General features: G+C 72.2%; 47 protein-coding genes and 1 pseudogene (1 of these 48 running past the window's edge). 14 read left to right on the top strand and 34 right to left on the bottom strand.

Translation table 11 applies throughout. The features are described from left to right. Window positions 1-691 carry the 3' end of a S8 family serine peptidase gene (locus FYW95_RS10710; RefSeq protein WP_159945670.1) on the top strand. The gene continues 1085 nt to the left of window position 1, outside the view, so the window shows 691 of its 1776 coding nt (coding positions 1086-1776); its start codon lies beyond the left edge, outside the window; it ends in the stop codon at window positions 689-691. Window positions 692-804: 113 nt separating this feature from the next. On the opposite strand, the gene FYW95_RS10705 is transcribed toward FYW95_RS10710, so the two are convergent. The 8 genes from FYW95_RS10705 to FYW95_RS10670 all read right to left on the bottom strand — a co-directional run bounded on the left by FYW95_RS10705 (window position 805) and on the right by FYW95_RS10670 (window position 8438). Next, window positions 805-1716: a type II secretion system F family protein gene (locus FYW95_RS10705; RefSeq protein WP_159945669.1), complete on the bottom strand. Its 912-nt coding sequence runs from the start codon at window positions 1714-1716 to the stop codon at window positions 805-807. A gap of 15 nt (window positions 1717-1731) precedes the next feature. After that, entirely contained in the window at window positions 1732-2664 is a 933-nt protein-coding gene (locus FYW95_RS10700) for a type II secretion system F family protein (protein ID WP_159945668.1), read from the bottom strand. Window positions 2665-2746: 82 nt separating this feature from the next. Then, on the bottom strand, window positions 2747-4072 hold the full coding sequence (locus FYW95_RS10695) for a TadA family conjugal transfer-associated ATPase (protein ID WP_159945667.1): 1326 nt from the start codon (window positions 4070-4072) through the stop codon (window positions 2747-2749). A gap of 57 nt (window positions 4073-4129) precedes the next feature. Continuing rightward, entirely contained in the window at window positions 4130-4501 is a 372-nt protein-coding gene (locus tag FYW95_RS10690; RefSeq protein ID WP_159945666.1) for a TadE/TadG family type IV pilus assembly protein, read from the bottom strand. Further along, window positions 4498-4929 (bottom strand): pilus assembly protein, encoded by a 432-nt coding sequence (locus FYW95_RS10685; protein WP_236568137.1) that lies wholly within the window; start codon window positions 4927-4929, stop codon window positions 4498-4500. Before FYW95_RS10685 ends, FYW95_RS10690 begins: the two co-directional genes overlap by 4 nt. Continuing rightward, a complete protein-coding gene (locus FYW95_RS10680) occupies window positions 4922-6340 on the bottom strand; it encodes a CpaE/TadZ family protein (protein ID WP_159945665.1) in 1419 nt (472 codons plus the stop codon). Before FYW95_RS10680 ends, FYW95_RS10685 begins: the two co-directional genes overlap by 8 nt. Beyond that, on the bottom strand, window positions 6337-7116 hold the full coding sequence (gene cpaB / locus FYW95_RS10675) for a Flp pilus assembly protein CpaB (protein WP_159945664.1): 780 nt from the start codon (window positions 7114-7116) through the stop codon (window positions 6337-6339). The genes FYW95_RS10680 and cpaB overlap by 4 nt, the downstream gene beginning before the upstream one ends. A 62-nt stretch (window positions 7117-7178) precedes the next feature. Continuing rightward, window positions 7179-8438 carry a hypothetical protein gene (locus FYW95_RS10670; RefSeq protein WP_160050322.1) on the bottom strand — a complete coding sequence of 420 codons (1260 nt, stop codon included), beginning with the start codon at window positions 8436-8438 and terminating at the stop codon, window positions 7179-7181. Between the two features lie 627 nt (window positions 8439-9065). Here FYW95_RS10670 and FYW95_RS10665 point away from each other — a divergent pair. Continuing rightward, window positions 9066-9545: a YkvA family protein gene (locus FYW95_RS10665; protein ID WP_159944951.1), complete on the top strand. Its 480-nt coding sequence runs from the start codon at window positions 9066-9068 to the stop codon at window positions 9543-9545. Between the two features lie 90 nt (window positions 9546-9635). On the opposite strand, the gene rpsN is transcribed toward FYW95_RS10665, so the two are convergent. The 5 genes from rpsN to FYW95_RS10640 all read right to left on the bottom strand — a co-directional run bounded on the left by rpsN (window position 9636) and on the right by FYW95_RS10640 (window position 12287). Further along, complete coding sequence (rpsN, locus tag FYW95_RS10660; protein ID WP_159944952.1) at window positions 9636-9941, bottom strand: 30S ribosomal protein S14; 306 nt, start codon at window positions 9939-9941, stop codon at window positions 9636-9638. Next, a complete protein-coding gene (gene rpmB / locus FYW95_RS10655; protein ID WP_159944953.1) occupies window positions 9941-10177 on the bottom strand; it encodes a 50S ribosomal protein L28 in 237 nt (78 codons plus the stop codon). Before rpmB ends, rpsN begins: the two co-directional genes overlap by 1 nt. Window positions 10178-10223: 46 nt before the next feature. Next, complete coding sequence (gene rpsR / locus FYW95_RS10650) at window positions 10224-10457, bottom strand: 30S ribosomal protein S18 (protein WP_236568044.1); 234 nt, start codon at window positions 10455-10457, stop codon at window positions 10224-10226. Window positions 10458-10489: 32 nt separating this feature from the next. Then, on the bottom strand, window positions 10490-11584 hold the full coding sequence (locus tag FYW95_RS10645; RefSeq protein ID WP_159944998.1) for a CobW family GTP-binding protein: 1095 nt from the start codon (window positions 11582-11584) through the stop codon (window positions 10490-10492). Window positions 11585-11699: 115 nt separating this feature from the next. Then, window positions 11700-12287: a TetR/AcrR family transcriptional regulator gene (locus FYW95_RS10640; RefSeq protein WP_159944955.1), complete on the bottom strand. Its 588-nt coding sequence runs from the start codon at window positions 12285-12287 to the stop codon at window positions 11700-11702. 93 nt (window positions 12288-12380) lie between these two features. Here FYW95_RS10640 and FYW95_RS10635 point away from each other — a divergent pair, with 93 nt between their 5' ends. After that, window positions 12381-12797: a VOC family protein gene (locus FYW95_RS10635; protein ID WP_159944956.1), complete on the top strand. Its 417-nt coding sequence runs from the start codon at window positions 12381-12383 to the stop codon at window positions 12795-12797. A 54-nt stretch (window positions 12798-12851) separates the two neighbouring features. Here FYW95_RS10635 and FYW95_RS10630 read toward each other — a convergent pair whose 3' ends face one another. From FYW95_RS10630 to FYW95_RS10585, 10 genes are all read right to left on the bottom strand, one after another. After that, a complete protein-coding gene (locus FYW95_RS10630) occupies window positions 12852-13148 on the bottom strand; it encodes a YciI family protein (RefSeq protein WP_159944957.1) in 297 nt (98 codons plus the stop codon). Between the two features lie 77 nt (window positions 13149-13225). Further along, entirely contained in the window at window positions 13226-13894 is a 669-nt protein-coding gene (locus FYW95_RS10625; RefSeq protein ID WP_159944958.1) for a class F sortase, read from the bottom strand. After that, window positions 13891-14667, bottom strand: a complete 777-nt coding sequence (locus FYW95_RS10620) for a hypothetical protein (protein ID WP_159944959.1) — start codon at window positions 14665-14667, stop codon at window positions 13891-13893. The genes FYW95_RS10625 and FYW95_RS10620 overlap by 4 nt, the downstream gene beginning before the upstream one ends. A 331-nt stretch (window positions 14668-14998) precedes the next feature. Further along, a complete protein-coding gene (locus FYW95_RS10615; protein WP_159944960.1) occupies window positions 14999-15172 on the bottom strand; it encodes a hypothetical protein in 174 nt (57 codons plus the stop codon). Further along, window positions 15169-16758, bottom strand: coding sequence for a TRAFAC clade GTPase domain-containing protein (locus tag FYW95_RS10610; protein ID WP_236568045.1), 1590 nt, complete (start codon window positions 16756-16758; stop codon window positions 15169-15171). Before FYW95_RS10610 ends, FYW95_RS10615 begins: the two co-directional genes overlap by 4 nt. A gap of 67 nt (window positions 16759-16825) precedes the next feature. Continuing rightward, the gene (locus FYW95_RS10605; protein WP_160050297.1) at window positions 16826-19675 is read right to left on the bottom strand and encodes a GTPase-associated protein 1-related protein; all 2850 of its coding nucleotides are present in this window, start codon (window positions 19673-19675) and stop codon (window positions 16826-16828) included. Window positions 19676-19858: 183 nt separating this feature from the next. Continuing rightward, complete coding sequence (locus FYW95_RS10600; RefSeq protein WP_236568046.1) at window positions 19859-21079, bottom strand: TRAFAC clade GTPase domain-containing protein; 1221 nt, start codon at window positions 21077-21079, stop codon at window positions 19859-19861. Between the two features lie 287 nt (window positions 21080-21366). Further along, window positions 21367-25914 (bottom strand): SaeA-related protein, encoded by a 4548-nt coding sequence (locus FYW95_RS10595; protein ID WP_160050296.1) that lies wholly within the window; start codon window positions 25912-25914, stop codon window positions 21367-21369. 474 nt (window positions 25915-26388) lie between these two features. Then, the gene (locus FYW95_RS10590) at window positions 26389-27399 is read right to left on the bottom strand and encodes a hypothetical protein (RefSeq protein WP_160050295.1); all 1011 of its coding nucleotides are present in this window, start codon (window positions 27397-27399) and stop codon (window positions 26389-26391) included. Window positions 27400-27514: 115 nt separating this feature from the next. Continuing rightward, on the bottom strand, window positions 27515-29542 hold the full coding sequence (locus FYW95_RS10585) for an acyltransferase family protein (RefSeq protein ID WP_159944964.1): 2028 nt from the start codon (window positions 29540-29542) through the stop codon (window positions 27515-27517). Window positions 29543-29758: 216 nt separating this feature from the next. Between FYW95_RS10585 and FYW95_RS10580 the strand changes: the two genes are divergently transcribed. Then, window positions 29759-30895 carry a hypothetical protein gene (locus FYW95_RS10580; RefSeq protein ID WP_236568047.1) on the top strand — a complete coding sequence of 379 codons (1137 nt, stop codon included), beginning with the start codon at window positions 29759-29761 and terminating at the stop codon, window positions 30893-30895. Here the strand turns inward: FYW95_RS10580 and FYW95_RS10575 are convergent. The 3 genes from FYW95_RS10575 to FYW95_RS10565 all read right to left on the bottom strand — a co-directional run bounded on the left by FYW95_RS10575 (window position 30816) and on the right by FYW95_RS10565 (window position 36382). Beyond that, the gene (locus FYW95_RS10575) at window positions 30816-32078 is read right to left on the bottom strand and encodes a DNA alkylation repair protein (protein WP_236568048.1); all 1263 of its coding nucleotides are present in this window, start codon (window positions 32076-32078) and stop codon (window positions 30816-30818) included. The two genes, FYW95_RS10580 and FYW95_RS10575, sit on opposite strands and share 80 nt — an antisense overlap. 250 nt (window positions 32079-32328) lie before the next feature. Continuing rightward, on the bottom strand, window positions 32329-35445 hold the full coding sequence (locus FYW95_RS10570) for a tetratricopeptide repeat protein (RefSeq protein ID WP_160050294.1): 3117 nt from the start codon (window positions 35443-35445) through the stop codon (window positions 32329-32331). 241 nt (window positions 35446-35686) lie between these two features. Next, window positions 35687-36382, bottom strand: a complete 696-nt coding sequence (locus FYW95_RS10565) for a TetR/AcrR family transcriptional regulator (RefSeq protein ID WP_159944966.1) — start codon at window positions 36380-36382, stop codon at window positions 35687-35689. A gap of 108 nt (window positions 36383-36490) precedes the next feature. On the opposite strand from FYW95_RS10565, the gene FYW95_RS10560 reads away from it, so the two are divergent. After that, window positions 36491-37228: an SDR family oxidoreductase gene (locus FYW95_RS10560; RefSeq protein WP_159944967.1), complete on the top strand. Its 738-nt coding sequence runs from the start codon at window positions 36491-36493 to the stop codon at window positions 37226-37228. Between the two features lie 10 nt (window positions 37229-37238). On the opposite strand, the gene FYW95_RS10555 is transcribed toward FYW95_RS10560, so the two are convergent. Further along, entirely contained in the window at window positions 37239-37820 is a 582-nt protein-coding gene (locus FYW95_RS10555; RefSeq protein ID WP_159944968.1) for a TetR/AcrR family transcriptional regulator, read from the bottom strand. An 18-nt stretch (window positions 37821-37838) separates the two neighbouring features. Here FYW95_RS10555 and FYW95_RS10550 point away from each other — a divergent pair, with 18 nt between their 5' ends. Further along, window positions 37839-38849 carry an alpha/beta fold hydrolase gene (locus FYW95_RS10550; protein ID WP_159944969.1) on the top strand — a complete coding sequence of 337 codons (1011 nt, stop codon included), beginning with the start codon at window positions 37839-37841 and terminating at the stop codon, window positions 38847-38849. A 37-nt stretch (window positions 38850-38886) separates the two neighbouring features. Here the strand turns inward: FYW95_RS10550 and FYW95_RS10545 are convergent, their stop codons facing one another. The 3 genes from FYW95_RS10545 to FYW95_RS10535 form a co-directional block, all read right to left on the bottom strand. Continuing rightward, on the bottom strand, window positions 38887-39075 hold the full coding sequence (locus FYW95_RS10545; protein ID WP_159944970.1) for a DUF2795 domain-containing protein: 189 nt from the start codon (window positions 39073-39075) through the stop codon (window positions 38887-38889). A 102-nt stretch (window positions 39076-39177) separates the two neighbouring features. Continuing rightward, complete coding sequence (locus FYW95_RS10540) at window positions 39178-40584, bottom strand: DEAD/DEAH box helicase (protein WP_159944971.1); 1407 nt, start codon at window positions 40582-40584, stop codon at window positions 39178-39180. 217 nt (window positions 40585-40801) lie between these two features. Then, on the bottom strand, window positions 40802-41005 hold the full coding sequence (locus FYW95_RS10535; RefSeq protein ID WP_159944972.1) for a cold-shock protein: 204 nt from the start codon (window positions 41003-41005) through the stop codon (window positions 40802-40804). A gap of 1170 nt (window positions 41006-42175) precedes the next feature. On the opposite strand from FYW95_RS10535, the gene FYW95_RS10530 reads away from it, so the two are divergent. Beyond that, window positions 42176-43237: a fatty acid desaturase family protein gene (locus FYW95_RS10530; protein ID WP_159944973.1), complete on the top strand. Its 1062-nt coding sequence runs from the start codon at window positions 42176-42178 to the stop codon at window positions 43235-43237. 108 nt (window positions 43238-43345) lie between these two features. Here the strand turns inward: FYW95_RS10530 and FYW95_RS10525 are convergent, their stop codons facing one another. Further along, the gene (locus tag FYW95_RS10525) at window positions 43346-43957 is read right to left on the bottom strand and encodes a TetR/AcrR family transcriptional regulator (RefSeq protein WP_236572161.1); all 612 of its coding nucleotides are present in this window, start codon (window positions 43955-43957) and stop codon (window positions 43346-43348) included. A 104-nt stretch (window positions 43958-44061) separates the two neighbouring features. Here FYW95_RS10525 and FYW95_RS27660 point away from each other — a divergent pair, with 104 nt between their 5' ends. Genes FYW95_RS27660 through FYW95_RS10515 form a run of 3 tightly spaced genes read left to right on the top strand, consistent with a single transcriptional unit; the run spans window position 44062 to window position 47251 of the window. Beyond that, window positions 44062-44226, top strand: coding sequence for a hypothetical protein (locus FYW95_RS27660; RefSeq protein WP_201294803.1), 165 nt, complete (start codon window positions 44062-44064; stop codon window positions 44224-44226). Further along, complete coding sequence (locus FYW95_RS10520; RefSeq protein WP_160050293.1) at window positions 44226-45647, top strand: cytosine permease; 1422 nt, start codon at window positions 44226-44228, stop codon at window positions 45645-45647. Before FYW95_RS27660 ends, FYW95_RS10520 begins: the two co-directional genes overlap by 1 nt. Then, entirely contained in the window at window positions 45644-47251 is a 1608-nt protein-coding gene (locus tag FYW95_RS10515) for an amidohydrolase (RefSeq protein WP_159944975.1), read from the top strand. Before FYW95_RS10520 ends, FYW95_RS10515 begins: the two co-directional genes overlap by 4 nt. Before the next feature lie 54 nt (window positions 47252-47305). Here FYW95_RS10515 and FYW95_RS10510 read toward each other — a convergent pair whose 3' ends face one another. Beyond that, window positions 47306-47452: a hypothetical protein gene (locus FYW95_RS10510; RefSeq protein ID WP_159944976.1), complete on the bottom strand. Its 147-nt coding sequence runs from the start codon at window positions 47450-47452 to the stop codon at window positions 47306-47308. A gap of 1118 nt (window positions 47453-48570) precedes the next feature. On the opposite strand from FYW95_RS10510, the gene FYW95_RS10505 reads away from it, so the two are divergent. Both FYW95_RS10505 and FYW95_RS10500 read left to right on the top strand, forming a co-directional pair. Continuing rightward, the gene (locus FYW95_RS10505; protein ID WP_236568051.1) at window positions 48571-48966 is read left to right on the top strand and encodes a DUF7691 family protein; all 396 of its coding nucleotides are present in this window, start codon (window positions 48571-48573) and stop codon (window positions 48964-48966) included. 1058 nt (window positions 48967-50024) lie between these two features. Continuing rightward, window positions 50025-50915, top strand: coding sequence for a DNRLRE domain-containing protein (locus FYW95_RS10500; RefSeq protein WP_236568052.1), 891 nt, complete (start codon window positions 50025-50027; stop codon window positions 50913-50915). 501 nt (window positions 50916-51416) lie between these two features. On the opposite strand, the pseudogene FYW95_RS28880 reads toward FYW95_RS10500, so the two are convergent. Together FYW95_RS28880 and FYW95_RS10495 are read right to left on the bottom strand one after the other, a co-directional pair. Then, window positions 51417-51503, bottom strand: a pseudogene (locus tag FYW95_RS28880) (hypothetical protein); the annotation flags it as partial. Further along, a complete protein-coding gene (locus FYW95_RS10495; protein ID WP_159944977.1) occupies window positions 51497-51886 on the bottom strand; it encodes a VOC family protein in 390 nt (129 codons plus the stop codon). The gene FYW95_RS10495 and the pseudogene FYW95_RS28880, both read right to left, overlap by 7 nt. 684 nt (window positions 51887-52570) lie before the next feature. Here FYW95_RS10495 and FYW95_RS10490 point away from each other — a divergent pair. Continuing rightward, window positions 52571-53077, top strand: coding sequence for a DUF1801 domain-containing protein (locus FYW95_RS10490; RefSeq protein ID WP_160050292.1), 507 nt, complete (start codon window positions 52571-52573; stop codon window positions 53075-53077). A 744-nt stretch (window positions 53078-53821) separates the two neighbouring features. Beyond that, on the top strand, window positions 53822-56788 hold the full coding sequence (locus FYW95_RS10485; protein ID WP_160050291.1) for an N-6 DNA methylase: 2967 nt from the start codon (window positions 53822-53824) through the stop codon (window positions 56786-56788). The last annotated feature ends 883 nt before the right edge of the window (window positions 56789-57671 follow it).

Below are 57671 nucleotides of genomic sequence, written 5' to 3'. Positions count from 1 at the left end.
CCTGCTCGCCGCCGGTGCGGCCAAGCCCGCCGACCGCGCCGGCGTGCTGTCCCTGTACGCGGCCCTGACCGACGCGGGCAACCGCGACTGGAACGACACCTCCGGCGACGGCCACCACGAGCCGCTGCTGGACGTGGGCGACCCGGACACCTTCCCCGCCGGCGGGAACACCGCTCCGCCCGAGGGCCCGGTGGCCAGCATCAGCTCCTCCTGCGACGACGCTACGCTGACCTGCTCCTTCGACGGGTCCGCCTCCGCCTCCGACGGCGAGGTCACCGCCTGGGAGTGGGACTTCGGCGACGGCGAGGGGGCCAGCGGCGCCACCGCCACCCACACCTACGGCTCCGGGGGCGACTACACCGTGACCCTCACCGTCACCGACGACGCGGGACGCACCGACAGCGCCGAGGCCACGGTCTCGGTGGGCGCCCCCGACCACACCGCGCCCACCGCGGCCTTCACCGGCGGCTGCTACAGCTTCTTCCGGCTCTGCGAGTTCGACGCCTCCGGCTCCACCGCGGGCGACGCCCCGATCACGTCCTACGCCTGGGACTTCGGTGACGGCTACACCGGCACCGGGTCCTCCACCTGGCACTTCTACGACCGGGCGGGCACCTACACCGTCACCCTGACCGTCACCGACGCCACCGGCGCGACCGGATCGCTGACCAGGACCCTGACCCTGCGCTAGCCCCGCCGCGCCTTCCGAGGAGGCCCCGGCCCCCTCCCCCGTCCCCCGGGGAGGGGGCCGTTCCCCGGGCCGGCGGTCGTCCCCCGCCCCGGGGGACGCCCCGGGGACGGCGCTCAGCCGCCGAGGATGACCCCGAGGTTGACCTCGGTGCCCAGGAACATCGACCCCACGATGAGGATGAGCAGCCCCGGCAGCAGGGTCACCGCGGTCACCATCGTCACCCGCGGGTTCATCCGCTGCGCCTTGCGCCGCATGTACTGGGCGTCGGCCCGCCGCATGTCCTGGCTGATGTCCACCAGGGTGTCGCTGAGCGGGGCGCCCAGCTCCTCGGCCTGCTGGATCGCGGTGACGAACTTGCTCAGCGACTCGTTGCGGTTGCGGCGGCGCAGCAGCTCGAAGGCCTCCCGGCGCGAGGTGCCCAGCTCCATCTGCTGCAACGCCAGCTTGAACTCGTCGGAGAGCACCCCCGGCATGGAGTCGGCCACCCGCGCCACCGCCGCCCGGAAGGACATGCCCGCGCTCACCGTCACCGCGAGCACGTCCAGGAAGTCCGGCAGTTGCGACTGGACCCGGTCCGCGCGCTCCTGGCCCTGCACGTACATGCTCAGGTCGGTCAGACCGGTGAAGGCCAGCACCACCACCCCGACCAGCGGGTTGCCCGCGGCGAACATCAGCAGGCCCAGGGAGCCGTACAGCGCCACCTCGCCCACCTTGCGCCGCAGGTAGCGCTCCAGGGTCAGCCCGTCGGGCCGCCCCGCCGCCTCGATCCGCGCGGTGATGGACTCGCGCCTGCCCGGGCTGAGCCAGGACTCCACCGCCCCGGCGAACGGACGCCCGAGGGCCTCGGTGATCCGGTGCAGGACGAACGTGTCGTCGGACCTGGTCCGGGGCAGGCGCGCGGCCGCGGCGCCCACCCCCAGCCGGGTCTGGGACAGCGCCAGGTACAGGCCGTAGCACGCGACCAGCACGACCAGGGCGCTGGCCAGCGCGGCGGCGAGCGGCACCAGGGAGGGAAGGGCGTTCATGGGGGTCGGGGTCCTTCACAGGTCGAACTTGGTGATGCGGGATACCAGGAGGAAGCCGATGGCGAACAGCGCGGCCACCACCAACAGCACGACCACGCCCGCCACGGACGTGGTCATGACGCGCATGATGCCCGGCTCGATGGCGTTGATCAGGAAGAGCGCGCCCACCGACATGAACCCCAGGGCCCACACCGTGCTCGTGGTCTCACTGAGGATGGTCTGCACCTCGCGCCGGGTCTCCTTGCGGTTCTCCAGGGTGGTGGAGATGTTGCGCAGGGCCGTGACCAGCGAGCCGCCCGAGCGCGAGGCCACCACCAGCGTGGACAGCAGCACGCCCAGCTCCCGGGAGGGCATCCGCTCGCGCAGTTCCGCGACGGCCTCCTCGAAGCTGGCGCCCACCTTCATCGACTCGGCCATGCGCCCCAGCTCCTCGCCGGCGGGCCCGTCCAGCTCGTCGGCGGCCATCGCCACGGCGGTGGGCAGGGCCAGACCGGCCGAGGTCGCGTTGCCCAGCACCCGCGCCAGGTCCGGCAGCTGGGCGGTGAACTCCTCGCGCCGCTTGGCCTCGGCCCGGTTCAGGTAGGAGAAGAAGAGGAACGCCACCCCGGCCGCCGCCAGCAGGCCGAAGAAGGGCGCGAGCACCTGCCAGACCACGACCACCGCCAGCAGCGACCCGCCCGCGAGCGCGAGCACGAACGTGGACAGGCGCACGTCCGCGCCCGACCGGGTGATCCTGCGGTACAGCCGCGCACCCCACTGGGTGCGGTGGATCGCCGCGTCCAGCCGCGCCAGGGGCGTGGACGCCTCGTACTCGGCCTGGGCCAGGGCGCTGCGGGCGGCGATCAGCCGCCGTTGCTCGGCGCTGGCCACGAACTCCCACAGCGCCCACAGCGCCAGCGCCAGCACCACGGCCAGACCGGCGAGGATCGCCACGAACTGCCAGGTCACCGGACCTCCCATACGGTCGAGGGGCGCACCCGAACGGGCACGGGTCGGAGTCTTTCCAGGGGACGGGGCCGTGCCGGAGGGTTCACCAGCCGCTCCGGGGCTGTTCCTCGGAGGCCACCCCGAAGGCCGCCGGAATGGCCTCGCCCACGTGGTAGATCCGCGCGGCCACCTGCCGGGGCAGCGGGAAGTGGTGGAACTCGCCCTCCACGGCCCGGTTGGGCCCCTGCGGCCCCGCGGCGAACCGCATCACCGGGTCCAGCCGGAACTCCTCGCGCCGCCGGGAGGAGACCACCGCGATCTCGCTGACCCGGCGCGAGCCGTCCGGCCAGCGGCCCAGGTGCACGATGGCGTCCACCGCGTTGTTGATCTGGTCGCGGATCGCGTCGTAGGGCACGTTGCCCTCGCCCAGGGTGGCCAGGGTCTGCAGGCGGTAGATGGCGTCGTCCGCCGAGTTGGCGTGCACGGTCACCAGCGAGCCGTCGTGGCCGGTGTTCATGGCCTGGAGCATGTCGATGGTCTCCGAGCCGCGCACCTCGCCGACGATGATGCGGTCCGGGCGCATCCGCAGCGCGTTGCGCACCAGGTCGCGGATGGCGATCTCGCCCCGGCCCTCGATGTTGGGCGGGCGCGACTCCAGCCGCACCACGTGCTCCTGCATCAGCTGGAGCTCGGCGGAGTCCTCGATGGTGACGATGCGCTCGTCGGCGGGGACGAAGGCCGACATCGCGTTGAGGAAGGTGGTCTTCCCGGTGCCGGTGCCGCCCGAGACCACGATGTTGAACCGCGAGCGCACCATCGCCGCCAGCAGGATGCCGGTCGGCGAGTCCAGGCTGCCCATCCGCACCAGCTCGTCGATGGGGTAGGGCTTGGGGAAGCGCCGGATGGTCAGGACCGGGCCCGACAGCGACAGCGGCGGGATGATGACGTTGACGCGCTCGCCCGTGGGCAGCCGCGCGTCCACCATCGGTGAGGACTCGTCCACCCGGCGGTTGACCAGCGACACGATGCGGTCGATGGTCTGGTAGAGCTGCTCCTCGCCGTTGAAGGCGGCGTCCACCCGCTGCATGCGTCCGCCGCGTTCGACGAACACGTTGTCGGGGCCGTTGACCATGATCTCCGTGACGGTCTCGTCGGCCAGCAGCGGTTCGAGCACCCCCAGCCCCAGGGCCTCGTCCACCACGCGCCGGATGAGCAAGGACCGCTCGCGCTCGGACAGCACCGGGCCCTCACGGGTCAGGATGTGCCCCACGACCTTCTCCAGGCGCACCCGGCGCTGGGCCAGGGTCAGCCGGGTGAGGTCCTCCAGGTTGATCTCCTCCAGCAGACGCCGCCGCCAGTGCGTGACGCTGCCGCGGTCGGAGCGCCCCTCGACGGCGCGGTCCTCCTCAAGACGGTCCTTCAGGCCCATGGTCCCGTTCTCCTTCCCCGTGTCTCCCCCGGGCGGGCGCGGCGCGCCGCCCCCGCCTCACACATCGGGCATCTCCACCCGCCGGGTCAGTGTCAGGTCGAAGCCCACCGACGAGAACACGATCGGCAGGGGGTGTGCCACCTCCACGTAGAAGCCGTCGTGGTCGTTGACGCCGCTGGTGACGGTGGCGTCGTCCAGCCAGGACGGCAGCGCGTCGCGCGCGGCGGCCTCGGCGCCCGCCAACCGCTCGGCCCCGGCCACGCGCGCCCCGGCGCGGGCCGCGGACTCCAGCCGCTCCACCGCGACGAAGGCCAGGAAGGCCTCGATCGCGACGACCGCGACCAGGAGCAGGAGCGGGAAGAGCGCGGCGAACTCCAGCAGCGGACCGCCCCGGTCGCCGCCGTCCCGCCCGGGCGGTGCGGCGTTCACGGTGTCACCCCCCGCGGTTCGACCTCGGGAACCACCTTGGCCTCACCGGTGACGTCCCACGGCCCGGAGGCCCCGGGCAGGAAGATCGGCATGGCCAGGGTCACCCGGGCGAAGCGCGAGCCGTCGCGCTCGACCACCTCCACCGTCATCACGTCCGCGCCGTCCCAGGGGGAGCGGACCCTCTTGCGGGCCTCCTCGTCCACACGCGCCATGTCGTCGGGGGTCACGGCGGCCTGCCGGGCCGCCTCCGCGGCGCCGTGCGAGGCGTACATGGCCGTGATGCCGAGTAGCAGGACCTGCCACACCAGTGCCAGCGCCAGCATCAGGAACGGCACCGCGGCGGCGAACTCCACGATCACCCCGCCGCGGTCACCGCGGACCCTCCCGGCGGACCGGCCGCGGTCCGCCGGGGGGCCGGACTCAGCCATCGAACCCACCGTGGGCCCCTCCGCCCCCGTGCGCGCCGGGACCGGGCCGGTCGCCGAAGGGCGTGCCCAGGGGCGGGACGGGGGAGTGGCCGTTGCCCGCCACCTGGGAGGGGCCGGGCACCGAGGCGTTGAGGAAGCCGGACACGTCGCGGGTGGAGGGTCCCGACCCGCGCCGCTCGGCCCGCGGACCCAGCCCGCCCAGCCCCCGGGGCGGGGTGGTCGGGCCCCCCTTGCCGCCTCCGGGCGGCGCGGGCGGGTTGAGCAGGTCGAGTTCGGCGGCCAGCCGCGAGAAGGCCCTGCGCAGCCCCTCGTCGGTCACCTTGGTGGGGTCGCCGTTGTTCTCACCCGGCTCCAGCGCCCGGTAGGCGGCCGGAACCGGGGTGCGCAGCACCCGGGTGCCGAGCAGCTGCTGGAGGAAGTCCGGCTGGATCTCGTTCTTGCGGCTGTGCCGGGTGACCAGCGAGTACACGTCCTCGTGCGAGCGGACCTGGAGGCGCTCCCACAGGGCCATGAGCCTGCGGGCGCCGCGCGTGGCGGGCACGTCGGGGGTGACGGTGACGATCGCGGTGTCGGCCAGCTCCACCGCCATCGCGGTGGCCTCGTTCATGGTGGAACCGCAGTCCACGACCACCAGCTCGTAGCGCGAGCGCAGGGCGCTCAGCACCCGGCGGGTGGCGCTGGCGGTGACGTCCTCGCCGCGTTCGCCGTGTTCGGGGGCCAGCAGCACGTGCGGCCCGCGCGGGTCCACGTACAGGGTCTCGGCGAGCATGCCGGGGGTGATGTTGTCCCCGGCCTCGGCCAGGTCGCTGATGGAGCGGCGGTGGCGCAGGTTGAGGAACGCGGGCAGGTCGCCGGTCTGCAGGTCCAGGTCCACCAGGCAGACCACCCGCTCCGCCGCGGCGGCGACCATCGCCAGGTGCACCGCGCACGTGGTGGTGCCCACGCCGCCCTTGGCGCCGCTGATCGCCACGATCCGGCCGCGCACGCCCGAGGCGGGCAGGTCCAGGGAGGCCGACTCCAGGTGGCGGCGCAGGGTCCGCGACCACTCGGCCGCCTTGGTGATGCGGCTCTCCAGCTCGGCGATCCCCGAGTCGTGCGGCATCACCCCGCGGGCGCCGGCCTCCATGGCGCCGGTGAAGGTGTCGGGGTCCATCGTGGGCGACACCAGCAGGATCGCCAGCTGCGGGTGCCGGTGGGACAGGTCGCGGATGGCGTCGAAGACCGGGGCCGGGCCGAGGTCCTGGTGGATCAGGACCACGTCGATCTCCGGGAACTCCCCGGCGGCGTCGATCAGCGCCGACGTGGTGGGCCGGGTGGCCACCAGGTCGGCGCTGGCCAGCTCCTCGAAACGCGCGGTGAGCACCATCTCCGTCTCGGAGGTGGGCATGCCCGCCAGGACGCGGAAGTTCAACGCTTACCCCCATGCGGCACGCGCCGCCCGTCGGTCGTCTGTCCCCCGTCGGCGGAGCCGCCGCCCGTGAGGGTCTCGAAGTCCCCGCTGCAGAACTCGGAGTCGCCGGGCGAGCCGCCGCCGTCCGCGCTCACCAGGGCCAGCCGCAGCTTGGTGGAGAAGTCCTCGGCGTAGGCGAGCTGGAGCGCGGCCTCGGGTTCCAGGCGGAAGGTCACCGGGACCACCCCGGAGAGCCCGCCCGCCTCGCTCTCCTGGCTGCGCAGCTCACCGATGTCGAGGACCTCCACCTCGGTGAGGATGCGCACCGCGCACGCCTCGCCGTGGTCGCTGGGCAGGAAGGTGCCGTAGATGTCCACGAACGAGCCGCGCCGCACCTTGCCCGCCACACCGGTCTCGGCGTCGACCATGATGGCGATCTCGCGCTCACCGGTGGTGAGGGTGGGCTGGGGCTGCACCATGCCGCGCTGCAGGTACACGCCCGCCTCCAGGTGGGAGGCGGCCACCAGTTCCTGGTCGGCGGGGGTCTCCACCTCGGACAGGTCGCCGAGGAAGACCTCCGGGTCGAAGTACATGCTGGGTACCTGGACCTGTTCCACCGAGTCCTGCCCGATGGGCTGGTAGGCGTCGACGTCCTCCGTCAGCCGCAGGACCGTGGCGAACTCGCCCAGGCGCTCCTGCTGGCCGCTGAGGTAGGTGAACACGGAGGCGAACACGGCGACGGCGCCGATGACGGCGACGGCCATGAGCAGGACGCCGCGTCGCTGACGGGGGTTCATAGGGGCTGCTTATCCGTTTCCAGTGTCGTCGCGGGCCGACCGCCCGAGGTACGGCGCGGTCCCTAGCGGGAGTAGGTCCTGGGCTCCTCGGAGCGCGGCACGCGGTCCGCGAGCGGCGGGCCCTCCGGTGCGTGCCCCGGGGGGTTGGCCGACCGGGGGCTGAGGGAGTGCTTCGGCCCGGAGGGGTGGTCCGGACCGAAGGGGCCCGAGGGCCCGGCGGGGGCCGCCGGGCCGGGGGGTCCCGGCAGGCCGGGGGAGGGGAACGGGGGTCTGGTGGCGGGGCGCGCCGCCCCGGGAGGCCCGGGCGCCGCTCCGAAGTCCCCCGTCCCGTGGTCCGGGCGCGCCGTTCCGGGGGCCGGGTACAGCGGTCCGGGGTCCGCCGGACCGGACGCGGGGCGGGCGGGCCCGGTCGGCGGCGCGGGCGCGGGGGCGTGCGGCCGCGGGGCGGCCCGGTCCGGTTCCCGCTCGCGGGCGGTCCGGCGCGGGGTGGTGCGCCGCGCCGCGCGCCCGCCGCCCGCGGCGGTCGCCGCGCAGAAGGGGCAGCGGGGGGCGGACACGGGTTCGCCGCACCAGGAGCAGGGGGAGGAGCGCAGGGAACTGGCGGCGTAGGCCAGGGCCTGTGGGTGGGCGCTCAGCGCCACGAACTCCACGTACTTGGCGGTGCCCCAGTACTCGGGGCCCAGCGGCTGGGCGGGCAGGGTGCGGGCCGCCACCGGTTGGATGGCCTGCGGGAGGTTGTCGTCGAAGGGCCCGGTGATGGCCGGGTCCGGGGTGGAGCACAGCAGCTGGACCGGCTGCACGGGCCGGAACGGCAGCGAGCGGGCCACGTCGGAGGGGCGCATGCGGCCGACCTGCCGGGTGGGCGCGCAGTAGGCCAGGAAGGAGACCGAGGGGGCGTAGGAGCCCATGTGCTGGCGCATCGAGGTGGGGATGGTGGACAGGCCGGAGACCGACCGGAGCCAGGCGCCCGCGAGCAGGTGCCTGGGGAGTTCGTCGCTCAGCGCGGCGACCATCCCCGGTGGCAGGTAGGGGGCGAGGTAGGCGAGCTGGTCGGCGACCAGTGACAGGGCCAGCGGGGACAGGTCGACGCCGATCCCGGCGATGTGGTCGGTGCGCAGCGCTCCACGGGCGAAGTTGACCGCCCGCTCGGCGTCGGAGGACCGCCATGCCGGATACAGGGCCACGACCTTGCGGCCCGCGTCGGTCTCCTGCCTGGCGAAGGCGACGAACGCGGAGCTGCGCTCGCCGATGCCCTCTCCGCGCATCGCGAACCGCCGGGCCCCGGCCTCGCCCACATGGCCCGTGCTGGGGATGTCCGCCAACAGGGCGACGGTCGTCGCCGACCGAGGTAGGGCAGTGGACACTGGGCAAGCTCCATCGGTTCTGCGCACTGGGGGAGACGGATGAGCGGCCTCCCACGTCGAAGGTGCCACTCGGACGCATCGTAACGAATGTGTGGCTGAGCGCGGGAGACCTCGCATTTGCCGTCCTGACGGGCGGGGTGTGGGGTGGTGGAGGGGTTGGGGGTCGGCGGGTCGGCGGGCGTGACTCGGGTGACGGGACTCCCCCGCTGGCCGAAGGGGATCGGATCGTGTCCGTGTGCGTCACCGCCTCTCAGACCGGGTGTGGCTGCCCGTGGCCGCATGTGGCCAAGCCGTGGACAGAACGATGCCTGACCGTTTTGTGCCTGTTGGGGATTTGTGTTGCCTTCTGGGGTTTGGGGGGACTCCTGGTGTTGTTTCACACCCCTCGTCCTTGCCCCATCCAAGAATGCCCGTCTCCTCCTCGTCCCACCAGTGCCTTCGGCCAGGTTGTGGACGACTCTTCCCGGGCGGGGCGGGGCACCCCGGCGGGACCGGGCGGGATTGGACCCGTGCCACCAGGGAACGAATCGGGGTGACTTCGCGTCATATCTTGATGAAGTCACGTGCCCCCTGAGGAGACCAACGATGCGCAAGGCAAACCGCGCCGCGGCCGGAGCCGCCGCCTGGCAGGTCATCCGGAACACCGACGGCGGCGTCTCCGTGTGGAAGCGCGCCGCGGCCGTGCCCCGGATGGTCGGCGCCAAGCTGGGCGGACGCTACCCGGAACTGACCACGCCCAAGCTGCTGGGCATGGTCGCGCTGGCGATCTACATCATCTCGCCCGTCGACTTCGTTCCCGAGCTGTTCATCCCGCTGCTCGGCCTGGCCGACGACGTCGGGGTCGCCGTGTGGCTGACCACGATGGCGCTCGGCGAGGGCGAGCGCTTCGTCCTGTGGGAGCGCGACAAGCAGGCGCAGCAGGCCTTCCACCGGGCCAACCAGCCCGGTCAGGGGCAGACGGGCGCGGGCCGGGGCACCGCGCCCGGGGGAGTCCCCGGGCAGGACGCCGGCGACCGGGGGGCGCGCGACCGCGCGTCCGGGCACGGCGTGCGCCGCAAGCGCTAGCCTCCCGGGCCGCTCCGCCGGTCGGCCCCCTCCCACCGCCGACGGGCCCCGCGTGCGCGCACGCGGGGCCCGTCCTCGTGTTCCCCGGCCCTACCAGCTGGACTTGGTCACGCCGGGCAGTTCCCCGCGGTGGGCCATCTCCCGGAACCGGATCCGGGAGAGCCCGAACTTGCGCAGGTGCCCGCGCGGGCGGCCGTCCACCGCGTCGCGGTTGCGCAGCCGGGTGGCGCTGGCGTCGCGGGGCTGCCTGTTGAGCTCGGCCACCGCGGCCGCCCGCTCCTCGTCGCCGGTGTGCGGGCTGCGGATGATCCGCTTCAGCTCGGCCCGCCGCTCGGCGTAGCGGGCCACCACGCGCCGCCGCTGCTCGCCGCGCACGATCTTGCTCTTCTTGGCCATCAGACCTTCTTCCCGCGGGCGCGGATCTCGGCCACGACGCGTTCGATGCCGCGGGCGTCGATGACCTTCATGCCCTTGGTGCTCACGCGCAGGCGGACGTGGCGCCGCTCGCTGGGCAGCCAGTACCGCTTGGTCTGGATGTTGGGGTCGAAGCGGCGCCTGGTGCGCCGGTGGGAGTGGGAGACCGAGTTTCCGAAGGCCGGAGCCTTGCCGGTCACCTGGCAGACACGGGACACGGGTGTGCCTCTCTCGTGGTTCGGGGTGCGTTCGGTTCGGGGGCGGTCAGGACCTGTTGGCGGAGTTGGAGGGGTAGGGCAGCAGGGCCATCTCACGGGCGTTCTTGATCGCGGTGGCCAGCAGGCGCTGCTGGCGGGCGGTGACGCGGGTGACGCGGCGGCTGCGGATCTTGCCCTTCTCCGAGATGAAGCGGCGCAGCAGCGCGGTGTCCTTGTAGTCCACGTGGTCGGCGTCGCCCAGGGGGTTGGCGAACACCCGGGGGCGGGGTCTGGCGGTCACGGGTTTCCTCCTCTTCACGGGGTGTCGGCCGCTCACAGGGCGTCGGCGAAGGGGTCGGCGGTCAGCGGTCGGCCCGCCTCCTCCTCGTTCACCAGGCACGAGTCCAGCAGGGCGACCAGGCGCTCGGCTGCCAGGTCCACCCCGGTGAAGGCCAGGTGCTGGCGGCGGTCGCCGACCACCGGGTCCCAGTCCAGCCGGGCGGAGACGCGGCGGGTCTCGGAGACCATCTCCACCGCGGCCTCGGGCAGGGCGGCCAGCCAGGGGCCGCCGCTCTCCAGGACCAGGGCGTCGTTGTAGGCGTCCCAGACCAGGAGGGTGTCCGGGCGGCTGGCCAGCCAGACCCGGCCCCGGCCGCGCAGGCCCGCGGACACGATCTCCTCCAGCGCCTCGTGGAACCGCACGGGGTGCAGGGGGCGCCTGCGGGTCCAGGTCACGGTGCCCACCCGGCCGTCGGCGCGCTCGGAGTAGTGCGCCCAGGCGGGGTTGCGCCGGTGCGCGGCGGCCTCGGGGTCGAAGCGGCCGTCCATCAGGTCGGCCAGTCCACCGCCCGGCCCGACCACCGCGGCGGCCGGGTTGAGGTGCTCGACCAGGGTGCGGGCCTCGTCCAGGTGGCGGGCGCCGTGCAGGGCGACCACCGTGGGGTACTCGACCTGGTGCGCGAGCACCTCGGCGACGGTGCGCTCGTCCTCCACCGCGATGTCCAGGCCGCGGTCGCGCAGGTCGTCGTGCCCGGACAGGTCGGGCAGCAGGCGCTCGGTGTCCACGACGCCGATGACCGCGGCCAGCCGCAGGACCTCCTGGGCGGCGACCACCTCGGCGACCTGCCGGGGCTCGACCCCGTCCCAGGTCTCCACCACGCACAGGCTGTGCTCGCCGCGCTCGGCCATCCGCAGCAGGGCGGGCACGAGGTCCTCGCGCAGGGTGCAGGAGGCGCACAGGTGGTCCAGGTGGACCTGGCTGTGGTCCACGGGGCCCCACCGGTCACGGGTGAGGCGGTGGACGATCCCCTCGCCGATTCCGTCGAAGTCGTGGTGCAGGGCCAGGGACCCGGGCACCTCGGACAGCAGGTCGTCCACGGTCCGCCCGCGAGCGCGGCGGTGGAGCCCGCTGACCACGGCCACGCGCATGGGGGTTGTCGGCTCCATCGGAGGACACCCTCCCTTCTTACGAAAACGATAATCGTTATCGTAACCCACGCGCGCGGCGCCCGGGCCCGGGGGCGCGAGGGGCCGCTCCCCCCGCTCAGGGGGAGCGCGGTCCCTCGGGGACGACGGCCTCGACCAGCCGGTCCACCAGGGTCTCGGCGCCGTCGCCGCCCAGGGCCTCGGGCAAAGTCAGGTGTTCCACGAACAGGCCGGTCATCGCCAGGTAGAGGGTGACCACCGTGTCCCGGTCCCCGGGGAAGCCGCCCTCCAGGTGGTGGCGCACGTTCCCCTCCAGGGTGTCCCGGACGGTGCGCGTGAGCTCCTCGCGGATGCCCGGGTGCCGGTTGGCCTCCAGGCGCAGCTCCAGCAGCGCGAGGTAGCCGTTGCGGTCCGCCTCCACCCGCCGCAGCAGGTCGCGCATGCCCAGGCGGACCTGTTCGCGCGAGGGCGCCGCGTCCAGGAAGGCGGTCATGAACTCCTCGGTGGGGGCCAGGCGCACGTGGACGTGCGCGCCCGCCTGGAGTAGCAGCGCCGCGCGGTTGGCGAAGTAGTTCGACGCGGTCCCCCGGGGCACCCCCGCCCGGGCGTCCACCGCTCTGAAGGTGAGCCCGCGGGCCCCCTCCTCGGCCAGGACGTCGATCGCCGCGTCCAGCAGTGCGCGCCTGCGCTCGGGGTTCTGCCGCATGCCTTCGCTCCTCCGTGGAAAAAGCCCTGGGAACTCCACTTCAACTGTAGTACTTTGACTGTAGTAGTAAAAGGCGAACCCCCTGGAGGCAGTGTGGATATCCGACTCGTCGGCCTGGCCGTGCTCTGCGACGATCCGGGCGCCGGCGCCGGGTGGTTCACCGAGCACTTCGGCTTCGAGGTCGGCGTCGACCTCGGCTGGTACCTCAACACCCAGCACCGGGACCACCCCAAGCTGTCCATCGACTTCGTCCTGCGCGACCACCCCTCCACGCACGAGGTCCTGCGCTCGGAGAAGGGGAATTCGCTCATCGCCTTCCTCGTCCCCGACGCGGACGCCGAGGAGAGGCGGCTGCGGGCGGCGGGGCTGGAGGTGGTCATGCCTCTGGTCAGCGAGCCCTGGGGGCAGCGCCGGTTCCAGGTCGCGGGTCCCGAGGGGCTGCACGTCGAGATCGTGCAGATGGTGGCCCCCGACCCCCAGTGGATGCGCGACAACGGCCTCGCCCGGTGACGGGAAAGCCGCCGGGGCCGGTCGGCGTGACCGGCCCCGGCGGCTTCCGGCGGCTCAGAAGTGCTCGGCCAGCGGGCCCAGCACCGGCACCCACTCCTGGACGCCGACCTCGGTGACCAGGCCCTGCACGCGGAAGGGGTCCTTCTCGGTGAGGGCGAGGGCCTCCTCCTTGGAGTCGGCGCGAAGGAGCAGCAGCGCGCCCGGGACCTCCTCGGGGCCGAAGGGGCCCGAGCACAGGTTGGCGCCCCGCCCGGACAGCTCGCCGAGGTACTCCCGGTGGGCGGGGCGGTGCTCGTCGCGCGCGGCGGCGCTGTCGGGGGCGTAGGTGTAGGTGACGGCGAAGACCGCCATGGTGTTCCTCCCTGGTGACGCGGTTGCGGTGGCCGCCACTGTGCCACAGCCGGGCGCGGAACCCGTGGGGCGGGTGGTCACACCGGGGGCTTGAGCTCGGCGTAGACGACCAGGTTGCCGGTGTAGCCGCCGCCGTCGCGCTCGAACGCGCCACCGCAGGTGACCAGGCGCAGCTCGGCCCGGTTGCCGGTGGAGCCGTAGACGCGCTGGGTGGGGAAGGCGTTCTTGTCGTGCTCGTGCACCTCGTAGACGGTGAACACGGCCTCGGTGCCGTCGGCGCGGGCCACGGTCACCTCGTCGCCCGGCTCCAGGCGCCGCAGCCAGAAGAAGACCGCCGGACCGCTGGCGGAGTCCACGTGCGCGCCCATCACCGCCGGACCGGCCTGGCCTGGCCAGGGGCCCGCCTGGTACCAGCCGACGGTGTCGGTGTCCTCGGGCGCCTCCAGTACCCCGGTGGCGTCCACGTCCAGGGGCATCAGGGCGGTGGTGTCGAGGTCGATGGCCGGAATGCGCAGCGCGACGGGCTGGGACCGGCTCATCACGGGGGCGGCGCCCGCCTCGGCGGTGGTGCGCGCGGGCGGGGGGTCGGGTTCGCGGTCGGCGGCCACCCCGCTCTGCCACAGGCCCGCGGCCATGAGCAGCACGCCCAGCGAGGACACCGACCGCGCGGCCGCCGAGTAGAGCACCCGGCGACCGCGCGTCGGTCCGGGTACCGGAGCGGGGCCGGTACCCGTCAGGGCTGTCATGCCTTGGTGCGCAGCAGGTGTCGACCGGCGACGGCCACCGCGCCCGCGACCGTGACCAGGGCGGCGCCCAGACCGATCATCGCGGCCCGGGGGGTGTCGGCGGTGCCGCCCAGACCGGTCTCCATGCCGCGCTCGGGCGCCGCGGCGAACATGCCGCAGGAGGCCGGGTGGGTGGACTCGGCCGGGAGCGACTCGTCGACGTCGCTCCTGCCCGCGCCGTTGAAGTCGTACTCGCGGTTGCCGTCGGTGTCGATGCCGCTCTGGACGAGGACGGCCTGGCCGCTGCGGACGCGCTTGGCGACGTCCTCACTGACGTCGAACGTGCGCTGGTACTCCAGCTTGCCGTTCTCGTCGGCCACCGGCATCAGCTCCAGGGCGAGCTTGTTCTCCGCTCCGGTGCCGCCCTCGGCGGTCAGCGACACGGCCCCGGGGCCGTAGCTCGGCACGCCCTCGATGGCGCTGAGGAGGCCGTCGCCGTTCTCGTCCAGGTCGAGTCCCGCGGGGCACGTGTTCTCGCCCCCGATGTGGAGGTGCTGCGCGTGCGCGAGGCCCGGCGCGAGCCCGGTGGCGTGGATCTGGACGGTCATCCGGGTGCCCTGGAGCTCGACGGTGCTCGTTCCGGCGGCGTCGGTCTCGTTCAGGGGCTGGATCTGCGCGTGCAGGACCGCGGTGTCCTTGGCCTCGTCGGGGATCTCGGCGTGTGCGGGAGCGGCGGCCAGCACCAGGCCCACGGGGAGCGCCAGTGCCGCCGCCGTGGCGGTTGCCTTGTGCATGGAAGTGTCTCCTCTGCGTTCCTCCCCGTCCCGGTGACGTGGAGCAGTGCGGAAGATGCCCCTGCGCGACAGTTGAGTAACCCTAAGTAACTACTTACTTACGTGTAGTTGTGAAGGCTTTTTGTGGGGACATGGGGGCTTCAGGGAGGTTCAGGGGAGTAGAGGCGGTGTTGCGCAGGGGATGTGGACACGAAGGCGCCCGGCCGCGGCGGGGAGCCGCCGGACCGCCTGACGCGGGTACCGCGCCCCCGCCCCCCCGGAGCCGTCCGGGCCGGGACAGAGGGCCCAGGGACGCCCGGTCGCCCCGGAGCCTTCGGGCTCCGCGGGGACGTCACAGGCCCGAGGTGACGCGGGCCAGGGCGTGGGCCCACACGCCCTGGACGGTGGCCGCGCCCAGCCACACCAGCCCGAGAACCCCGGCCACGGTCAGCGCGCAGGTCAGCACGTAGACCGCCACCGCGACCGTGCGGCGGGCGGCGCGGTGTTCGGGTCCCCGGTAGGTCATCCCGCCCCCTCCACGTACTGCGGTTCCGGATCGGTGCGCCGCCCCGGGCCCCCGGCCCCGGTCCCGGGGGTTTCCCCGGAGGTGAGCATCGCCGTGAACGCCTCGTCCTCCTCGGCCAGCAGCCACCGCAGCAGCGCGCCGAGGCTGGGGTCGGCCCGCCCGGCCGCGTCGGTGACGGCCGAGGTGACCAGCACCCGCACCCGGCCGAAGTGGGCCCCGGCGTCCCGCAGCAGGTTGCCCAGGCCCAGGACCCGCTCCGCCCACGCGCGCGGATCCTCCTCCCCGGGTGCCACGGCGGTACCCCGGAGCAGGTCCCCGCGTGTGACCACCACCGCCAACCGGGTGCGCCTCCGGGGGGTCAGCCGCCCGCGCCCCAGCATCCGGTACTGCCGCCGGATCTCGTCGCGCACCGCCCCGTAGGCCAGCTCCGGGTCCCGGGTGTGCGAGCGCTCCCCGGCCAGGTGCGTCCGCTCCCGCCCGGACAGCGACCGCCACACCGCCTCGATCCCCAGCGGGTCCACCACCAGCACGAACGTCGACGCCTTGCCGAGGTAGGCGAGTTCCTCGGCGGTCGCCGACCTGTTGAACCGCTCGCCCGCCGCGTCGAAGACCTGCACGAGCAGCGTCCGGCCGCCCGCGCCCACCCGCACCGTCAGCCCGCGCACCTCGCGCCCCGGCGGGGTGGACGCGGTCCGCTCCGCCAGCGTCCGCGCGCAGTCCCGCAGCCGCCGCACCGACTCCTCGCCCACGGGTTCCACGGAGGCCTCCGGGCTCCGTTCCGCCGCCTGGGCCAGGGCCAGGTGCATCCCCGTCACCAGGCGGGTCTTGCCAGCCCCCGTGCCCCCGAACAGCGGCAGCACGAACTCCCGGGACTCGCCCGGCCGGTGCTCCAGGCCCCGGTCGCAGTGCGGGCACCGCGCGTCCAGGCCGGCCGCACCCAGCAGGAGCAGCGTCGGCAGCCGGGTCCCGCACAGGCAGGCGCGCCGCCACAGCCCGCGTCCGCCGGGGCGGATGGAGGTGTGCCGCCGACCGCACGTCACGCACAGGTAGGCCGGGTAGCCCAGGCGGGCGAAGCACCCCGGGCACACCATCCGGATCCGGCGCACCAGCAGCAACCCGGAGTCGGCCAGACGCAGCACGCCGGCCACCGCCCACGCCGAGGCCAGGTAGGCGCCCACCACCAGGGCGTGCGCCAGCAGGTGCGGCAGCAGGAACACGCTCCACGGCGCGGCCACCGCCCAGCTCCAGCTCAGCACCGCGCGCAGGTCCCACCAGGCCGGACCGCCGTGGTAGGAGCGGTGGGCGGGGTCCTCCCCCTCTCCCGGAAGCGGGTCGTCCGGGTAACCGCCGCCGAACAGCACCTCGTGCGTGCGCCGCAGGTACAGCGCCACCAGGACGCACCAGCCGACCACGGCCGCCGTGCCTCCCACGATCACCACGGCGCTCACCAACCCCGCGAACAGCCACCAGCGCAGCAGGTAGACGACGACCAGGGCCACCAGCACCCCGGCGACGGTCAGCAGAGCCGCGCCGACCTGCGCCGCGCCGCCGTCGCGCCCCGGCCCCGGGGGCACCACGTGTCTCACGGAAGTCTCCCGTCGGCCGAAGCACCCCGTGCGGTCGCGGCGCGCCCGCCGCCGGTCCGCGACCGGGTCACGAGTTCCGCCCGCCCCGCCAGGGAGCCCACCCGAACACCCCGCGCGCGCGGGCACCGCACACCTGCCGCAACCACAGGTCGAACTCACCCGCCGACTCCCGGGGCAGCTGCCGGCGCATCCGCGCCACGTGGCGGCGCCGCCAGGCGCCCACGGCGGGGGAGAGCACCGACTCCTCCAGGCGCCGGGCCCGTTCGTGACCGGTCATCGCCTCGTGCCCGGTGGCCTGGTAGAGGAGCACGGCCGTGGCCGTGTCCGGCCGCTCGTCGGCCAACCGGGGCACCACCGCCTCGCAGTAGGTCGCGAACACCTCCTCCGGGCAGTCCCGCAGCGCCTCGGCCAGCGAGGCGCAGCGACGCCAGCCCAGCATCATCCGCACCATGAGCCTGCGGGCCATCTCCTCCACCACGGGGTGGGTCTCCCGGGCCGCCTTGTGGACCGCGCCCATCCGTCCGGGGCCCCGCTCGTCCCCGGCGGCGCGCAGCGCGACCAGGGCCGGGCGCACCCGCGACCACTCCACCACCACGCGCCGCCCCGAGTCCGGAAGCCGGTTGCGCAGCCAGTGCCGGGCCACCTCGTCCACCAGCTCGCGCCAGGTCCGCTCGTCGCCCTCCCCGGGAGGCGTCGTCATCACCTCGGCCACCCAGCGGCCCACTCCCGGGTCCACCAGCAGGCCCGGACGCAGGACGCGCAGGGTCGCCACCGCGCTCCGGGGACAGCGGTCCGTCCCCCACACCCGGGAGAGCAGTTCCTCGTCCACGTCGTACTCGGGCAGCCCGGGGCCCTGGCCCGCCCGCCCCTCCCGGCGCACGGCCACCGCGCGTGACAGCAGTCCCGGAAGGTCGGCGCGGTTGCCCGAGCCCAGGATCCGCAGCTCGCGCAGAGCGGCGGTGGAGGCGTCCCGGTCCTCGGCGAACAGGGCGCCCACCGGCCCGGTGGCCAGTGCGGCCAGCCGTTCGCGCGGCAGCCGGGCCAGCTCCGCCGCCGCGCCCCGCCGGACCCCCGGGTGCGCCGTCATCAAAACGCGCGCGGCGGGGTGGGGCACGCGGGCGCCGGACAGCAGCGGGGCCAGGGAGCGGCGACCGTAGCGTTCCAGGCTGGCCTCCGGTGGCGCCAGGCCGCCCGAACGCGCCCAGCGCAGCAGTTCCACCGCCCGTTCCGGGCGGACCTCTCCCAGGTCCCCGTCCAGCAGCGCGGCCACCCGCTCCCGCGCCGCCGCGCGCACCGACTCCGACCGCACCGGAGCCACCGCCGGGGCCGCCTCGCCCGCGGCGATGCCGTCCAGGCAGCGGCGCACCATCACGCGTTCGAGCCGCTCGGTCACCCCGCCCGCGCCGCCCAGACGGTGCGCCGCCCGCTGCAGACCGGCCAGGGCCGCGTGGTCCAGCACCGCGACCGCCCCCTCCGCCGCGGCGCCCGAGGCGGCGCGGCCGGGGGCATCGACCGCCGAGAGCACGTTCTCCGCGGGCTTTCCGGCGGAGGCACCGTTCCCCGGGAGGGCTCTCCCGGGGCAGGGGTCCCCCGAATGCCCGACTCCCGAGGGGCCGTCCACCGCGAGCCCGCTCCCGGAGGGCCCGCCCACCGCGAGCCCGCTCCCGGGGGGCCCGTCCCCGGTCCGGTCGACGACCGCGCGGCCCGGTCCGGCCGCCACGGCCGCGCCCGGTTCGGCCCCCGCGGCCAGGGCGCGGGCGTTGATCCCGGCCTCCGCGCAGGGCCCCCGGAACGGCCGCCGCCCCTCCGCCGCCGCGACCAGCGTCCGGGGCCGCGCCGAGGCGGCCGCGGCCGGCACGTCTCGAGCGGGTTCCCCGGGTCCGGCCGCCGCGTCGGCGTCCAGGATCCGGTGGATCAGCGCTGCCGCCTGGTCCGGGGCCAGCCAGTCCACCGCCCTCGGCAGCCACGCGTTCACCATGAGCAGGTCCTCGCCGCGCGGGGCGCCCTCCTCCAGGAGCGAGGCGGCGGCCAGCACCGGACGCCAGTCCGCCAGCGCCCGCTCCCCGCCCGAGGCGTAGGGGCGCGCGCGGCGCCACAGGCTCGCCGTCCGGCGCGTGCCGAGCCTGGCCAGGCGTTCGGCCACCGCCTCCGCCCGGGGCTCGGGGGCGGGCAGCCTGTCCAGCGGGTCCAGCTCCGGGTCGTACACCGTGAACCGGTCCGCCCACCGCGCGGTGTCCGACCCCGGCGGCACCCCGACGACGTGCACGAGCGCCTCGTCGGGGTTGCCGCAGTAGGTCGCGAACGACAGCTGCCGGGCCCGCTCCGGCACCAGCAGGTGGCACAGGGACGCCACCCAGTGCGCCACGGACCCGCTGTCGGCCACCAGCGCCAGCGGGCGGCCGTCGTCCACGGCGGCGTCGGCGGCCAGCAGCAGCCGCGTGACCATCTCCGGGGGCCAGCGCCGGACCCAGGCGTCGGTGCGGGAGCGGTCCAGGGGGCCGGGCCCCACCTCCGCCTCCGACAGCTCCGCGAGTTCCGCCTGGCGGGGGTCGCCCACCGGAGCCTCCGCCCAGAAGTCGGCCTCCCACAGCTCCGCGGGTAGCGGACCCGCCCCGGAGCCCGTGGACACCAGGCTGTGCGCGAAGTAGTTGCCCGGGCGCCCCGACGGGTCGTTGCCGCTGGAGACCACCCGGCTCAGCACCGGAACCCCGCCCACGTCGGGCGAGTAGCAGAGGTTGACCGGGTGCTCGGCCACCTGCTCGGGCGGGCACGACCTCGGCGGCTCGTACACGGTGAACCGTTCGATCTCCCGCAGTACCTGGGGGTCCACCCCCGGGGTCGCCGCGTTGAACTGGTACCCGGCGTAGCCGGACAGGCCCTGCTCGCACGAGGTGTAGTACAGCTGCGCGAAACCCATCGGCGCGCCCTTCCCTGGTCGTTCGCGAGAGGCGGCCGGAGGCCGCCGCGGTCGGCGAGGGGGGAGTCGGTTCGTGGTCGGTACTGGGTCGGTGCTGGACGGATCAGGTACGGGGTGCGGTCGGATCGCGGTGCGGTCGGCGGCCGGGAGTGCTCCGGCGCCCGACCGGGTGCCGTGACACGTTCAGGCCCCCTCCCGGGCGGGGATGACCCCGAACTCGCTGAGCATCCACAGGAACGGGTCGGCCACGCGGTAGGGGCGCACGCCTCCCCGCACCCGGTTGTCCTCGTCGGGGACGCCTCCCAGGGCCGACACCCCGAAGTAGCGGGCGTTGCGGTAGTGGTTGCGCACGTGGCCGTCCACGCCGCCGCCGTCCCAGCGGTGCAGCAGTTGCTGGATCTGGGCGTGGACGTCCTGGCTGTCGGACTCGTCGAAGTACGGCGCGCCCGGCTGCGGCCGGTGCAGCGGCGAACCCTCGTCCAGCTCCCCGTGCAGGGCGTCGATCTTGGTCAGGCACACCGCGATGGGCACCGGGATCAGCCTGTTGGCCGCGCCGGGGCGGCGCATCAGCAGGTCGGTGACCCGGCCGAGCATGTCCAGCGGGCGGTTCTCCACCCTGCTCGGCGCCGGCATCCGCGTTCCCGCCGGGACGAGCCGCCGGGCGCCCTCCATCTGGAGCGGGTCCAGCAGCAGGATGATCCCGTCGGCGTTGTGCAGGTAGCGCAGGTTGGCCTCCACGCTCTCCTCGGAGGTCAGGTCCTCCCCGGCGGTGTCGAAGAAGGACAGCAGCGTGTGCTGCGGACGCCTGCCGTACAGCCCCCGCCGCTGGGTGGTGAACCGGAACACCAGGGGTTCACGGGCGACCCCGGCGCGCCGGGTGGCGCCCAGGAGCCGCGCCTGCTCGTACAGCGGGGTCTCGTAGTCGGCGTGGAACCGGTGCCGGGTGTGGTCGTCCGAGCCGCCGACCGAGGCGTCGAAGCGCGAACCCACCCGGTTCATCAGCTCGTGGATGAGCACCGTCATGAACACGGTCTTGCCCGCGTCACGCGCCCCGACCAGCGCGATCATCCGGCTGCGGATGCGGCCGAAGTTCACCGGCAGCTGGGCGTGGCAGGTCGCGCACACCTGCCGTCCGGTGGTCGCCGCGCACTCCGGGCACACGGCGCGGGCGAGCCGCCCGTCGGCCTCGAACACCGGGGGCAGCCGTTCCCGCCGCCCCAGGTGGGTGCGGACGGCGGTGTCCTCCACGGGTGCGCACACGCGTCCGTCGGGGCCCGGGCGCCCGGTGCAGCGGAAGCGGATCCGCCGCTCGCTGAAGCGGGAGTAGCAGTAGGGGCACACCAGCTGGCGGCCGTCCAGGGGCAGCAGGGACCTCGGGGACCACGGAGTTCGCGGGGTACTCACCGGGCCTCCTCCGCGAGGTGCCCGCACGCGCGGCGGGAGGGCGGCGCGCCCGGGCGCCGGGCGCAGGTCCGGGTCCGGTCCGGGGTTGGTGAAGCCGGGCGGGGGCGTGGCGGGAGCCGCACGGGTATGGCCTCCTTCGACATCCTCGGAGCGTGGGCGGGGTCCGGCCTTCTTCGGGGCCGACCGTGCCGCCTCGTTCTGTGCCCTCCCGCCGGTCTTCCGCGCGACCGGCGGGGGAGCGGGGGACGGGGCGGCCGCCGGGGCGTTCGGCCCGTCCCCCCGGGTGTTCAGCAGCGCAGTTCCCTCACCGGCGGCTGGCGCAGCCGGATGCCGTGGGCGTCGCCGTCGGCCGGGAAGCACATCAGCCACCCCTCGCCCGTCCCCCGGGGTGGGCGCACGCGCACCGAGACCCACGCTCCCGCCGCCAGGTGCCCGGCGGGGATGCGGGCGAGCTCGGTACCCTGCGCCGCCGAGTGCGGTTGGACCGGGCCCTCGGCGTAGACCACGACCAGCTCCGGGATGTCGCAGTCCTCCTTGGCGACCAGCTGGACCACCCGGTCCCGGCGCAGCAGGCCCGCCGCCTCCACGCGGTAGTCGAGCACCGCGCGTCCGGGCACGGTGAGGCCCACCGGGGCGCTCACCGTCTCCCCGCCCTCGAAGGGGACCACGGCGCGCACGGCCACCTTCACCGAGTCGGGGCTCATAGGGGCCTCGAAGCCGCCCTCGCAGTCGTACTGGCGGCGGGTGCAGCGCAGTTCGCCGCCGATCCAGTGCTCGGCGCCCGGGGCCTCCGGGCGCCAGGAGACCAGCGCGGCGACCGCGTCGTCGGGCCAGGTCCAGCTCAGGCGGATCGCGGTGTCGAAGCGCTGCGCGTGCAGGCCGCGCACCGGCGGCGCGGCGGTCACCCGTACGGAGGTGCCCACCACCGTCTGGTCGCCCGCCACGGTCACCGCCAGGACGTGCTTGGTCCCCGAGTCCAGGCTCAGCGCCGCGAAGGTGCGTGCCCGTTCGGGCTCGGGCACGGCCTCCGGCGCCGCCTCCGGGACGGGCCGCCCGGATGCCCGGGCCTCCCCCCGGGGGGAGGCCTTCGGCGCGGCGGCCCCGGTCGGGGGAGCGCCGCCATCGGCGTTCCGGCGCGCCGGCTGGCGGGGGGCCGGAGCCGTGCCCGCCCTTCCGTCGGGCCCGGCCGCTGCGGACCGTGGTCGTTGGCCGTGCGCCGTCTGCGGAGCGGTCCGGTCCCCGGCCGCGGTCGCCGGGGTGTGCCCGGACTCCGGGGCCGACGTGTTAGCGGCCCTCTCCGGACCGGCGTCCCGTGCGGCGCCCGTGCTCCGCTTCGGGGCCGCGCCCTGCCCCGGAGCCGTGCCCTGGGCCGGGTTGGCGTCCCGCCTCGGGTTCGTGGCCTGGGATGGGTTCGTACGCTGCCCCGGGGCCGTGCCCTGCGTCGGGTGCGCGGAACGGGTTCCGGTCGCGGCGGACCGCGGTTCGGTTCCCGCTCCCGTTCCGCGGCCCGCGGGCCGCGGCGGCACCTGCCCGGCGGACGGGCCGTCGCCCCGGTCGCCACCGCGGCCTCCGCCTGGTTCCGGTGCAGAGGGGGGCGCGGTCGGCGCGGGCCCTCCGGCGGGCCCCGTCGTTCCGCCCCGCCGGGGGCCTGCCTGCCGGGAATCGGGCCGCCGGGGTCCGGGGACCGCCGGGTCAGATACGGGGCGGTCACCGCCCGGACGCGCGAGGTGCGGCCGCGGGCCCGAGGGCTCTTCGGGCCGGGCCTGGCTCCACACCTCCTCCGCCCGCGCCCGTCCGGCCGGAGCCTCACCCCGTTCGGGGGCCCGGTGCGCGGGACCCGCGCCCCGCCCTCCGCCGGGGCGCGCTCCGTTCCCGGCCGGCCCGGCGGTGCCGGGTCCCTGCGTGTTTCCGGGCCGCGGACCGGTTCCGACACCGTCCCGGGTTCCGGCGGCTCCCGTGCCGCGGTGTTCGGGCGGGCGGGGGCCGCCGCCGCTCCCCTGGACCGGGCCCGGGTTCCCGGGGCTCCCGTCGGGCCTCGGTGCCGTGCTCCTCCGCTGCGGCTGGCCTGTGCGCGGGGCGGAGCGCGCTGCCGGGAGGCCGCCCCGGCGGTCGGGACCGCCCGGGACCGCGGGCCCCGGGCGCGGGCCGGTTCCGTTGCCCCGGCCGGGCGCGGGCACCCTGCCGGAACCCGCCGTCGGCGCGTCGGCCCCCGGTGCAGTGGGAGCGCGGTGCCCGCTCGCGGGGCCGCGGTTTCCGTTCCCGCCCCCGGCCGCGGGGCCGGTTCCCCTGCCCGGGGCGGAACCGCGCGGCGCGGGCACGGAGGACTGTCCCCCACGCGCCGTCGGCGGAGCGGCCTCCCCGTGCGGTTCCACGGCACGGCCGGGCGCGGGGCCCCCGGTCGGCGGTGCGCCGGAACGCTCCGGCTCCGGGCTGGAGTGCTCCGGGGCGGGAAGGTCGTCCTCCCAGGGGTCCGTCCCCTTGCCCCGGGGTCCCAGGACCCGGACACCCTCCCAGTCGTCCTTCGCCGGGGGAGGGTCCTCCTCCCGGGGGGCGGGCGGACCGGACGGCACGTCCTCATGCCCGCGGTCCCCGTCGGCGGGGCGCGCGGACGCGCCCAGGACCCGCACACCCTCACGCTCCTCGCTCCCGGCCCGGCCCGGGGCCGCCGGGGCCGCGGGTTCCTCGGACCGCAGCTGGCTGTTGCGCACGGCGATCTCACCTCTGTCGGAGGGTCCCAGCACCCGCACGCCCTCCCGCTCGTTCCGTGAGGTCGCGGCCGGCTGTCCGGTTCTCCCCAGACCCGGCCCCGCGTTCACCGAGGAGGCGCCCGGAGCGGTCACCGCGGCTCCCGCGCCGGTGTCCGCCGCCTCCTCCGACCGGAACCGCTCCACCTGTTCGGGGGAGGCCGGACGCTGCTCCACCACGTGGCCGTAGGCTTCCAGGTCGTCCTGGCTCACCACCGTTCCCGGAGGCCACGCGGGCGGCTCCGTCCCCACCCGCAGCACGACCCGGCCCCGGTCGGGCCTGGTCCAGGCGGCCACGAAGTCGGTGCCCCCGTCCGAGCGCACCGACAGGTCGTGCACCGGGTCCGGACACGGTCCCGGGCTGGCCCGGCGCACCAGTCCGGCCGATCCCCGGGCGTGTCCGTTCGAGGTCACGTAGACGGCCCGGATCCGGTAGTGGTAGTCCACGTCCGTCTCGACGTCGGTGTCGCGGAAACCGGTCCCGTTCGTCTCCACGCGCACCCCGTCGCCCGGACCGCGCGGCGGGGCGCCCTCGCCGCGCAGTACCTCCACGCGCACGGCCTCCGCGGGCGCCTCCCAGGAACCGGACACCTCGTGCTCCCCGGCGCACACCCGCAGGGAGGAGACCTCCGGCGCGATCACCACCGGAGTGGTCGACACCGGCTCCGACTCCCCGCGGCCCCCGCGCACCGCCACCACCGTGTAGCGCGCCTCGGAACCCACCGGGGCGCCGGTGTCGGTGATCTCGGTCCCCGCCAGCTCGCCCACCAGCACCTCACGGGCCTTACCGTCGCGACCGGTGCGCCGGACCACCCGGTAGGTCACCGTTCCGGCCAGGCTGGGGCTGGGCTGCCAGGTCACCACCACGTTCCGTCCGTCGACCCGGGCCTCCACACCGCGCGGCGGCAGCGGCTGGACCTCGCCCAGCCGGGCGGCGAGGTCCTCGTCGTCGGAGGCCACCTCCACCGCCGCCGCCAGTGCCCGCGCGGCCTCCTCTCGGTCCCCCGCGCGCAGCGCCCGGTCCGCCTCCTCGGTCAGCTCCTCCACCTGGCGCACCCGCACGCGCAGCCGGGCGTGCAGGTCGTGCTCGTGGGGCAGGTCCGCGGCGGCCTCCTGGGCCCGGCGCAGCTGGTTGTCCACCAACAGGTCGCGGACGTCCCTCTCCGCACGCGCGGCGGCATCGGCCCGGGGGCCGGACCGCCGCACGGCCGCGGCCAGCAGCGCCGCCTCGGTCTCGTCCAGCCCCCGGCCCGTCCAGGGCCGGGCCAGCGCGGACTCGGGCACGGACGCGGGCTGCCGGCGCATGTCACTGACGATCTCCTCCAGCACGAGCGCCTCGCGCCGCTCGGCGTCCCCGTCGGCGCGCAGGATCTCCAGGACGTTCTCGGCCGCGTTCCTGGCCGGGGTCTCCGCCTCCCGTCGCACACGCTGGACCGCGTCGTCCAGGGTGTCCTTGTCCAGGGTCGTGCCGTCGGAGAGGCGGAAGCCCCCCAGCACGGTGAACCCCTTGACCAGGCGCTGCTCGCCGAAGACCACCATGGGGGAGAAGGCCGCCCCCCGCACGCGCAGGGCCTCGCGCAGGGGCCGGACGGCGCTCGCGGGCGGGGCGTCGGGCAGGTCGGGAATCCGGTCCACTACGCGCACGCCGCGCTCCAGCAGGACGCGCTCGGCGTCGGACTCGTCCACGCCCACCGGGGCGGTCATCGACCGCAGGGTGTCGCGGTCCACCACGGCGGTGGTCAGTCCCGCCGCGATCAGCGACCACTCCGCCACGGCCCGGCGGGCGGTCTCGGCGCGCACCCGGTCGAAGTGGTCCGGGGTGAGCGCGCCCGTCTTCTCCAGGTGTTCGTGCTCGGTGATCAGATCGGTGAGTACCTTGCGCAGCGAACGACGGTGTTCCCGCAGGTCGCGCCAGTGGGCGCACACCTCGCTGACGTGTTCGGCGAAGGCGGTGGCATCGGCGCGCAGCCGCCCTTCCAGGCGGGGGCCGATGCCGTATCGCGTGAACAGGTCCGCCGGGAGCCCGTGGGCACGTGCGGCCACCAGTACTTCGTCCTCGTAACGTGTGCGGTCCTGTGCGTCCCAGGGCATCGTGCGGTGCCGCTCCCCTCGTGTGGGCGTGCTCGTACGGTCCGGTGAGGGGGGTGTAGGTGCGGGTGGCGGTGGCCCGGGGCGGGAAACGGGACGGTGCCGGTCAGCGCGCCGGTCCTCCGACGGGGCCGAACGTCCCCGCTGTCCTCCGGCTGGCCTGTACTGCCGCGGTGGTCATCGCATGGTCCTCAGCCCTTCGCGTTTGGCGATTCGACCTTTTCGGCTCAGGAGCATACCCCCCAGGGATGCGTTGACAGGAGAACACCGGACTTTTGGGCGAGCGCGTGTCCGCGACATATCTGATGATGTGACGTGCAAGCGAGTGAAGTGCGGTTTCTGGGGTTTGGGGAGTTTTCGAGTCTTATTGAGGATTTTCCAGATGTGTTCGCCGAACCGCGTGAAAAGGATTCCCTTTCGCGGGGAAAGCGTGTGTACGGTGTCGGGGGAGCTGTTTCCGGAAGGGTGCGGCGGCCGCTACCAGCCCAGGACCTCCCGGGAGACCGCGAGGTTCTCGCGCAGGCGCTCGTGCCGCTCGGTGAGGGCCTCCTCGTGCTCGGCCACGATCCCGGCCGCGACGGCGCGCTCGGCCTCGGCGAAGGCGTCCAGGTACCCGGAGGTGTCCCGGCACTCCGCCCCGGGCACCGCCGCCTCGGGGGCGGCGCCCTCACTGCTGGACGCCGTTCCCGGATATCCGTCCACGGCCCCCGCCATGCAGTCCTCCCAGACGGCGGCGGCCGCGGCGACGGCAGGGTCGTCCTTGGCGGCCGTGAAGGACTCCCCGAGGAGGCTCTCCGCGAGCACGTTTGACTCCGGGACGTCGAGCGCGTAGCCCTCCCCGTCCGTCTCGAAGGGCAGGGCGCTGCCGGGGTCGATCTGCCGCCGGGCCCGCGTCATGCACCCGCCCTCGGGCACGGGTTCGCCCGAGGGGGTCGTGAAGTCCGGGGCCGGGCCCGCCTGCGGGTCGAGACCGAAGGCCGCCGTCCGGGCCTGTTCGGCCAGTTCCGGGCCGCCGCCGACGGTGTAGGGCTCGTCGCCGGGGCCTCCGCGGGGCTCGTCGGGCAGGCCGAACCCGTACTCCTCCGCGATGTCCACGCGCGCGTTTCCGTACCGGCGGTACTCGTGGTGGGGGCCGAAGGCCCGCATCATCAGGGGGTCCTCGCCCGCGCCCGGGTTGAGCTCGGCCTCGTAACCGAGGTCGACCAGGCACTCCACGGTCAGGGTGAGCTCCGCCCTCCCGACGACGGACCTCTCGTACTGGTCGAGCTGGAAGTCGTACAGCGGCAGGTGCAGGCGCTCGCTCAGGCCGGCGTCCATGCCCGCGTAGGGGTCCTCCGGTTCCGCGAAGCCCGCCGGGGCCTCCGCCGCCCCCTCAGCCGAGGGGGAGGGGGAGGGTTCGGGGGACCCGTCGGACAGGGAGCAGCCGGTCAGCGCCAGGACGAGGGCGGCCGGAAGCGGGGCGGAGCGGAACGGGCGGGGGGCGGGCACGGTCTCTCCAGGGGGTGGGGGCCCGGGCCGGGGGAGCGGGAGGCCCGGTCGGCACGAGCCTATCCGCCGCCCTTCCCCGACCCGCGGCCGCCCGGGGCCGGGCGGCCCGAAGGGCTCAGCCGCCCAGGGCCTCGTCCACCCGCGCGGCCAGGTCGTCGCTGAGCAGCTCCACGTAGGTGCCGGTGATGTGTCCGGCGTCGCGGTAGACCATCACGTTGCCGATCACGGCCGGGCACCCGCCGCCGACGCAGAACCGGTCGGTCATGTCGATCAGGTGCGCCTCGCCGCCCAGGGCGCGGGCCGCCTCCTCCTGGGGGTCGGCCTCCTCGAAGGCCTCCCGCTCCGGGCGCTCGCACGGTGAGGGGTCCTCCAGGTGGGCGGCCACGCACTCCACCACGTCCTTGCGGGCGCGCGGGGTGTCGCGCAGCGCGATGATCTCGCCGCTGGACCGGCTCACCTCCTCCCACAGGCTGACCATGCCCTCGGCCATCGCGGTCTTCTCCTCCTCGGGGGAGAGGCGCTCGGCCGGACGGGCGACCGTGGAGGAACTCGTGAACACCAGCTCCGGCCGCAGCTCCGCCAACTCCTCGACCACCGCCCGGTTCCACGTGTCGCACGTGGTGTAGGGGCCGCCGTCGGGCCCCCTGACCTCGGTGCCGGTGAACGCGCAGGAGGACTTGGTGTAGACGGACAGCCGCCAGCCGCGCTCGTCGGCGATCCGCTCCAGGGCGGGCATCCACTGGGCACTGTGGGAGTCCCCGAGCACCGCCACGTCGGTGTCCGCGTCCTCGGGGCCGAACACGCACGGGTCGCCGGGCTCGGTGGCCGACTGCGAACCCTGGCAGTCGTCCTGGTAGAGCAGGGGCACGTCGTCCTCGGCCTCGACGGGCGGGGGGTAGACGGGCCCGCCGTCGTGGGCCTCGCCCAGAGCGGCGGGCCCGACGTGGACCTCGGGGTCGAAGGACACCGACCGCTCCTGCTCCACCCGCACGTACACCGCCCCGCTGACCGCGGCCACGGTCACCATGCCCGCGGTGGCCACGGCCAGGGCCGAACGGCCCCGGCGGACCAGGCCTCGGTCGCGCACCGGGTCCTCCACCCACACCTTGGTGCCCCACGCCAGCAGCACGGACAGGGCCGCCACCGCCAGGGCCTCCACCAGTGTGAGCCGTTCGCCCCCGGTCAGCACCAGGGCGAAGACGATCAGCGGCCAGTGCCACAGGTACAGCGAGTAGGACACGTCTCCCAGCCACCGGGCCGGGGCGGTGCCCAGCAGCCGCGACGCCGCCAGCGGACGGGGCGACTGCTCGGCGGCGATCACCGCCGCGCTGCCCAGCACCGGCAGCACCGCCGCCCAGCCGGGGAAGGGCGTGGCGTCGTCGTAGAACAGCGCGGCGCCCGCGATGGCGGCCAGCCCCAGCCAGCCCAGCGGCGCGCGCCAGCGCTCGGGCAGGCTCGCGTGGGTCAGGCCGACCGCGAGCAGGCCGCCCACGGCCAGCTCCCAGGCCCGTGTGGTCGGCAGGAAGTAGGCGGGCGCGGAGTCGTACGCGGTCAGCAGCACCGAGCAGGCCAGGGACAGGGCCAACACCGAGCCCAGGAGCACGGTGAGGGTGCGGGCGGTGGCGTTCCAGCGGCGCCGGGCCAGGGCCCACACCAGGAACAGCACCGGCCACACCAGGTAGAACTGCTCCTCCACGGACAGCGACCAGAAGTGCTGCACGGGGCTGGGCGGGACGTCCGAGGCCAGGTAGTCGACCGCCTGCCGGGCCAGGTACAGGTTCTCCACGTAGAAGGCCGAGGCCACCAGCTGCCAGGCGGTGTCGGCCATCCGGGTCACGGGCAGCAGGAAGAAGGAGACGGCTCCCGTGACCAGCAGGACGGTGGTCGCCGCGGGCAGCAGCCGCCGGACCCGGCGCACGTAGAAGCCGCCGATCGATACCCGGCCGTGCTCGGTGGCCTCCCGGTACAGCAGGGACGTGATCAGGAAACCCGAGATCACGAAGAACACGTCGACGCCGACGTAACCCCCGGGGAGGAGGGCGGGGCTGAGGTGGTAGACGAGGACCAGCAGGACCGCGACGGCGCGCAGTCCCTGGACCTCGGGACGGAACCGGTGACCGGTCCGGGGTGGGGCTGTGAACATGCGGCTGGCTCCGAGTACGGCCTCGGCGACGGGCGGGAGGGGGATGACCGCATTGTGTGGTCTGTCGCAGGCCCGGGGCGACTCCGGGGGCCACGCGGTGCCAGGTGTTCGCCGAACCGGGGCGTGACGGACATGTTCCCGTAGTCGGGTGTTCGTCGGGCGGCACCCGGGCCCGGTTCGCGGCGCGTCCGCTCCGGATCTGGGGCAGACTGTCGGATGTCGTCCGAACAGGACCCGGTGCCGTGCGGTAGCGCCGTGCGTCCGCGCCGCGAGAGGAGGCACGCCGTCGCCCCCGTCACCCCGCCCCGTCTCGTGGCGGCCACCACGGTGGTCACCGCCGTCCCCTGTGTGCTCTACCCCCTGGTCGGCGCCTGGACCCTGCTGTGGATCCCGGCCGTGCTGCTGCTCCTGGGCGCCTTCTGGGCGCGCGCCGGGGGCGCGGACATAGCGGCTCCCGCCTCCGCCTCCGGCGGCGGAGCGCCCGGGGAGCGGTCCCCGGAGGCGGCCGCGCGGCCCGGCCGCGGCACCCGGGTGCGCCCGGTGGCGCTGCCCAGCGCGGTCGGGGACTACGACCTGGTGTTCTCCGCCGTGGTGCACTGGCGCTGGGAGGGGCACGTGGACCTGCGTCTGCGCAACCCGGTCGCCCCGGCCGTCCTCGCGGTGGTCACCCGCGCCTCGGAGCTGGCCCGCGGGGTGGACCCCGCCGACCACGGCAGGGCCGAGTGCGAGCTGGCCGCCCGGCTCGCGGTGGAGACCGCGGTCACCGGGGCCGGGGTCGTGGCGTGGGCCGAGGAGGTGGCCCTGCGCCTGCCCGAGGAGGACACCGAGCGCCTGCGCCGCATGGCCGGGATCCGCAAGGACCGCGCGCTGCGCGAGACCATCCGCGACGCCGAGGACGAACTGGAGGAACTCGCCTTCGGGGCGGGCCCGCCGCCTTCCCCGCGATCGGGGAGGAGCGCCCCCGCCGCCGGGTCCGGCGGCCCGACCGGCGCCGAGGCCGGCGCGGACCCGTACCAGGACCCCTTCGAGGATCCGTTCGGGGACTCCGCGGAGTACGGGGAGGACGAACTCCCCGAGCCGCCCGCCCCGGGCAGCGACGTCGACGGCGAGGGCTACGAGAGCTACTGGTGGCCCGCCCAGGGCGGGGTCCAGGAGTCGGCCGAGCGCGATGTCCAGGTCGCCATCCTGCGCGGCATGATCGACTCGGTCGGTGAGGGGCCCGGCCGCGCCGACTTCGCCCGCGACCAGGTGGAGGTCCTGGAGACCGCCGGTTTCACCGAGGTCGCCCGAAGGATCCGGGAGGCCTTCCCCGACCTGGTGCCCTCCTCCGACCCGAGCTCCCCCGACACCTGACGGCACCGGGCCGCGGGTGCCGGGGCGTACGCCGCCGCGAACCGCCGGGCCACTCCGCGCGCTCAGGGAGGAGTTCGAACCCGTCGGTGCCCGCGGGCAGCCCGTTCACCCGCACGTCGACGAGGTGCTCGCCCGGATAGTGCTGACGTGTCTGGATTTTCCTGATGCGGTGTGTCTTCTCCATGTGCCGGACCTGGCCGGGGGCCAGATAGACCTCGGAGAGCTTGAAGACCTTGGGGACGCGCCGCCCGTGGGCGCGCACGTGGTGGACCACGTAGTCCACCGTCACGCGGTGCGCACGGGTGTCGGTGTTCTCGACGGCGAAACGGAGCGTGAGCGCGTCGCCCAGGCGGAGGGCCGCGGGGCGTACGCTCAGGCCGCGCACCCTGACGTGCTCGCCGCCCGTGTTCCCGAGTACGGCCAGGGCTTCCTGGTCCCCCCGCCTGACCAGCGTGCGCAGGGCGTGCCTGACGATCCAGGCGGTCTCCGGGAGGGGGCTCTCCCGGGACCAGCGCCGAGCCGTCTCCAGGACGGTGGCGGGGTGGTCCCTGGAGATGTCGTTGAGGTTGTTGGCCACCGATGTGCGCACATAGCCGGAGGGGTCGGCGCGCAGCGTTTCCAGTACCTTCAGGGCGGGAGAGGGGTCCTCGACGAGGAACGGCAGGCCGCGCGCCCACGGCAGCCTGGGCCGCAGCCCCTCACTCGCCAGCCGCCGGACGTTGCGGCTGGAGTCGAGCGCCCATTTCCCGAAGCGCTCCATGGTCGCCTCGCGGTGCCTGACGAGGAACGGCCGGACCGTGTACTCCGCGGTGTGGCAGCGCGTCACCGCCTCCAGGAAGTCGAGGGATTCGGCGGGGTGGTCCAGGCCGTACTCCTCGGCGTAGCGGGCGACCGGCATGAGGAACCAGCTCGCCGTGAACATTCCGCGCCCCTCGGGAAGTTCGTCTCCCAGCGTGCCGCGCAGCAGCTCCAGGGCTTCGGGGTAGTCGACGGGCAGCCGTGAGCGCAGGCCCTCGGCCAGCACCAGGACACGGTCCTTGAGCTCCAGACCGGTGACCCGGCGGTCCACCTGGGCCGCGTATCCCGGGGTGTCGAAGTCCGGAAGCACCTTCTGGAGTCTTCTGCCCAGAATCGTGGCTGTTTCTCCGGTGAAGTGCTTCTTGAGGCCGTGCTCTCCGGACACGGTCGTTCCCTTCTCAGGAGTCGGCGTCCCCCGTCGGCGGACGGGCCCGTGGAGGTTCCCGGAGGTCTGTCTCCCGGCGGGAGCTCCGCGCACCCCCTGGGGACGGGTGCGGCCGGGGCACGGGGCGATCCCGGGCGGGGGCCGGTCCCTTCCCGTCCCGGGAACCCGGAGTGTTCGTTCGCGTGTTCGATATTATTACGGTATCGGTACCCGGGAGCGGGTCCGCGGTCAGCCCGGGGCCACGGGCGGGTCAGGCCACGCGCAGCATGTCCTCGATCTGCTGGAGCAGTGACTCCGGCACCGTCCCCAGCCGGACGCCCTCCCTCGCGAGTTCCCTGGCCTCCTGGAGCGTGCGCCAGGCCTCCAGGGGGTTGGTGCCGGTGAGGATCTCGGCCAGCAGCCGCATCGCCCGCAGCTGACCGGAGCGGTGGTGCAGGCCCCGGTAGCCCTCGACCGCGGTCTTGGCCAGCTCCTCGGCCTCGTGCGGGCGGTCGGCCTGCTGCAGCGACTCCGCGGCCAGGCGGTGCGCTCGGGCGTGCCACCAGCGGTCGCCCAGTTCCTCGAAGCCCTCGGCGGCCCTCAGCATCTCGTCCTTGCCCCGGTCCCGGTGCACGGCCATCAGCGCCTGGCCCAGCACCAGGCACGTGCGCCACCGCCCCCACTCGTCGCCGATCTCGACGAAGGCCCGCTCCGCCCGGCGCAGGCGGGCGATCTGGTCGTCCGTCTGCCAGGTGTCGCGCAACCGCTCCCGTCGGCGCAGCGGTCCGCGCGGGGGCCCCGTCTCCGCGCAGCGCTCGGCGTAGCGCTCGGCGTCGACCCGGTCCGCGTCCACGAACAGGGCGGCCACCCTCTCGCGCTGTTTGCGGGGCCACTCCGGGTCCTGCGCGGTCAGGCGGCGCCGTTCCCGTTCGCGCGCGGGGCTCAGGAGGAGCTCGCAGTCCCAGGCGCCCTGGTTCAGCTCGTTGGTCGACAACCGTCCCAGAGAGCGCAGGTAGCGGGCGTGGTACCACTCCCCGTTCGGTGTGCCGGAGAGCCGCTCGCGCTCGTCGTCCAGCACGAACCAGGCGTTGAGCGCGTACCCGCGCAGCCGCAGCAGCTCACCCATCTGCAGTTGCACGCGGGCCCACTGCCCAACGGAGTCCTGCGAGCCCACGAGCAGGGAGCGCGCCCGGGTGAGCAGCTCGTGGGCGCGGTCCAGGTGCCCCTGGAACCGGTCGACCTCGGCCAGGTTGCACAGCGCCCGCACCTGCCACCACCGGTCGTCGTGCTCGGTGAAGATCCGTACGGCCTGCTCGATCTCGACCCGGCCGTCGTCCAGGTCGCCGCGGCGGTACAGGTTCGCCCCCGCCGCGCGGTGCGCCCGCGCCCTCCACCGGGGGTCCGCCGACTCCAGCCCCTCCAGGACGTGCAGCGCGATCAGGGCGCGCTCGGAGCCGGTGTGCAGATCGCCGTAGCCGCTGGCCACCTCGGCGCGGTCGATCTGGGCGATGGCGTAGGCGAGCGGGTCGCCCATCTCCAGGGCCAGCTCGCTGGTCTGCCGGGTGGCCAGCCGCATCGCCTCCCAGTGCCTTCCCCCGGAGCGGCACAGCACGGCGAAGGCCCGGCGCAGCCGCCACCCGTACCCGATGAACCGCTCCCGCCTCCGCTCCTGCTCACCGGTATCCCCGTGCGGTGGATCGTCCTCGGCGCCCCCGCGCGGCCGGGTCCACCGGAAGCAGGCCTCCAGGCCCCGGCGCTCGGACTCCAGCCAGGCCATCGGGTCGCTCGGGCCGACCGGATCGGGCCCGTCCGCGTCCGCGCCGCCGTGTCCGTCGTCGCGTCCGGGCGGGGAAGCGCCGAAGCTCCACTCGTGCGGTGCGGCCCGGCGCGCGGCCGCCTCTGCGAGCCGGTCGTAGGCGCGCAGCAGGCGCTCCACCGCCCGTTCGAGTTCCTCCCGCGACCAGTCCGGCCGTTCCTCCTCCGGAACGCCGAGGACGCGGGGGCCCGCCGCCAGGAGGGTGTCCCGGACGTGGTCGTGCAGCTGGTAGCGGTCGAACCCGGCCGCCTCGTAGAGGTAGGTCACCAGGTAGCGGTGGCTCATCCGGGCCAGGAGGGGTTTGGCCTCGTCCTCGGGGATGCCCAGCAGGGCGGCGGCCGACCAGGCGGTGAAGGTCGCCAGCCCGGCGCCGGCCAGACGGCTCAGCAGCAGCCGTTCCCGGGGCGCGCACTGCTGCAGGCTGAACGCGAACGAGGTGGCGATGGCGTGCGGCCCCGGCACGGTCAGCCGCAGGGCGGGGTCCCGCATGTGCCGCAGCAGGTCGGCGGCGCCGGGTCCGCGCTGCCGCGTGATCTGGGAGCTCACCAGGCACAGCGCCAGCGGGAAGCGGTGGCAGGCCTCGACCAGGTCGGGCAGGGCGGCGCGGTCGGCGGCGGACAGGGGGCGCGGTGAGTCGCGCACCAGCCGGTTCACCAGTTCCAGGCCCTCCTCCGGGGAGAGGGGGTCCAGGTGGCGGCACAGCATGGGCCGGGCCGCGTCGTGGAAGCCGTCGCGGCTGGTGATGAGGACGGCGCACCCGGGGCCGCTGGGCAGCAGCGGTTCCACCTGGGCGTGGTCCTTGGCGTTGTCCAGGACGATGAGCAGGCGCCGCCGCTCGGTGGCGGTCCGCCACAGCCCCACCAGCTCGTCCAGGGAGGCGTTCTCCGGCGGACGCCCCCCGACCTCGGTGATCATCTGGGCCAGGACGTCCTCGGGCGGCCTGGGCCGGCGGGGCTCCTCGGTGAGCGGACCGGTGCCCTCGTAGCCCTCCGACCGGCCCCGGCCGGCCGACCGGGCGTGCGCGGAGGCCGGGTGGCCACCGCCGTGGAGCTCGAACTCCAGCTTGCCGTCGGGGAAGCGGTCCTGCACCTGGTCCACGACCTGTGCGACCAGCTGACTCTTGCCGGTGCCGCCCTCGCCGGTGATCGCGATGGCCAGCGGTCCGCCCGCGCCGCCCTTCCCGCCCCTCCACCGGGCCGGGCCGCGCAGGCGTCCCGCCCTCCTGCGGGGGAAGCGGGAGAACAGGTCCAGCAGTTCCCCCATGAGTTCGGCGTGGCCGGTGAAGTGGTCGACGGGCGGGGGCAGCCGTCGGCGCAGCGCGGGCTTCTCCTCGGGCCGGGGCGGGCGGCTGAGGTGGTCGATCAACACCTGGGAGGTGGCGGCCAGGCCGCTGCCGACGACGGCGAGGACCAGGACCACCAGGCTGTCGTTGCCCGGGAGCAGGCCCGGGACCTCCTGCAGCGCGGTGCTCAGACCCACGACCACCGCCAGACCGGCGATCAGGCCGGTGCGCAGCGGTCGCCACCCGCGCGGGGGTGTGGAGCCGTTCGTCGCGGGGGAGACGATGGCCACGCTCGCCAGCCCTTCTCGGAGAGGTCGGAATGTCCCTTTGTTCCGGGCTTGTGGGCTCTACCGCCCGGTAGAGAACTGATCCTTGTGCCGTCGCGGGATGGTGTCCAGTCGAATACGGGACGTTCTCGCGGCCGTTCACCGATCCGTTGCCGAGCGGACACGCGCCGTGCACCCCCGTGGACGTCCTGAGGGGGCCGTGGGGGAGGGCGGGCCCTTCTCGGCTCCGAGCGGGGGCGCGGGCTCAGGGGCTCGCGGCCAGGCGGGCGAGGAACTCCTCCAGCAGCAGGCGCTCCCCGGGGCTGAACCCGTCCGCGGCCCGGTCCAGGACCGAGCGCAGCGCGACGGCCCGCCGCGCGGGCTCGCGGTCCTCCTCGCCAGTGGCGTCGCAGGTGATCGCCGCCAGCACGGCCTCCCGGGTCCGGGAGGACAGGGCGGGGTCGCGCTCGGAGGGGGCGGTCCCGATGAGGCTGAGGGTGACCCCCATGCACGCGGCGTGCAGGGTCTGCGCGGCCTGTTCCACGCCGACGAGCAGGCGCCCGGCCTCGGCCACGCGGCCCATCAGGCGCAGCAGCAGGCGCCGGGCCTCCTCCGCGGCCCCGCTCCTGGAGCTGGTCGCGGGCTCGCCGTACATCAGCAGGTAGTGCGCCGGGTTCTCCAGGCCGAACTCCACGTGCAGGTCCCAGCCCCCGCGCAGGTCCCGCACCGGGTCCGCGGAGGCGCCCAGGGCCGCCTTGCGCTCCAGGTAACGCGTGAAGCCGTCGGCCGCCACCGCGTCGAGCAGTCCCGTCATGTCCCCGAACAGCCGGTAGATCGTCGGGGGCTGCACCCCCGCCGCCGTGCTGACGGCCCGGGTGGTCACCGCGGCCCGGCCGTGGTTGCTGAGCAGGTCGGCGGCGGCCTCGACGATCCGGTGCCGGTGGTCGGTGCGAGCGGACATGGATCGATGATAACGCGAACCTGTTATCGGTATTGCGATTCCAGTGATAGCAGTCTAACGTTATCAACGTTAGCAACCGGGAAGACAGACCTCCCCCGAGGAGAGAGCATGAGCGGTACCGAGCAGCGCGTGGCGATCGTGACCGGCGGGTCCCGGGGCATCGGACGGGCGGTGTCCGAGCGCCTGGCCGCCGACGGCCAGGCCGTCGTCGTGGTGTACGCCAACAACACCGCGGAGGCACAGGCCACCGTCGCCGCGATCACCGACACGGGCGGAAGGGCCCTCGCCGTCCGCGCCGACGTCGCCGACGAGCGGGCCGTGCACGGGGCCTTCGACGCGGCCGAGGCCGAGTTCGGCGGGGTCGACGTCGTCGTCAACTCCGCCGCGATCATGGTCCTGGGAACCGTGGCCGACCTCGACCTGGCCGACCTGGACCGGATGCACCGCACCAACATCCGCGGCACCTTCGTCGTCGGCCAGCAGGCGGCCCGGCGGGTGCGCCCGGGAGGGGCGATCCTCAACTTCTCCAGCTCGGTGCGCAGGGCCTCCTTCCCGACCTACGCGGCCTACTCCGCGTCCAAGGGGGCGGTGGAGGCGCTCACACCCGTGCTGGCCAAGGAGCTGCGGGGCAGGGACGTCACCGTGAACACCGTCGCCCCCGGCCCCACGGCCACCGCGTTGTTCCTGGACGGCAAGACCGAGGAGCAGGTGGCACAGCTGGCCAGGGCCAACCCCATGGAGCGGCTCGGCGACCCGGCCGACATCGCCGAGGTCGTCTCCTTCCTCGCCGGCCCCGGCCGCTGGGTCAACGGACAGACCGTCTACGCCAACGGGGGCATGGTCTGACCCGACCCGGTCATGAGAGGACGGCCCGCTCCATCATGTCGACGAGCTGCTCGGCGGCCGGGAGCGGGTCGTAGTCGGGGTGGTCCAGGTACTCGGCCACGATCGCGTCGATCCCGCCGCCGACGATGAGCGCCGCGGTGCGCAGGTCCGGGTCCGACACGGCCCCCCGGGCCCGGCGGGCGGCGCGCATCAGGTCCGCCAGGGGGCCCCAGCGCTCGGCGGACCGGTGCGCGTCGCTCCCGGCCACCGCGGCGATGATCACCCGGATGTGCCGGGGGTGCTCCTTCAGGTGGCCGACCATCGAGCGGACGTAGGCGGCCGGGGCCCCGGCGGGGTCGGCGCGCTCGACGGCCCCGCCCACGTGCTCGACCAGCTGGGCGAGCACGCTCTCGTGCGCCGCGCGCACCACGGCGTCCTTGGACCCGAAGTGGTACAGCACCGCCGCCTTGGTGATGCCCGCGCCCTCCGCGATGCGGGCCAGGGAGGCGCCCGCGTTCCCGTGTTCGGCGATGATCCCGACAGTCACGTCGATGAGCTGGGCGCGCCGCGCCCGCTCGGTCAGGGTGGGCTCACGTGAAGCGTTCCTTGCCATGGCTCCGGAACTTACCGTATGGTCAGATTACTTACCAATCGGTTAGGAGGTGTGGTGGTGGGGAAGAGACGGCTCCGGCGGATCCTCGTGGCCTGCGCCGCACTGGCCCTGCTCCTGCTGGCCGTGGCCCTGTGGCCCGCGCCCGCCCCCGTGGGGCACTGGCGGTCGGCCGAGGGGCACGCGGAGTTCGTCCGCGCCTACGAGGCCGCGATGGCGGACCTGCCGCGGCCGGACGCCGCGCTCGACGTGCGCACGGACTACGGCGTCGTGCGGGTGTACCGCTTCGAGGGGTCGGGGGAGCACACGAGCCCGATGGTGCTCCTGCCGGGGCGGGCATCGGCCTCCCCGGTCTGGGCGGACAACCTGCCAGCGCTGCTGGAGGTCGCCGACGTCTACACGGTGGACCTGCTGGGCGAGCCCGGCATGAGCGCGCAGGAACGGCCCGTCGGGAACGACGCCGATCAGGCGCGGTGGCTGCACCAGGCCCTGGGCGGCCTGCCCGAGGACCGGTTCCACCTGGTGGGGCTGTCCATCGGAGGGTGGACGGCGGCCAACCTCGCCCTGCGCGAGCCGTCGCGGGTGGCCAGCCTGACGCTCGTCGACCCGGTGTTCGTCTTCGACGACATGCCCCTGGGGACCGTGCTGCGGTCGATCCCCGCGTCGGTGCCCTGGCTGCCGCGCTCCTGGCGCGACGGCTTCAACTCCTGGACCGCGGGCGGCGCGCCGGTGGAGGACACGCCGGTGGCCCGGATGATCGAGTCGGGGATGCGCAACTACGCGCTCAGACTGCCCCAGCCCACCAGGATTCCCGAGGAGGAGCTGGCGGGCCTGGACCTGCCGGTGCTGGCCCTCATCGCCGGGAGGTCGGTCATGCACGACCCCGACACCGCCGCGGCAACCGCGGAGCGCGCCCTGGCCCGCGGCACCGTGAGGACGTACCCGCGGGCCTCCCACGCCCTCAACGGCGAATACCCCGCCGAGCTGGCCGACGACGTCGCGGCCTTCCTCGACGGGGAGGCCGGCGGCTGAGGAGTGTTCCCCCAGCGCGGTGCCCGCGGGGGACGCGTCAACCGAACACGGCCCTCTGCACGTCGTCCGGTCCCTCGAAGCGGTCAGTGCCCGCGCTCTCGATCCGCTCCACCAGCCCGTCGTCCGCGCCGTTGTCCCTGGCCAACGACACCAGGTCGTCGCGGCTGGCGGGGTAGTCGGCTCCCTTGAGCGCCTTCTGCAGATCGATGGGGCTGATCTCGGCCATGTCCGTTCCCCCTCTTCCCGTGGATGTACAGGCATCCCACCGGCTACCCGGAGCCCGCCCCGCGAATACCAGGGAGAGGTCAAGAACACGAAGGGGAGGGGCCTAACGGCGGGGACGGCGGCGGCCGCGACCACCGGAACCGGAGGCACGTCCGCCCGATCCGGAGGCGCGCCCGGGCGCCTCGGCGGCGGAGGGAACGGACACGGGCACACCCGGGGGCGTGCGCGCGCCGGTCAGCCGCGTCAGCTCGGGGTCGCCCGCGGTGACCCGCACCATGCGGGCCTCGATCTCGGCGCGGTCCATCAGCCGCTGCATCTCGCGCCGCTGGTGGGGCAGCACGAGGGTCACCACGTTGCCCGAGGCCCCGGCGCGCGCCGTGCGCCCGCCCCGGTGCAGGTAGTCCTTGTGGTCGGCGGGGGGATCGACGTTGACCACGAGGTCGAGGCCGTCCACGTGGATGCCGCGTGCGGCCACGTTCGTGGCGACCAGCGCGGTCACCTTCCCCTCCTTGAACTGCGCCAGGGTGCGGGTGCGCTGCGGCTGCGAGCGGCCGCCGTGCAGGGTGGCGGCCCGCACGCCGTTGGCGAGCAGGTGCTCGGCCATGGCGTTCACGGCCCGCTTGGTGTCCAGGAACATGATCACCTGCCCGTCGCGGGCGGCGATGTGCGTGGCGGTGGCGCGCTTGTCCTCGGCGCTCACCTGGAGCACGTGGTGCTCCATGGTGGACACGGTGTTCGCGGACGGGTCGACGGAGTGCACGACGGGATCGTGCAGGAAGCGCCGGACCAGGGTGTCCACGTTGCGGTCCAGGGTCGCCGAGAAGAGCAGCCGCTGCCCCTGCTCCGGGATCTGCCGCAGGATCGCGGTGACCTGGGGCATGAAGCCCATGTCGGTCATCTGGTCGGCCTCGTCCAGCACGGTGACGCTGATCCGGTCCAGCCGGCAGTCCCCCCGCTCCACCAGGTCGCGCAGGCGGCCCGGGGTGGCCACGACCAGCTCGGCGCCCCGGCGCAGGGCCTGGGCCTGGCGGGACAGCGACACCCCTCCGACCACGGTGGTGGAACGGATTCTGAGCGCACGCGCGTAGGGGGTCAGGGCGTCGGTGACCTGTTGGGCGAGTTCGCGGGTGGGGGCCAGCACCAGCGCGAGCGGTCGCCCCGGCTCGGCGGTCTGTCCCTCCAGGCGGGCGAGCAGTGCCAGCCCGAAGGCCAGGGTCTTGCCCGACCCGGTCCGGCTCCGGCCCAGGACGTCGCGACCGGCGAGGGAGTTGGGCAGGGTCTGGGCCTGGATGGCCGAGGGGGTGGTCAGCCCCTGGCGGCCCAGGGCGGAGAGCAGGGGCGCGGGGAGCGCCAGCTCCTGGAAGGAGGCCACCGGGGGAAGCCCGGGTGTGGCGGTGGTGGGGAAGGTGTCGGCGGGCCGGGAGGGGGCCCGGCGGGGGCCGCGGTGTTCACCGCCGTGGCGGGCGGGCTTCCTGCGGCTGTGTGTCTCTGCGGTGTTCGCTGTGCGCATGTGGACCTTTCGAGGTCGACACCCCGCGCGTCGGCGTCCGCGGACCCGCTCGCGCGTGTGGTGTGGGAAGGGTGCCCGCGGCCCGGACACGGAGTGCCCGAGGGGGCGGCGGCTGGCGCCGGTCGCATGGGGCGACGGCCAGAAGGCCAGCCGGTCGGAGAAAAGCGGTACGGGGCCCGACTCGCCAGGAGCGGGCCCCGTACACGGGTGAAGTCTCTTAGATCAGGACGATGTTCTCGGCCTGCAGGCCCTTGGGGCCCTGCGTCGCGTCGAACTCCACGGCCTGGCCCTCCGCGAGGTCACGGTAGCCCTCGGAGCGGATGTTGGAGTAGTGGGCGAAGACGTCGGCGCCGCCGCCGTCCTGCTCGATGAAGCCGAAGCCCTTTTCGCTGTTGAACCACTTGACGGTGCCAGTAGCCATAATGATGTTCCTCACATTGTTCTCAGGAATTCCGCGCTGTACGGGATCCGACGCCACCGCGGTGATGTCCCGAGTGGAGATAACCATGGAGGAGAACCGACTACCGAGCCGGCATCCGCAACAAGATTCAAGCGGGAACCACAACTGCAACTCAGTAAACTTAGCACACGGATCCAGCTCTGGGAAGAATGAATTTTCGCGTGTCCCCACAGCGGATTCCCCGCGGGTCCGCTGGGTCCGTGGCCTGCGAGAACCATCCGCTTCCATCCGGGGAAGCCGAGCTCCTCCGCGGGGGTGCCGCGCCCCGGTCCCTCCGCTCCGGGCGGGCGGGGCGCATATCGCCGTCCGCAGAAAAACACGGCTTCGCCCGAGGGGGCGCGGGCCCCCCGGAGGGCAGTCCGGAAAATACCACCCTATTCCCGAAGACAGGGTGTAAATCCTCGTGGTTTTTCGCGTCGCGCGGTTCATCCGGCCGGTGCCCGTTCCTTCCGCAGCCGGGCTCGCACGCGCCACGGTCCACACCGGGACGGCCGACGCCGACACGCAGTAGGCGGCCAGGGCCGCGACCATGAACAGGGCGCCGAACGGCCCGTGGGACAGGTCCATGGAGGTGCGGATGTGGGCGGAGAACAGGGAGACGAAGAAGGCCTGGCCGAGGGCGGAGAACGCGAAGAGCGCGAAGCGGCCCAGGAACCAGCGTCGGTTGGTGCCGAGGAAGGACAGGTAGGCGCGCATGTCGGGGGCCGATCGGTCGGTGTCGGGGGAGGGGCGGTCGCAGAGCCGGTACGCCGCCGGCCCCGGACGCGGTTCCTTCCCGCCCGGAAGGGGGGAGGGTATGATGGGGGGGCGAACGGGCACGACGAGCCGTTCGGGGAGAGCCCGGCCCTCCGGGCCGGGGCGGTACGGCACACCAGGATCCGCCCGTCTCCCGCACACGTGCGGCGCTCATCGCGCTCACGCCTCCCAGCCGGACCGGTGCGAGCGCGGCTCGCCCGGGCCGGGGATCGTGGAGTACTACGCTCATGGCCCGTTGCACCCAGCGCCCGCCCGTCGTCTCCGACACCGCTCCCCGCGTTCCACGGCTGAGGCCCGATCCCGTCCCGCACCGAGGCGCCGTCCGGGACGGCGGAGGGCGGCCCGGGACAGGCGCGGCGGAAGAGGGGACGGCCGATGACCAGCACTGAGGACACGGGTTCCGGGCCGAAGACGCCCCGGCGCAGGGGGAGCGAGTTCGCGGTCCTGTCCCGGGCAGTGAGTGAGCACGGGCTGCTGCGCCGGCGCCGGGGCCACTACGCGGTCCGGATCACCATCACGCTGTCCCTGCTCCTGGCGGCCTGGACGGCCTTCGTCCTGATCGGCCCCTCGTGGTGGCAGCTGGTGACGGCCGCGGTGCTCGCGGTGCTCTTCACCCAGACCGCCTTCATCGGCCACGACGCCGGGCACGGACAGATCGCCGAGAACCAGCGGACCAACGCGCTCATCGGGCGGATCCACGGCAACCTGCTGGTGGGGCTGGCCTTCGGCTGGTGGGTCGACAAGCACGACCGCCACCACGCCCACCCCAACCACGAGGGCCGGGACCCCGACATCGCCGGAGCCGCGCTGGCCTTCAGCCGGGAGCAGGCCCTGCGGCGCCGCCGGGGACCGGGCCGGTGGCTGGCCCGCAGCCAGGCCTGGCTGTTCTTCCCGATGCTGCTCCTGGAGGCCTTCCACCTGCGCGTCGCCTCGGTACGCGGGATCCTGAGGAGCACCTCCCTGCCGACACGGACCCGGGTCGCGGAGGGGGCGCTGCTGGCGCTGCACACCGGCGGTTACCTGACCGTCCTCCTGCTGACCCTCACCCCGCTCCAGGCTCTGTGCTTCGTCCTGGTGCACCAGGGCCTGTTCGGCCTCTACATGGGGTGCTCCTTCGCCCCCAACCACAAGGGCATGCCCGTCCTGGAGGAGGGGACGAGGACGGGGTTCCTGCGCCGTCAGGTCCTGACCTCCCGCAACGTGCGGGGCGGGCCGCTGACCGACCTGGTCCTGGGCGGCCTGAACTACCAGATCGAACACCACCTGTTCCCCTCCATGCCCCGGCCCAACCTGCGCCGGGCCCGGCCGCTGGTCCGGGAGGCCTGCGAACGGTTCGGCATCGCCTACCACGAGACGGGCGTCGTGCGCTCCTACGCCGAGGTACTGCGGCACCTGCACCGGGTGGGGGGCCCGCTGCGCCCCGAACTGGAGTACTGAACCCGCGGTGCCCGGCCGGTCGTGCCGTGTCCGCTGGAAGGTGTGCGTGCTCCTGGCCACGGGGTGCGCACCCGGGACGCGGCCGGGTGGGCCCGTCCCGCCCCGGGATTATCGCGGCGGATCGCCCAACCCGTCGAGGTAGTGGGAGAGGGCCTCGGTGAACGCGGTGTCGTCGATGGCCGAGCGGTCCACCCTGGCGATCGCGTCGGCCAGCGGCGCGTGCTCGGGCCCGTAGTCCTCCGGGGCCCGGACGAAGCCCGTGGAGAAGGGGCTCACGATGGACCCCATGACGATGTAGTCGACCGAGATGACGATCTCCAGCGCCCGTTCGGGCGGCCAGCCCGCGGCGGTCAGGCTCTCGACGGCGCGCGTGTAGTACCGCAGTGACGTGGGCGTCTCCACGGAACGGCGGGCGATCTCGGCGGTGGCGTTGGGGTGGGCCAGGAACGCCCTGCGGTAACCGGAGGCGCAGGAGCGCAGCCCCTCCCTCCAGTCGTTCCGGTCCAGGGCCGACAGGTCCAGGTCCGAGGAGATCAGTTCGGTGACCAGGTCGAGGATCTCGTCCTTGGAGCGGACGTGGTTGTACAGGGAGGAGGCCTTGACCTCCAGGCGCCGGGCGACCTCCCGCAGGGTCAGCGTCGCGGTGCCCTCCTCGTCGATGACGGCCAGGGCGGCGGCCGCGATCGCTCTGCGGGTCAGGATCGGCTTCGGTCCGCCCACCAGGGCACACTCCTGTTCGGTCTTTGTGGTGTGAAGGGGTTCACATCCGCCTCGGTTCCCTCTGCCGTATCAACTAACAACGTTAGTCATTGGAGGCTCGCATCATGCGTGATGACGCCCTCGCGGACGATCTCGACCGCCGCATCCGGACCATCGAGTCCCCCGGATACCACGACCCCGCCCACGCCGACCTCCCTCGGCCGGACGTGCTCGTGATCGCCGTCTCCGTTCCGGTGCTCAGCACCCTCCTGCTGTGGTGGGGGCTGTGATGAGCGAGCGGACGACGGCTCCCGCCGCCTCCGACGCACCCCTGGCGGGACTGCCGCTGCTGCGCGGCGAACGCGTCTGGGGTTTCTGGAGCTTCACCAGCGTGAACGTCGGACTGGCGATCGCCACCTGGTCCTTCCTCGGCGGCGGCAGCATCGCCCTGTTCGTCGGAGCCAAGGCCGCCATCGCCACCACCGTGGTCGGCAACCTCATCGGCGTGGTGCTGGTGGCGCTCACCGTCTGCCTGCCCTCGGCCAAGTACGGCGTCGAACAGTTCGGCGCCCTGCGCAGCGTCTTCGGCCGCAACGGCGTACGCCTGCTCCTGCTCCTGCTCCTGCTCATGCCGTTCCTGTTGGCCACCTGGAACGCCATCCTCGCCATCATGTTCGGCCGCGCCCTGGCCAACGTCTGCAACGCCGTGTTCGGCACGTCGCTGCGCGAGGACTCCCCCGTCGTCATCGGCTTCTGCCTGCTGGCCCTCCTGGCCTCCTGGCTGCTGTTGCTGCGCGGTCCCCTGTCGCTGGGCCGGACCAACCTGCTCATCGCCCCCGCCCTGGCGTTCATCACGGCGCTGATGCTGGTGGTGATCCTGCGCGAGTACGGTCCGGCCCAGTTGGCCGCCCTCGAACCCCCCGACCCGATCGGCCTGCCGCTGCTGGACTACACCAACGCGCTGGAGGTCAGCCTCGCCACGGGCTTCTCCTGGTGGGCGATCATGGGCAACCTGGCCCGGCTGACCACCACACCGCGTGCCGCCTTCTGGCCCAACCTCATCGGCCTGTTCGGCGCCAGCGTCGCTGCGGGCCTGGTCGGCACCCTCGCCGCGCTCGCCTTCGGGTCCAGCGACCCCACCACCTGGATGGTTCCGGTCGGCGGCGTCGTCCTGGGCGCGATCTCCCTGCTGTTCGTCGCCGTCGCCAACGTCACGAGCATCATGGGTCAGACCTACTCGGGCGCCCTGGCGATCCAGCGCCTGCACGGTTCGCTGCAACGGGTGCCCTGGCCGCTGATGGCCGCGGTACTGTTCGTCCCCGCGGGCGTCATGGTGTTCTTCCCCGGAGGGATCTACGACCTGTTCTTCCGGTTCCTGGCGCTGGTCTCGCTCATCCTCGCGCCGCTGTGCGCGGTCTACTTCGCCGACTACCACCTGCTGCGCCGCCGCGTCCTGCACCTGCGCGACCTGTACGCCGCGGACCCCGAGTCGCGCTACGGGTTCTGGCGGGGCGTCAACCCGGCGGCCTTCGCCTCCGTGGCGGCCGGGGCGCTCACCTACCTGCTGCTGCTCAACCCCGTGACCTACGCCAACGCGCCGGTGTTCCCGTACCTGACCGCCTCGCTTCCGGCCTTCGCCGTCACCACCGCCGTCCACGTCGCACTGACCAGGTTCGTCGTGCGGCGCCTGGGCAAGGGAGGATACGCATGACCGCCCCCGACCTCATCGTCCGCGGCGCCACCGTCCACACGATGGACGCCGCCCGCCCCCGGGCCAGCGCGCTGGCCGTCACCGGCGGCACCATCACCGCCGTCGGCGACGACCAGGAGGTCGCCGCGCTCGCCGGCCGCCGCACGGAGGTGGTCGACGGGCGGGGCCTGACGGTCACCCCGGGGCTGGTCGACTCCCACCAGCACCCGCTCATCGCCCTGTCCCAGGAGCGCGGCGTCGACCTGACGGGCCTCACCGACCTCGGCGACCTGTGCCGCACCCTGGAGGAGTACGCCGCCGGCCTGCCCGAGCACGCCTGGGTCGTGGCCCGCGGCACCGAGTACCTCGCCTTCGCACCGCGCACGCCGCACCGCGAGACGATCGACGCCGCGGTGGGCGGACGCCCCGCCCTGCTCAGCATGATCGACGCCCACAACGCCCTGCTGAGCACCGAGGGGCTGCGCCGCGCCGGGATCACCGGCGCCGTGGAGTTCGCCGACCACTCCGAGGTCGACGTCGACGACGAAGGCCGCCCCACCGGATACCTGCGCGAGCTCTCAGCGGTCCTGCTGGCCCAGGAGGCGCTGCCCTCGATCGACGCCGCCGAGGCGGCCAGGGAACTGGCCCGGAGGCTGCGTGCCCAGCACGCCTGCGGGATCACCGGACTGCACGTCCTGGACCTGTCCCCGCAGACCCTGGAGACCCTGGAGCTGCTCTCCGACCAGGACCGGCTCACCGCCCGCGTCCTGCTCGCCCCCTGGGCCCTGCCCGGCCGAACCCGCCAGACCCTGGAGATGCTGCACGACCTGCGGGAACGCGGTGGACGGCTATGGCGCACCGGTGCGGTCAAGTTCCTCCTCGACGGAACGATCGACGGAGGCGCGGCCTGGCTCCACCACCCTGACTGCCACGGCGAGGGCACCCGGCCGATCTGGCGCGAACCCGGCGACTACCGCGAGGCGGTCGGCGCCGTCGCCGAGCTGGGGCTGCCCTCGTTCACCCACGCCATCGGTGACCGGGCCGTCTCCTACGCCCTGGACACCTGCGCCCGCGTCGGCGGGCCCGCCCGCGGCCGACACCGGATCGAACACGCCGAACTGGTCTGCGACGAGGACGTGGCGCGCTTCGCCGCGCTGGACGTGGTCGCCTCCATGCACCCCACCCACATGGACTGGACGGTGCCCGACCACACCGACAACTGGTCGGCGCGCGTGGGCCCGGAGCGGTGGGTCCGCGCCTGGCGCTACGGCGACATCGTCGCGGCCGGGGGCCGTGTCGCGCTCGGCTCGGACTGGCCGATCGCGCACTTCGACCCGCGTCTCGTCATGGCGGGCGCCCGGCTGCGGCGCCCGGCGGGGCGGCCGGACCGCGCTCCGGTGGGGGCGGGACAGGCCTTGACCGCGTACCAGGCCCTGGCCGGGTACACCCTGTGGGCCGCCTACGGCGCCGGTGAGGAGGACCGTGCCGGGACGGTGCGGGAGGGCGCCCGCGCCGACCTGACCGTGTTCGCGGGGGATCCGCTCGCCGTCTCCCCCGACGAGTTGGCCGAACTCCCGGTCGCGCTCACCGTCGTTGACGGCAGGGTGGTGCACCGGGCCGCCTGACCCCGGGCCTCCAGGGGCCCCGAGCCCGTGACGAGGGCCGGGGAACCGGGCGGCTCACGCCGGTGGCGGGTCCTCGCGTACGGCGGCCTCGCAGACGGTGAACGGCAGCCCGCGCGGGTTCGCCTGGCCGAAGCGGGGGAGCGGGTGGAGGTCCCGGTCGCGGTGGTGGTCGGCCGGTGCGCGCTGGTTGATGGTTGCCATGCGTGGACCATCGCTGGGGCGGGCGCAAAAGCGAAGGAATCGGAGAGGGTTCTCGAAGATCTTCGCACAGGCCAGCAGGAATGTCCGGGCCGTCCGTCGACGCCGTGGATGCGGGGGGCGGTACCGGTCCGGGGCCGGGTTCGTGCACCCGCCGGTGCGTCCCCGGACGCGCGAAAACCCCTGACCGCTGCGTGTTTGCGCTGGTCAGGGGCTTTCGCCCCTGGGGTGAGTGACGGGGCTTGAACTGGGGTGGGGAGTGCCCTGACCTGCGAAGACACGAGAAGTCGCAGGCAGTGGGGGAGGTGGTCGTTCGGTTGCGCCGGGTTGCCCCGCGTTCCGCTGGGAGGTGTGCACCCGGAGGGTGCACGCCCTCGGCCGCTGTGGTGCACCCCTGAGGTGCACCACAGGCCGAGACGGACGGCTCCCTGTTGAGCGAAGACCGCATTGGCCTGGCATCCCCTACTGGTAGAGATGACCTCAAGTCGTGCTTCTCGATGAACGTTTTCTCGGGACGGCCGTGGTTTCGTTGTCGATCGCTGAGACGAATTGACCGGCTGGTTCATCGGGTGTGGGACTTGGAGAGGACACAGAGGCCTTTGGGAGCCGTCAGCACGGGAGGACAACGGCGTTCGGGAGTATGTCCGAAGCTGGTGATGCTCCGGGGGTGTTCGGATGCTCAGGGTTGTCCGGGGTGCTCATGAGTGCGGCGCGCGGCACCGTAGGGACTCCCTCGAACAGAAACCATCTCCGGTCGGCTGTTCTTCTTCGACGGGGGAGTGCTCGGCCGAGGGGGCTGGCCCAGACCGTCCTCGCCCCGGTGAGCTGACCGGGCGGGCGTTCCACGACGCGGCCTCGATCGGGGAGACGGCGATCCCCCGGCTCGCAAGCCGGATCGCCCACGCGACCCGTGCCCACGGCAGGGAGCCGCCGCTCCACCCGGAGGACGGTGAGATCGCTCGGCAGAGCGCACGGGCTCTGTCCCGGCGGCCAGTGGCGGCTGGTGTTCATCAGGCGTGTCCGGCCCGGGAAGGGACCTGCGGGGCCACTGCGGGCGGGGCCCGCGTCCGGAACGAAGCGCCGTATCCGCTTTGTCGTGGGCGGCCAGTACCTTCCCCGGCATGAGTTCAGGACTGATGGCCTACAGCGTCGACCTCGACCGGCTCTCCCACGACGATCCGGCCCCCTACCGGAGCCAGTGCGAGCGCCACGGGAGCTTCCTTCCCAACGCCCCCTTCTGCCCGGTGAGGTTCTGGTGGTTCGAGGAAGTGGACAAGGTGCTGGCGGACCTGGGTGTGAGCGCGGTGCGCATGGATGACCTGTGGATGGGCGGGGAGGATGGTGAGGAGTGGAGCAGGGAGGCCGTGCGGCGGGCGGAGTCGCGGGCGCGAGCCGTGACCGCTGAGCAGGTGGAGGCCTTGGAGGACTACTCCATGCGCGAGTCGGTGCACACGGTCCTGCAGTGGATCCGGACGGCGGCCGGGCGGGGCCACGGGATCGTCGGCTTCTACCACTGACCCCCGTCGACCACGGTGCCGTGCCCCGGGAGGAGGCTTTTCGGGGGCACACCCGGTCACCCGTCCCTCGTTGCCCTACGTTCGGCCGGTGCCGCAGTCGCCGTGGCCCGCGGCGCCTCCTCCGTACGCCTCGATGGTGGTGGGGACCTCCTGCAACCCGCCCGCCGGCATCGACGACCTCACCGTTCACGGTCTCCTCGTGCCTTCGGGCCCAAGGAACCGCGGGGGTCCGGTGGAACCGGTCCGGGATCGGCGCGGCATCGGTCCGTCGCACGCCCTCGTCCAGATCGACGTAAACCCCTCCTCCCCCGGCCCATGCCTCCGGCCTCCGCAGCCATCCCTTCGGAGAAGCGATCAATGTCGTTCGTGGCGTCGGCTGAACCGTTCTCGCTGAACATGCGTTCCGGTGCTGCCGCCGTCCGCAGTGTGCGGTCCGAACGAAGGCGGTGTAAGGGCGGTGTCGTGGCGAACGGGTATCCGCTCTGCGGGAAGGGCTGATTTTCGGCCTGGCGTGAAGTGATATTTGATGGCCGCCGAACAAAGAACGTCTGTATGTTCGAATGCGTATGGCCGGGTGGAGTGGGTTTGCGTGGTGACTGTGTTTCTGGTGGTAGTAATTATTGTTTTGGTCTGTATTTATATCCATGGGGTTTGTGGGGTGCTCTGGGGGTTTGGTAGCTTCCTTGCGATCGGAGCGGGACATGGACGTCCCGACCGGATTCCTTTTCGGTCATCGCTGGAATGTGTAGGCACCACCCGTCATGCGTCGTTCCCTGTCCCGGGCGACGGCGGCTTGCGCCCTGGCCCTTGCGCTGGGGGTGGCCGCTCCCGCCGCAGCCGACGCGGAGGAATCCCCCTCCGCCACCGGCGGCACGGCCGTTTCCGGGGGGCGTGACGCCTCACGGGAGCGGAGCGGTGAACCGGGCAGGACCGCCCGGGCCGAGGGGGAAACCCGTGACCCGACCGGATCCGGGGCCACCTCCGCCGACGACGGCTCTTCCGCCCCCGTGCGCTCTGGCGGCGCTCGGACCGAGGCGGAGAGTTCCCTGTGGACCCACGTGGACCGAGCCTTTCCCGACCGGCCCCGCGACGGAGCCGAGACCGCCAGTGTGGGAACAGGGCGCCTGGCCTGGGACCGTGTCTACACCCGCAGGGCCCTGTTCCGCTTCCCGGTCTCGCTCGAACCCGGAACCGCCGTGGACTCCGCCGTGTTGCGCACCGAGGCGGTGTGGTCCTATGACTGCGACGGCGACGCTTTCCTGCAGGTGCACCGGGTCGACCCCTTCGACGCCGGGACCACGTGGAACGACCAGCCCACGGCCCGCGCCCTGCTCGACACCCGGAGGGTCAGGGGCGGGCGGGCCGCCTGCCCCGTGGGCGATGGTGTGGAGTTCGACGTGACCGAGGCCTACCAGTGGGCCGTGGACAACGCAGAACCGCACCTCCACCTGCGGCTCGCCGAACGCGACGAGTCCGGGAGCGCGGCCTGGCGCCGCTTCGACGTCGAGGACGCCCCGCCGGTGCTGGTGGTCGACCACGGCACACCGGCGGTCACGGGCACGGACTCTGCTCCGACCGGCCTTCCGGGGGGCTCCGGGGACGGTGCCGCGGGTGCCGGGCCCTCCGGTGAGCGCGCCGCCGCCCAGGACGAGGGCTCGCCGGGTCCTTCCCCGGACCGGTCCGCGGGAGGCCCCGGCCTTTCCGGCGGCACCGTCCCCGGGGATGGAACAGCCGACGACCTCCGTGTCCAGGGCCTCGTCGCCGCCGGCCTGTTCCGGAGCGGGGGTGAGCGGGTCCGCTTCCAGTGGGGGGAACGGGTCGGCAGCCCGATCGCTCCGTGCGGCCGCCGGCGACAGGACGGGGCCACGGCTCCCAGGGCCCGGGGGCCTCCGGCCACCGCGCCGGCCGGGAACCGCACTCCGGTTCACCGGCCCAGGAGAACCGGTTGACGGACGACGGCACCCCTCTCTCCCGATGCGGTATCCGGGCAGGCGGAGGAACCGCGTCGGCGGCGGCCCGAGGGGGTCGGGCAGGCGGCTCCCGGAGCACCAGTGGCGGGCTGGGACCGGAAGCGGCCGAGGAGCCGTGTCATCGCCGCACCGGCCACAGGGTGCGGTGGCCGACCGCGGCGACGGTACGGTTGCGCGCCGACGAGAGAGGGGTTCGTCCCCGATGCCGGACACACCGGCGGCAGAGCCCGGCGGGGGCGCTGCCGCCGGAAACCGCGGCCCGGAAAGGCCTGTGCGCACGGACACCACGTGGGAGGATCCCAGACCGCAGGCCCGCACCGAGGGGTACGGCGGCTGCTCACGCACGCTCTCCCCGAACCGGCACGCGGCGGGGCCCCGACCCGAACACGGCGGAGGAGGCCGGTCACACGTGCGCGGTGATCTGTGCCCGTCGGGATCGTCGAAGTACCCGGCGTAGCCGCCCTGGTCGGTCTCTCCCGTGGCGGCGGCGACCCGCCCCCCGGCGGAGTCCGCGGCGGCCAGGAGCGCGTCGACGTCGTCGCGGGAGGCGGCGGTATGGGTCAGCACGACAGCGGAGAAGCCCTTGCCGTCCCCACACCGGCGCCCCGCGCGAGTCCTCTGCGTGGCAGCAGATCCAGCCGGAACACACCGTCGGCGGCGGTGAAGTCGATGAACTTGTCACCGTAGTCGTGCTCGGCGCGCATCCCCAGCTTCTCGTAGAAGGCCTTGGACGCCTTCGGCTCGGCGACGCCGAGATAGACGGCGGTGAACTCACCGAAGAGCCGCTTCTTCGCCGACCTGACGACCGTCGCCCCGTTGGCAGCGGCCGCCTTGAGGAGCGCCTCGACCCCGCTTGGTCCACTCACGATCGACGACAGGAGGTAGCCGCGAAATCCCGAGGACGCCGGGTCCGTGCCGAGGTCGGCGGCGAGTGCGTCGATCCGGCGCACGGCCAGCCACCGGTGCCGTGCAGGTCCGGACCGGAGCGCCGGCCGCGGTCGTCGGGCGTCGCGGGTGAGAGCGCGGACTCGCAGAAACGGTACGCGGCCTCCGTCTCCGGTACTCCCAGGGTGACGGTGTCGATCGTGAGAGTCATGTGTGTGGCTCCTTCGTGCGGTCAGGCCGACTGGCACGGTGGAGGGCGCCGTGGTGGGCGTTGCGGGCGGTGTGGCCGATACGGACGGGATGGTCGATGTACACGACACGATCAGGGCGCGTCACCGACCGGTCGGCTCGAGGGCGGTCGGGGGGATGTCCTTCCCACCGGCGCCGTCGCGGGTCCGGGGGCCGCGCCCGTCGCGGCCGTAGGCCGGAACGGCCGCAGCTCCCGGCCATGGGAGAGGGGGTGGCGAAGGGCTGTGTCCATGCCCCTCACGGTAGGTACGGCCATAGCCTCCGTGCTCCTCGACTCCTGACCGCTCCGGGGGCGGCACCGCAGCCCTGCCGACCGGTGGACGTCCGGCCCGCCCGCGCGGTACGCCGTCGCCTCCTTGCAGGCGCCTGCGGTACCGGAAGTCCCCCGCTCACCGCCCCGGCGGCCATCCTGGTAGCGGTCAGGAATCGAGAAGCGCCGCCCACCCGGACAGGCCAGGGTGGGGAGCGCCCCACACCGATCAAGAACGGGAGTGCCGCCGATGAGCACGAGGTCCGGTGACGAGAGCGGCAACGCGGGAGGTTTCTCCGAACAGGAGCGATCCGCCATGAAGGAGCGTGCCGCGGAGCTCAGGACGGAGGTGGAACGCGGCCGCGGTAACAAGAGGGCCGCCGAGGAACTCGACGTGCTGTCGAAGATCCAGGAGATGGAGGCGGCGGACCGCGCGGTGGCCGAGCGCGTCCACGCCATCGTGACCGCGAACGCCCCCGGGTTGGCACCGAAGCTCTGGTACGGACAACCCGCCTACGCCAGGAAGGGGAAGGTCGTGTGCTTCTTCCGCAGCGGGAGCGCCGACAAGGAGCGCTATTCGACGTTCGGGTTCACTCCGGAGGCCGACCTCGACGACGACAGCGGCCTGTGGCCCACCTCGTTCGCCGTCAGCGGGTTGGGTGAGGAAACGGAGAAGGCCATCGCCGCCCTGGTCAGGAAGGCCGTGGGCCGACACCGCCCGGGATCGGAGCACTCCATCCGGCCCGGGAGGAAGTGACGGGGAGTGGTGCCCACTCACCAGCCAGATCTTTACCCCGTACACCCGCCGGTGCACCCCCGGACGCGCGAGAGCCCCTGACCATTGCGCGTTTGCGCTGGTCAGGGGCTTTCGCCTCTGGGGTGAGTGACGGGACTTGAACTGTGGTGGGAGAGTGCCCTGACCTGCGGAAACACGAGAATCCGCAGGTAGTGAGGGAGGTGGTTTCCCGGTTGTGCCGCGTTGTCCCGGGTTCTGCTGGGTGCCGTGCACCCGGAGGGTGCACGCCCTTGGACAGCGTGGTGCACCCTCACGGGTGCACCGCCGTGCCCGGAGGGTAGGAGCGAGGGCCTCGGTTGGCCGAGTCAGTGTCTCTACCGGGACGTCTGTGACAGAGCTTGCGGTCTTGTCTGCTACCCCTACTAAACAGACAATGGTTGCTCAAACGAGGCTACTGCTGGTTCGGTCTCACACCTCTCGTGTGTAGTCGTTAGTTCGGCGGACTCTCTTCGCTGCGGTAAGATAAGATGCCATGGGCATACTCATAGCGTGATCAGAATCGCGCAGTGTGAGATGCCTATCCCTCGTATAAGCTACATATTCCTCTAATCTCAAGCACGTCCGGGGCCTAGATGGGCCAGACAGCGACGGTCTAGTTCAAGGTCATGCTGTGGATGCTGGGAGAGGGGTAAACCATCAGTAGTACACAACAACCCTGGGCTATCGGCAGGGCTGAGTGTACTTGGGAGGAGACGGCTAGTAGCTATGGCTAGTAGGTACGATGACCTTGATGCCTCGCTGGAATTGGAACAGCGAATCGCGGCTGACCTTCGTCTGGCTCTGGAGCCGCGTGGTTGCCAGATCATTCACCATGGCTCCAGTTCGGGGGCGCGCCATTCTCCAGGAGGAAAGCCTGATATCGAAATCCGTGATGCGGAAAACAGCCATCTTATCCTTGTCGAGGTGACGAAGCGTAAAGGTTCTGCGGCAGACGGAGAATTTGCTGCTGTAACGGATCACCTTAACAGAGAAGCCGCGAAGCGGAAATTTGATAAATACGGACTTCTCTATGTCTCTCCTTCGACTTCTGCTCGAATGAGCATGAACTTTCGCGATTTGTATAATCGTAGCAACGAGAGGGAAGGGAAGCCCGGTAGGATCGTTGCCTTGGATTTTGAAGCGATGCAGCTTATGCTTGATAAGCTCATTAGTTCAGATCCAGGGTTGTATCCGAGTAGCCGCTTCGTTGATCTGTTTGAGCGATGGGATACTGCAGTTGACGATGCTCGTGCGCGTCAGCTGGTGCAGTCCACTCTGTTCCCCGAGGATAATGAACTTGCGAGCGAACTCGAAGAAGAGGCGCAAGAGTTTGATGCCCTGCGGGAACGGAATCTCAAGAAATCTCTTGAACGCGTCGAAGACAAATTTCGTTCTCATGGCATCACGGGAAATAACGCAAACATAAGCCTTGTTTATCTCGCATTCCTGCGGCTTTTTGAAGAGCGCTCTCAGCGTCGAACTGGTAAGGTAAATCGCTTCACCCTGGATGGGTTTTCTGCTTGGAAAGAAAATGTGGCGAGGAGTATTCGTCGAGATTACCAGAATCGACTAGTCGAATTTCTGCTGCACGAAATAGCTGAAGAGGATGCCCTAAAAGAGGCGGGGCTTCTTCAGAATTATCACTCAGAGAATTTTCTTCATCATAAGCTTACAGATGAGTTGGTTGAGACTCTAATCCTACCTGTCTTCGATGAATATGATTTCCATGCTGGCAGGGTTGATATCTTGGGTGCTGTCTTCGAAACGCTAGCGCGACGCGGAGACAAGGACACGAGGGTTGGCCAATTCTTTACGCCTCAGCAGGTCGTAGACTTCTGCACTGAGATCGTCGATCTTCGGTGGTCTGATCATGTGATGGATCCTGCTGTCGGGACTGGGCGTTTCCTTATTTCCGCTATGGAAGTTATGTTGGATGACTCTGACGAAGGAAGTCAGCATCACTATAAGACGCAGCAGTCCATTCGCCAGAAGCAGCTCCTCGGATCAGATATTGATGAATGGGTTGCAACTATCGCCAAGATGAATATGTTCATCCATGGCGATGGTAAGTCAGGGATTATTTCTGCAAATGGTCTCACTCTGGGGCAATCTGCTATTTTTCCAAGGACTAAAAAAGGTGTTGACGGGTCGCTTGACGTTGTCCTTACGAATCCACCTCTAGGTGATACAGATTATCTAGTTGCGGAATCAGAATGGGAACGTACGGCGCAATCACAATCGTTGCCATGTCGAGCCGAGGATTTCTATGAGTGGCTCGGTGTTGTGCCTCTTGAGACAATCGAAGAGAAGCAACTAGCCTCTCTTGTTGAGAAGAGAGAGGAAGTTCATTCCAAAATATCAGAATTGATGCAGGATCCTACTCCGAAGTCGCGATCAGCAGTCAGCAGGTACTCAAAGAAGCTCGATACCCTTAATGAGCAGATCGCGGATCTTCGAGTAAAGATTGCCCAGAATGATATAACGCGGCAGCCTCGCGGTCGCACCATGAAGGGGGGTGCGCTTTTTATTGGTGCTATCGCGCGATACTTGAAAAAAGAGCGCTGGCCAGGGGGACCAATCGAGTGGTCTGGCGGTCGAGCTGCGATCGTTGTGGACGAAGCTGTACTTAATACCTCAGAGTATAAAGACGTCCGATCTTTCATTCGAAGAAATTTCTTCGTTAAGGCTGTCATTAGTCTCTCCCGTGATGCTTTTAAATACCTGGCGCACACGGATGCAAAGACCTCGATTTTGTACCTTGTCAAGAAGCCTGACACTAACCTCGAACAACGAGAGCCTGTCTTTTACTCTCATGCAGAGAGAGTTGGTTATAATGCGGTTGGAAAATGGATAGGAAATGATCTTCCTCAAATCCGGGATTTCTATCGATACTTCCGGGAAGAGGTAATTCGAGGTTATCAAGGTCGATATTTTCGAATCGATGAAGTAACCCAGTCTGTCCAATCTATTCCTGGACACTCAACCGTATTTTTTGTCCGCCCTCCAGGCGAGGATATTTCTGAGCGTCTTGACTTTTATCATGCTCGCCTGCAACAACGAAAAGATGAACTGCTGGCGAAGCACGGTGAACTGATTCGTTTTGGCGATATTTTTGAGGTAAGCCCTCGAGTTTCTCCACCAGCATCTCGGACCGGCGAATATGACTTTGCTGTAGCCACGCGAACTGGGACAATCTCATTTAAGGGTCGGGCTTCTGTTTCTTACTCCCCGCGTGACCTTTGGGTTGTGCAGAAGGGTGACCTAGTCCTTTCAAGTATCGACTTGGTGAATGGTGCGGTGGCAGTAGCTGGCGAAGAAGTTAACGGTTTGGTCATGAGCAAGGAAATGTACTCGTACCGACCTAAGGAGGGTGTGGCAGTAATCCCAGACTATGTGCAGATTCTGCTACGTACTAAAGCAGCACAAGAAATGCTTCTTGGATTTGCTACAGGAACAAGCAACCGAACGCGCTTGGATAGTGTGGAGAGGCTTCTTGATTTTCCGCTCCCCCCGCTTCCTCCTTTGCATGTACAAGAGCAGAAAGCTGAGCAGCTGAGGCACGCTTACGAAGCGCAGCGTTCGGCTGTCCTTTCAATTGAAAGAATGGCACAGGAAGCTCAGGAAATTTGGGGGCCCCCTGAGGATGTATACTCAGATGATGAGAGTACGCTTCCGGTTGTGAGTGCGAAGTAGGTTTACGCATGGGGAGAAATAGAGAGTCCTTCTCTGTCGAGCAGTGCCCGATGTGCAAATATCCTCATACGGTTTCCATTGAGATATACCTCAGGCCGAAAGAAAATGAACGCGCATCCCTCAGGAAAGAGCCAGTGGTGTGCGTCTGCTCCAAGACTGGAGGGCGATTCAAGTTACTTATTGCCGTTGACGTTCCTTCGGGATACATTTTTTCTCGAGCTGTTGCTGTTTCTCTTGCTCGCCCCAATTCGTAGTGCCGTGACAGTTTGACTACCTATGGCAGGCTGGTATCTTCAAAACGAAGCTTTACCTGTATCAGTGGTAGGTAACGATAGAGCGAACGTAATGATTCACGCGGTGGCTGGCTAGTCGGACATTCCCGGTGAACAGGTCTGAAATCTTGGTCATCATGCCGTGACCTTTACTCGACTGAGACCTTTACTTGGAGCCTGACCACGCGCAGTCCCGCTCGCCGGCGTTGAATGCGAAGGGTACGACGAAGTCGGACGCGAACTGCAGATAGTTCTCGAAGACCGAATGAGTGGAAGGTGTATCCTGGTCTTGATAAAAGTGAGCATGCGGATTTAGCTTGGAGTGGATATCCAACGCCTGGCTTCGGGTCAGGGCTACGGGCCCTCGGGTTGGACCGCCCTAACCAGGTCGCAGACTCCGATCAGCACGTCTTTCATGCTCTGCGCCCAGTACTACAGTTACACTTCCGTTTTGTCACAGTTCTTACGTTGCTCGTCTCCGGTAACGACGTGGTGCGCGATAGCTGACATCCCGGCCTGAGCATGCGAACGGCCGTGCGGGACGATCATGATTGTGACGTCAAAATGGGCCCGCACGGCCTTGAGCCATCGTATCTGCACCGGGATCCCGC

The sequence above is a fragment of the Nocardiopsis sp. FR4 genome (assembly GCF_009830945.1).
Classification (GTDB): Bacteria; Actinomycetota; Actinomycetes; order Streptosporangiales; family Streptosporangiaceae; genus Nocardiopsis.
This window is presented reverse-complemented; position numbering and strand designations above follow the sequence as displayed.

Excerpts from the sequence above, each read along its gene's own strand:
- FYW95_RS10705 (WP_159945669.1), bottom strand. The coding sequence starts at position 1,716 with ATGAACGCCCTTCCCTCCCTGGTGCCGCTCGCCGCCGCGCTGGCCAGC.
- FYW95_RS10505 (WP_236568051.1), top strand. The coding sequence starts at position 48,571 with ATGAGTTCAGGACTGATGGCCTACAGCGTCGACCTCGACCGGCTCTCC.
- FYW95_RS10545 (WP_159944970.1), bottom strand. The coding sequence starts at position 39,075 with ATGGCCGAGATCAGCCCCATCGATCTGCAGAAGGCGCTCAAGGGAGCC.
- FYW95_RS27660 (WP_201294803.1), top strand. The coding sequence starts at position 44,062 with ATGCGTGATGACGCCCTCGCGGACGATCTCGACCGCCGCATCCGGACC.
- FYW95_RS10490 (WP_160050292.1), top strand. The coding sequence starts at position 52,571 with ATGAGCACGAGGTCCGGTGACGAGAGCGGCAACGCGGGAGGTTTCTCC.
- FYW95_RS10510 (WP_159944976.1), bottom strand. The coding sequence starts at position 47,452 with ATGGCAACCATCAACCAGCGCGCACCGGCCGACCACCACCGCGACCGG.
- FYW95_RS10640 (WP_159944955.1), bottom strand. The coding sequence starts at position 12,287 with ATGCGGCAGAACCCCGAGCGCAGGCGCGCACTGCTGGACGCGGCGATC.
- rpsN (WP_159944952.1), bottom strand. The coding sequence starts at position 9,941 with ATGGCCAAGAAGAGCAAGATCGTGCGCGGCGAGCAGCGGCGGCGCGTG.
- FYW95_RS10555 (WP_159944968.1), bottom strand. The coding sequence starts at position 37,820 with ATGGCAAGGAACGCTTCACGTGAGCCCACCCTGACCGAGCGGGCGCGG.
- FYW95_RS10625 (WP_159944958.1), bottom strand. The coding sequence starts at position 13,894 with ATGACAGCCCTGACGGGTACCGGCCCCGCTCCGGTACCCGGACCGACG.
- FYW95_RS10605 (WP_160050297.1), bottom strand. The coding sequence starts at position 19,675 with ATGGGTTTCGCGCAGCTGTACTACACCTCGTGCGAGCAGGGCCTGTCC.
- FYW95_RS10615 (WP_159944960.1), bottom strand. The coding sequence starts at position 15,172 with ATGACCTACCGGGGACCCGAACACCGCGCCGCCCGCCGCACGGTCGCG.
- FYW95_RS10550 (WP_159944969.1), top strand. The coding sequence starts at position 37,839 with ATGGTCAGATTACTTACCAATCGGTTAGGAGGTGTGGTGGTGGGGAAG.
- FYW95_RS10685 (WP_236568137.1), bottom strand. The coding sequence starts at position 4,929 with ATGGCTGAGTCCGGCCCCCCGGCGGACCGCGGCCGGTCCGCCGGGAGG.
- FYW95_RS10620 (WP_159944959.1), bottom strand. The coding sequence starts at position 14,667 with ATGCACAAGGCAACCGCCACGGCGGCGGCACTGGCGCTCCCCGTGGGC.
- FYW95_RS10695 (WP_159945667.1), bottom strand. The coding sequence starts at position 4,072 with ATGGGCCTGAAGGACCGTCTTGAGGAGGACCGCGCCGTCGAGGGGCGC.
- FYW95_RS10485 (WP_160050291.1), top strand. The coding sequence starts at position 53,822 with ATGGCTAGTAGGTACGATGACCTTGATGCCTCGCTGGAATTGGAACAG.
- FYW95_RS10580 (WP_236568047.1), top strand. The coding sequence starts at position 29,759 with ATGTCGTCCGAACAGGACCCGGTGCCGTGCGGTAGCGCCGTGCGTCCG.
- FYW95_RS10630 (WP_159944957.1), bottom strand. The coding sequence starts at position 13,148 with ATGGCGGTCTTCGCCGTCACCTACACCTACGCCCCCGACAGCGCCGCC.
- FYW95_RS10665 (WP_159944951.1), top strand. The coding sequence starts at position 9,066 with ATGCGCAAGGCAAACCGCGCCGCGGCCGGAGCCGCCGCCTGGCAGGTC.
- FYW95_RS10585 (WP_159944964.1), bottom strand. The coding sequence starts at position 29,542 with ATGTTCACAGCCCCACCCCGGACCGGTCACCGGTTCCGTCCCGAGGTC.
- FYW95_RS10530 (WP_159944973.1), top strand. The coding sequence starts at position 42,176 with ATGACCAGCACTGAGGACACGGGTTCCGGGCCGAAGACGCCCCGGCGC.
- FYW95_RS10565 (WP_159944966.1), bottom strand. The coding sequence starts at position 36,382 with ATGTCCGCTCGCACCGACCACCGGCACCGGATCGTCGAGGCCGCCGCC.
- FYW95_RS10535 (WP_159944972.1), bottom strand. The coding sequence starts at position 41,005 with ATGGCTACTGGCACCGTCAAGTGGTTCAACAGCGAAAAGGGCTTCGGC.
- FYW95_RS10645 (WP_159944998.1), bottom strand. The coding sequence starts at position 11,584 with ATGCGCGTGGCCGTGGTCAGCGGGCTCCACCGCCGCGCTCGCGGGCGG.
- FYW95_RS10515 (WP_159944975.1), top strand. The coding sequence starts at position 45,644 with ATGACCGCCCCCGACCTCATCGTCCGCGGCGCCACCGTCCACACGATG.
- FYW95_RS10595 (WP_160050296.1), bottom strand. The coding sequence starts at position 25,914 with ATGCCCTGGGACGCACAGGACCGCACACGTTACGAGGACGAAGTACTG.
- FYW95_RS10560 (WP_159944967.1), top strand. The coding sequence starts at position 36,491 with ATGAGCGGTACCGAGCAGCGCGTGGCGATCGTGACCGGCGGGTCCCGG.
- FYW95_RS10540 (WP_159944971.1), bottom strand. The coding sequence starts at position 40,584 with ATGCGCACAGCGAACACCGCAGAGACACACAGCCGCAGGAAGCCCGCC.
- FYW95_RS10520 (WP_160050293.1), top strand. The coding sequence starts at position 44,226 with ATGAGCGAGCGGACGACGGCTCCCGCCGCCTCCGACGCACCCCTGGCG.
- cpaB (WP_159945664.1), bottom strand. The coding sequence starts at position 7,116 with ATGAACCCCCGTCAGCGACGCGGCGTCCTGCTCATGGCCGTCGCCGTC.